The organism is Acidobacteriota bacterium (assembly GCA_016208495.1).
In the GTDB taxonomy this organism is placed as follows: domain Bacteria; phylum Acidobacteriota; class Blastocatellia; order Chloracidobacteriales; family Chloracidobacteriaceae; genus JACQXX01.
On record JACQXX010000070.1, the window covers coordinates 57,672 to 115,342 of the forward strand.

Below are 57,671 nucleotides of genomic sequence, written 5' to 3' on the forward strand. Positions count from 1 at the left end.
ACACATTTTCAACCGGGTTATCATTCCGTTTGAAATTGCTTGGGTTGGTACCCATAACCACTTTCCACTGTTCCTGGGTAACTGGGAATTTCCCCATGTAAAAAGGTTGCGGAATAGTCACCGTGTGAATGGGCCGCTCGTTTTCATAGTCATTCGAACCCATTTGAAATTCGCCGGCTGGAATTAGTGCCACTTCAATTTTGATCCCACGACCGATATCCAGCGCGCGTGTCCGAGGAAGATCAGACAGTTGGCGACTGCCTGAACCCCGCGCCAGTGTGGCGGTTGGCGTGGAAATCATACTTGTCGCTGGAAGGGAAGGGCTCATTGGGGCGACTCGTGACGGTGTTGGATGGCTGACTGCCTGGAAGGAACCTGATTTTTGAGCTGCACTGCTTCCTTCGACCAGAATGACCCGAAAGCCGGTGTATCCATTGCGGGCATCCATTGGGCGACTGGCACGACTGGCTGAGCGACAGTTGACGGCACCGGTAATCCAGGACCCTCCTCTGACGACTCGTTTGGATTCACTTGGATTGACCCAGGGAACACCATTGGCCGGGGCACCCTTGTAATTCGGATTCCAGGTGTCGAGACACCACTCGTTGACATTACCGTGCATGTCAAACAACCCAAACAGGTTGGCGGCCCCGAGACTTCCGACCCGCGTGGTTTCATTCCAGTATTTCCCTTTCGGGGCGGAGGCAAACGGGAAATTTCCATCATAATTCACCAAATCTGCCGTCACCGTGTCACCAAACGCAAAAGGAGTGCTGGTATTGGCGCGCGCGGCATATTCCCATTCGGCTTCGGACGGGAGGCGGTACTGTTTGCCGGTTTTCCGCGACAGTCGCTCACAGAACTCAACCGCGTCTTCCCAGGAAATCTGCTCAACCGGACGGTGATCGTCCTTACGAAATGATGGTTCAGGTTTTATATCGCGAGTTACTTTCGGATAACTGGCCACGGCTCGCCATTGAGCCTGGGTTACTGGAAACCGTCCAATGTGAAAAGCTGATACCCGAACCTGATGGATTGGTTTTTCAGATTCCTGGTCAGTGGACCCCATTTGAAAGACCCCCGCGGGCAATGCCACCATTTCCAGTGCCACACCTTGCCCAAGATCTTCGACGAGGCCCTGAACTTTCTTATTTTTAAAATCAATGATATTTCCGGCGGCATCGAGCGTGACCGTGTCAAAGACGAAGGTTTGAATGACGGGTTGTTGGGCCACCGACGTCATTTCTTCCAGTCGAATTTTGGCCAGCTCGACAAATTGCCCGCTGGGAAATTTCGCCAGATAGGCTTCAAAACTCTTGGGATTGGTGCTGCCTTTGATGGAATCCCAAAACGCCAGATCCATCGCATCGGAATTGGTACTGCTGAGCGCTCCAGGCTGGGAATTTTGATTTTGCGGGGTGTCTTCCCGAGCGAATGCCGCGGGCGCTGCTGGCGGAATAAGCGGGCTGACGGGTTGAACTGGCTGGGGGGACTGTCGTTGCGGCATCACGGTTGAAAATTGGGCCAGCGATGCCGATTGCGGCGGGGTTGGGGAGAGTTCAACTTTTGGAAGCTGAAATGGGAACTTGCCGGTTTGTCTTAGCACATTGCCATTGGAAGGTCTGGCAAAGGCCACGGTTGAAGAAACCGCCAGGATTGCTTCCTGCATTTCCCGGGCAGTTTTAAATCGGTCACGGTAGTGCGATTCAATCCCTTTATTTAAAACAGCGGCCAGATGTGGGCTGACCTGACGGGCATATTCGCGCCATTTAATCTCGCCGGTTAACGGGTCATGGAGCGCCGTCGGACATTTCCCGGTCAATGCACTTATGGCAGTCAGGCTTAAACTGTAGAGATCACTTGAAAAGAGCGGCTTTCCGGCGGCTTGCTCAAGCGGCATAAACGCTGGGGTTCCAGCCACAATCGAGCTGGTCGGGTTGGCAGCCATCGTGCCTTGCCCCATGACTTCTTTGACGATGCCAAAATCAATCAGCACATAGCTGTTGGTCTGACGACGGGCGATAATGTTGTCCGGCTTGATGTCGCGATGAATGATTCCCTGGGAATGAATGTAGTCGAGGACTGGCAGGAGATTGAGCAGCATGGTCTGGACTTCATCTTCGCTCATCGAACCTTGCTGTGAGACCTTTTGAGTCAAGGTCAGGCCATCAATCCATTCCTGAACCAGATAAAACATATTGGATTCGGTAAAGTAGGCATACAGCTTTGGAATCTGGCCATTTGAGCCTTCGCTGAGGCGTTCCAAAATGGCAGCTTCGCGGTCAAAGCGTTCCTGAATCAATTGATATTGTTGTGAATCGGCAATTGGTTTGAGCTGTTTGAGGACACAACAGCGTCGGGATGGGAGGTCGAGGTCTTCGGCCACAAACGTGTGTCCAAAAGCGCCTGACCCAAGGGCCTGCAAAATTCGATAGCGGTTTTTTAAGAGAGCCGTGGTCGCAATCATGGGAGTCAACCCTCCTTCAACGAACATTTCTGGAGCGAACGGGGACGTGCAGATTTCTGGGAGAATCTGTCTTGTATCTGTGAAGCCGTGTTGTTTGGGGATTCTTTGCTGGAGAGTCTAGCGAGGATTGAAAAAGCAGGTAGTGGGGAAAGTTGGGGCTTTTCCCCTAACTTTCGATAGGGGTTTTTTCCAGGAGATGAATGACAGGAAGGTTGGGTTAGGGATTCAACAGGCGGGCAATCGTCTTCATCTGGATAAACAGTCGGAATGGTTGATCAATAAATGGTTGGAAGCCATATTTTTCATAGAATGTTTTGGCCCGGTCGTCCTTGGCATCGGCGATAATGGCATAAACAGCCAGGGCCTGACTTGCTTTGAGCACCCGATTGAAAATATCCATCAATAAATACTCACCAAGCCGTTGACCTTGAGTGGACTGATCCACTGCCAGTCGTCCGATGAGGGTTGCTGGTACCGGGTAACGAGGGAGTTTCCTGAGAACTTCCACTGGCAGGCCATCTCGTTCAAAACTTGCCGCACTCAGGGTGTAATAGCCTTTTACTGAAATTTCTCCAAAGGGACAGGCAACAAACACCCGAGCAATATTGCGGGTTTCATCCTGACTGGCATAGTGGCGAATGTAGGTGTCCAGCGCTTTGTATCCACAACGGAAATGCTCGCGTTGATGCTTCTTCGTATCAAAATGCTCGACACGCCAGCGGCCAGGTTGGCTCATTCAGCCTCCTGCATTTCCTGGTAGTGGAGCCAGGCAGCTCGCAAGGCATCGTTTGGTGCTGGCGGATGAATGAGTGCTTCATAAAAAAGATTCCAATCCGGTTCTGACAACGTGATGGTTTCATAATCCGCAATCACTTTCTCTGCAGCCGGTATCGCCTGTGACAATACAAAATCACCAAGCGGGACATGCAGTAATGCCGCCGCCCGTTCAAGTTTGCGTTTGGTACGATCATCCACGCGGATTTGCAGTCGTTCCTGTTTGGTTGGTGTCTTGAGTGCCATTGTTACCTCCTTCTTTCACCTTGATTGAATGATCAATGTACTCCGAGCTGGAGTACGCTTCAAGATGTTGAAAGAATTTCATCTCCCTGACCCCTGAACCCCGAACCCTGACTTTAGTCCAACCGGACCAGCCCACGTTGGAGCGCCGTCGTCACCGCCTGGGTGCGGTCATTGACGTTGAGCTTGCTCAAAATAATGCTCACATAGCCTTTGACCGTGCCTTCGGTCAGCCCGAGCATGTTTGCAATCTCCCGGTTGCTCTTGCCACGCGTCATCAGGCGCAGGACGTCAAGCTCGCGTGGGGTCAATTCAGTGACCGTAAAGCGTTTGGCCAGTTGTTGGGCGACTTCGGCGGGAATACAGCTCTGGCCCTGATGGGCGGCTCGAATCGCATTTAGTAAATCTTTTCCGAGCGTGTCCTTTAATAAATAGCCTTTGGCACCAGCCTGGAGTGCCCGAAAGATGTCTTCGTCGCCGTTGGCAACGCTCAAGACCAGAATGCGGCAGGCGGGGAATTCCGCATGAATGGCCGCCGTGGCTTCGACGCCGTCTTTGATCGGCATGTTGAGGTCCATCACGACCACATCCGGTTGATGACGGCGGTACTGGTCAATCGCTTCCTGACCATTTTTGGCCTGTGCCACAATCTCCATGTCCGCTTCGCGCTGGATAATCACTGACAGCCCTTCACGGACCACTTCGTGATCGTCAACCACCATGACTCGGATTGGATTCACACTCATAAGTATCTTACCGAAAATTCCAAGACATTTTTAACCACGAAAACCACGAAAAACACGAAAAAAATCAAACACTTACAAAATTCAACCTCTCAGTAACCTGGTGACAAGGTACTTCGCCACATCTATTTTCGAAGTTTCAGCAATCGCTCCCCGGCCTGATGGAGCGTCTCGGTTTTTTTGGCAAACATAAAGCGGACTTTGGTGCGGCCATCTTCGGGCGGAGCATAAAAACTGCTGCCTGGAACCACCGCCACGCCAATATCTTTGACCAGCCAGTTGGTGAATTCCAGATCGTGATTCCATCCCAGGCCGGCAATGTCGGTCATCACATAGTAGGCGCCCTCCGGTGCCGAGAAGACAAACCCGGCCTGTTCCAGATAGCCAAGCAACACTTCGCGACGTTCGCGGTATTCGGCCAGCATTTTCTGATAGTAACTGTCTGGAAACGCCATTGCGATGGCCCCGGCCACTTGAAGTGGATGCGGAGCGCCAACCGTCAGAAAATCATGCACTTTCCGAATGCCGTTGGTGACTTCACGCGGCGCGATGCAGTACCCGAGTCGCCAACCCGTCACACTGTAAGTTTTAGAGAGCCCGCTGATGGTCACCGTTCGTTCGGCCATTCCTGGCAGGGTCGCAATGCTGATGTGCGGCTGATCGTTGTAGATGATGTGCTCATAAATTTCATCCGTCAGTGCATAGACATCGTGTTCCTGGCACAGTTCAGCAATCAGGGTCAGTTCTTCGCGGGTGAAAACACGTCCGGTTGGGTTGTTTGGCGTGTTGATGATGATAGCTTTGGTTTTTGGCCCGAACGCCCGGCGGAGTTCGTCAGGGTCAAATTTCCAGTCCGGCGCATACATCGGCACCCACACCGGCTTGGCGCCTGAAAGTAACCCATCTGGACCGTAATTTTCATAAAATGGCTGAAAGGCAATCACTTCATCGCCGGGGTTCACCAGCGCCAGCATGGCAGCCATCATGGCCTCGGTGGCACCACAGCACACCGTGATGTTTTCATCCGGCAGGCAGTCAATCCCATTGAATTGTTTGGCTTTTTCCGCAATCGCTTTGCGCAGGACCGGAGCGCCCCAGGTAATCGCATACTGGTTGAATCCTTCCTGGATGGCACGACAGGCCGCGTCTTTTAACTCCTGGGGTGCTTCGAAATCAGGCATGCCCTGGGCCAGATTGACCGCGCTGTAGAGATTGGCCTGACGGGTCATTTCGCGAATGACCGATTCGGTGAAAAATTTGACTCGTTCAGCTAACACAAAAACTCCTTTTCCAAAGGGGAAGTCACCAGTTGATTCAAAACTTCGTGCAACTCGATATGGTAGGCATAGGTTTCTTTCAGATGTGTGACATAGGCATTCCAGCCAGGTTCATCCTTTGTCTGGGAAAGAAAAATGTTACGAATGGCTGACACGTGCTGCCAGGCTCGTTCCAGGTGTTGATCTTCACCAAGTTCAAGGTAATCAATGACCAGTTTCTGGTAAATCACAATTGCTTCAACTGGGAACAGGTCTTTGATCTTTTCAGCAATCAGCATCTGGGCGCGTTCGGTGATATCCTGTCTGGCAAAGGCGATAACTTCATCCCACTGTTGTTCATACAGCAGGATTTCAGCCAGGAGTTGAGCATTGCCCCGGGCCAGTTCGTGCAGGATTCGCCGCTGATCCGGCCAGTTTCCCAGTTGGGTAGCCAGTGTTTCGATTTGCTGGTACAGCTCAGGCGTAAACCGGCTATAGTGGGCGGTGGCCATCAAAATCCGGCAGAGATTGTGGCTATCAGCCTTCGCCGTATAGTGCTCTGCCAGTCGAAGCAACACCGGGCTGGTCTCGGGTGCTTCAACCTCAGCGGCAAACGCATAGTGGGCAATCTGGATCCGAACCGGCAACTCAGTGACAAACCGTTCCAGGATTTCAACAGATCGCCGGGCATTTCCCTTTGACTGCCAGTAATCAGCCAGTTGGAGAAAGTTGGCTTCGGTTTCCAGATGAGATTCGCGGATGTTGAGAAACTCGTCTTCTTCGCCGAGTTTCAAGTAATACTCAGCCATCCAGTCAAATGCACCTGGAAGGTTGCTTTCGACCAGTCGTTCAATCAGGTAGCGGTATTCGGCTTCGGTCGTGGCCAGTGTATCAATCCCAGCTTTCAGTTTTGACAGCACGGACCCAAATGCACACATGTCCCATTCACAGGCTTCCAGCAGGTGGTCCAGATATTGATCCTGAGACTCACTGGATCGGGCGTTTTGAACGGCCTGCACATACCCGGCAATCGCCCGCTCAAACTGAACCGTTCCCAGTGGAAATTCACGAAACTGGTCATTCCCGGTTTTGAGAAAGTGCCAGCAGGCTTCGATTTGTTCTTTGGGTGGTAATGCGGCAATTTGGATTAAGAGAGACTCAAGTTCCGGATAGGTTTCCAGTTCGTCATATTCATAAGTCTCAAGGTCCGTTTCGTTTTCCAGCCGATCAAGCAGCCGCTGAAAAATCCACGGGGTGGCTTTTTTTACATCTTTGAGCATGGAATGTAGTACTTGGTGCTTGTCACAAATGAAATGCTAGCTTGACTTTGACTTGCTGATTTTTGAATAGACCCTCTGGAGGTCTGCTTTGTGTTCCGGTGAGTCAAGACACCCGATGAAGGTCCGATTGATTTCGGCCAGGGCGGCTTTGGTGTCGAGATCAATCAATTCACGGGTGAGGCGCTTGGTTTCAAACAGCGCATACCGTGATCTTGAAGCCATCAACTCAGCCATTTTTAATGCTTTTGGAAGGACTTCGTCTTCTGGATGGACGTGGTTGACCAGCCCAATGCGATAGGCTTCTTCGGCTGAAATCGGAAGTCCAGTCAGCGAAAGCTCTTTGGCGCGAGCCAGCCCAATGGATTTATAAAGCGGGTGAATGATCTGCGTTAGCCCAATATTGATTTCTGCCTGACCAAACTGAGCCGTTTCAGAGGCAATGCGCAGGTCGCAAAAGGCGGCCAGGTCAAATCCGCCAGCCAGGGCCGCACCGCGAACGGCGGCAATCACTGGTTGCGGTTGCTCCCAAATCTGAACAAAGAGTGATGAAACCGTCTCCAGATACGCCAGCTTTTCATCTGGGGTCCAGGTCAGCAGCAACGCCAGATCCAGCCCGGCACAGAAGTTTTTCCCGGCACCAGTCAGGACAATGGCATTTACCGCCTGATCTGTTGCGGCCTCTTTCAAAACAACCAGAAGTGATTTGACCAGATCCGGATGGAGGGAATTGCTCTTCGCCGGATTATTCAGGGTGATGGTGAGGACTTTGCCTTGATGTTCGGTGAGGATCATAGGAGTAATATCAGGTTGTAGTCAGTAGTCAGTAGTCAGTAGTCAGTAGTCGAGTGTTGGGGTTTAGGAGTTCATGTCAAGTGTATTTTGTTCGATTTGAGTCATTTATGAACCATGCTCGTCAAGAAATTCACGGATTCAACGATCCAGGTTTTGTCTACTGACTACTGACTTATCAACTACTGACTACTGACTAAAGCGGAATATTCCCGTGTTTCTTCGGTGGGTTTGTCTGGCGTTTGTTTTCAAGCATTTTTAGCGCATTGATGATCTTGGGCCGGGTGTGGCGTGGTTCGATGACTTCATCAATGTAGCCCCGTTCCGCCGCAATGTATGGGTTGGCGAACTTATCGCGATATTCCGTAATGATTTCCGCTCGTTTGGCCTCTGGATTTTCAGCCAAGGCAATTTCTTTACGGTACAAAATATTGACCGCGCCTTCAGCACCCATCACGGCAATTTCAGCCGTTGGCCAGGCAAAGTTGACATCAGCCCGGATGTGTTTTGACGACATCACGTCATAGGCGCCGCCATAGGCTTTGCGGGTGATTACCGTGACCTTTGGAACTGTTGCTTCAGCAAAGGCATAGAGCAGTTTGGCACCGTGACGGATGATGCCACCATATTCCTGCTCAGTTCCCGGCATAAATCCTGGCACGTCAACTAGCGTGACCAGCGGGATGTTAAAGCAATCACAGAAGCGCACAAACCGGGCGGCTTTGACTGAGGCGTCAATATCTAAAACCCCGGCCAGCACATTGGGTTGATTGGCGACAATCCCAACCGGCATACCATCAAAGCGGGCAAACCCGACGATGATGTTGCGGGCATAGTGTTCGTGAACTTCAAAGAAATGCCTGTCATCCACCAGATGTTTGATCACGTGGTGCATGTCATAGGGCTGATTGGGGTTTACGGGGACCAGCGTGTTGAGTTTGTCATCCCGGCGATCAGGTTTGTCGCTTGGAATCCGACGTGGTGGCGATTCCAGATTATTGGATGGGATAAATGAAAGCAGTTCGCGGATGATTGCCAGACAGTCGGTTTCATCTTCGGCGGCAAAGTGCGCGACCCCGCTTTTCATATTGTGGGTCATGGCACCACCGAGTTCTTCTTTGGTGACCTCTTCATTGGTGACAGCTTTGATGACGTCCGGCCCGGTAATGAACATGTAACTGGTTTTTTTGACCATCACGTTAAAATCCGTAATGGCCGGGCTATAGACCGCGCCCCCGGCACAGGGGCCGAGAATCGCTGAAATTTGCGGGACCACCCCGGAGGCCAGGGTGTTGCGCAGGAAAATTTCGGCATATCCGCCCAGACTGGCAACACCTTCCTGAATGCGAGCGCCGCCAGAGTCATTGAGACCAATGACCGGGGCGCCAACTTTCATCGCCATATCCATGACTTTGCAAATTTTTTCGGCATTGGTTTCAGAAAGCGAACCGCCAAACACTGAGAAATCCTGGGCAAAAATCAGCACCACCCGTCCATCAACCCGCCCATAGCCCGCCACAACACCATCGCCCAGAAATTGCTGGTCTGCCATATCAAAATCAGTGCAGCGGTGTTTTTTAAAGCGATCAAATTCTTCAAAGGAACCTTCGTCTACAAACGCCAGGATGCGTTCACGGGCCGTCATTTTCCCAGCCGCATGAAGTTTTTCGACTCGCTCGGCACCGCCGCCAGCCAGCGCCTGTTTATCTTTATCACGGAGAAGATCAAGGTATTTATCAATATCTGCTGTTGGTTTCACAGATGACATCGGGGAAAGTCCTCACTCAATTGGAGTTGGTCGGGGCAACACAGGAATGGAAGCAGGATGAAGAAAGCTTTTAGTGGTTAGTGGTTAGTGGTTAGTTCTTGGTTCTTGGAGGCTAGCGATTTCTAACCACTAACCACTAACCACTTTCTTCATTCTTCATTCGGTCTTTACTTCTGACTCAATTGGCCACGGAGCACGTTTTCGTCATAGTCGCAAATCAACCGTTCTGGGTCACGAGCGAGCCGGGCTTCTTCATTGAGCCAGATTTTCAGGCGGCCATTTTCTGAAAGACACACAATCTGGTCGGCATAGACATAGTTGCCGGTGAGTTGGCCATATTCCTGAAAAATAAACCAGGGGATCAGATGACGAATGTCTTTGAATTCGTGAAAGACCACTCCGTTTTCTGGCGGGCGGGGTGGTTTGGCTGGGATTTCTTTTTTCTCGAAGGTCAGTGCCACCGAGTTGATACAGTATCGCAGGTTTGTCGGTGCAGGGCCATCAGGGAAGACATGGCCCAGGTGGGCATCACATTGACTGCACAGGACTTCAGTGCGAGGCATCAGCCAGCTTTCATCCGCTTCATTACAGACATTGTCAGGCGAAACCGGCGACCAGAAACTGGGCCACCCGGTACCGGAATCAAACTTGGTTTCAGAACTAAACAACTCCTGACCACAACAGGCACACCGGTAAATTCCAGCTTCTTTGGTGTCATAATATTTGCCGGTGAACGGACGCTCGGTTCCTTTCTGACGACAAACGGCAAATTGTTCTGGTGTCAGGGTTTGTTTCCACTCAGTGTCACTTTTGACAACTTTTTCTTTCATGATCTGTCTTTCAATCAATTGGAAAAATGTGAAATGTTTGGAGTCACGAACTTATACCATTTGGGAATGGAATTCTCGCGTTGGGAAATAGTCAAGTAATTTAATCAAATAGACTTAGTGGACTACTGACTACGGACTACTGACTACAAACTGGTATTATTTGGCAATCAATCCACCATCAACCACGAGTGTGGCACCAGTAATCCAACTGGCTTCAGATGAGGCCAAAAAGAGCGCTGCATAGGCCACATCATGCGGCGTCCCAAGCCGGCGCAGTGGATAGCCAGCTTCATACTCACGACGACGTTGGACCGGGTCAGGTGCATCTTCAATCAGATGGCGATTCATATCCGTGGGGATAAATCCTGGGCAAATACAATTGACTCGCACGCCTTGCGGACCATAGCGAACCGCCATTGATTTGCTCAGGCTCACCAGGCCACCTTTCGCAGCCGTATATGCCGCCGTGGTGCCGGCTCCGCCTTTGAGTCCGTGGATTGCAGCAATATTGACGATGGCGCCGTATTGGCGGTCAATCATGGGTGGCAGGGCGTGTTTCGCGCACAAAAACACACCTTTGAGATCAGTTTCAAGGACTTCATCCCAATCTTCCTCGGTGAGTTCGGTCACGGCCCCGCGCCGCATAATGCCCGCGTTGTTGATGAGTACATCAATCTGGTTGTAGTGCGCCAATGTTGCCTGAACGGCGCGTTTGACGTCTGATTCAAGTGAGATGTCTGCGCCAATGTGAATGGCTTCGCCGCCGATTTGCTGAATAAGGCGAACGATTTCTTCACCTTCTACCATTCGCCGTGAAGCAATCGCCAGTTTCGCACCGGCTTCACAAAACACTTCGGCGATGGCGCGTCCAATTCCAGTTGCCCCACCTGTGATGAGTACTACCTGTCCATCAAGTCGAAACATAAGAAGAATGAAGAATGAAGAATGTGGTTAGTGGTTAGAAATCAATAGCTTCCAAGAACCAAGAACTAAAAACCAAGAGCCAGGAACTAATCACTAATCACTAACCACTAATCACCAGGTTTCTTTATTCTCTGTTCTTCATTTTGTTTCAGTCGCCCATAGCTGGTGCCAGTGAGGTCAATGCTGAAATGCCTTTGAGTAACGTCTCCATTCCAGCACGGATTTTTTCCGGAGATTCTTTAGAAAAAGCCAGTCGGAGCGTGTTTTTTCCCGAGCCATCAATACAGAACGGACGACCCGGAACATAGGCAACCCCCCGCTCAACCATGTGTGGGAGAAGGGCTTCGGCATCAACGTGGAGCGCGGCTTCAACCCACACAAAGAGGCCGCCAGTGGGGCGTGTCCAGTGCATGTCCGGAGTTGCAAAGGCATCAAGGGATTCAAGCATGGCCCGACAACGAGTTCCGTAAAATTCACGCAACTGAGGCAGGCGTGATTCGACCAGTCCTCGCTGGCAAACTTCGGCCACGATTGATTGGTCGAGGACGCCGCCACACAGGGCTGCTGTTTCCAGACACAATTCGAATTTGGCCGTCAGGGCAGCCGGCGCCACCATCCAGGCGACCCGCAGGCCAGGGGTGAGAACCTTGGAAAAGCTACCGAGATAGATCACACGGCCTTCGCGATCCCGGCTCTTGAGTGAAGCTGGTGGCGGAGCTTCGGCATCAAAATACAGCTCGCCGTACGGGTCATCTTCCACGATCAGAAAATTGTATTTCGACGCCAGTTCAATCAGTCCATCCCGTTTGGCATCAGACATCGTCACGCCCGAAGGGTTCTGGAAATTGGGAATCGAATAGACCAGTTTCACCGGTGTTCCCGCGGTCTTGAGCCGGGTGAGTTCGGCTTCAAAGGCCGCCAGATTGAGGCCGTCGGCTTCTTCACGTGAGCCAAAAATCTGCGCCTGGGCATTATTGAGTGCGGCCAGTCCGCCAATGTAGCTTGGAATGACCACCAGGGCCACATCGCCTGGATTGAGCAAAATTCTGGCGACCAGGTCCAGTCCTTGCTGGGCCCCAGCCGTAATGAGCACCTGTTCTGGCGCTGCATCAGCAACACCTTTACGGCGCAGGTACTCAACCAGATAGTTGATCAGGTCACGATTGCCACGAGTTGGTTGATACTGGAGGCTGGTTGTGCCACGGTCGCGGATCAGGTGGGCGGTAATGTCGCCAAGCTCTTCAAAGGGAAATGTTTCGGGGCTTGGGACGCCTCCCGCGAAACTGGTGATTCCTGGACGGTTGACAAGGTGAGCCAGTGCCCGGATGGCATTGGGTTTCATGCTGAGGGCTTCAGCCGACAAGAAAGAGTGGTAATCCAGAGTCATCGTTAATTCGGTTGGTTGGGGTTCAGTTTTAAAAGAGGGTCTTCAGCCGCCATGCTGGATTTACGGCGAAACAGACTCAAGACTTTTCCAAGCGGACCCTGCACGGCATAGAGCGTTGCAATGATCAGGAGCGTCCATTCGGAATAGGAAGAAATTAAGAAGATGAGCATGGCAATAGCGACAATCGTGAGGATTGGGCTTCGGCCAGGGCTCGGATTGTTGCTCTTCAGACTTTGGAACTTGAAGGTGCTGACCATCAGCAGGGAGAGGGTTGCAACCAGGGTTAGCAGGAGCACAGCATAGATATCACCTGACAGTGATAGCTTGAGGTTCATAACCGAGGTGTTGGTCAGCTTGTAGGGAATCGGCCAGGGAGCGAAGTGGATAATTGCGGCAATCAAACCTGCGGCAGCCGGAATGGGAAGCCCCACAAAGTACTTCTTCGTTGGAGCACCAGTCGGGTCAGGCGGCGGCGAGGGTTTGTGAGCCTGGACATTAAACCGGGCTAACCGGAGCGCGCCGCAAATCAGGTACATAAATGAGACGCCCCAGGCCAGTTTTTCAAAGCCGGGAAGCGCACCGCCAAATCCCCAGGTATAGGCCAGCACCGCTGGAGCAATCCCAAAGCTCAACACGTCAGCCAGACTGTCGAGTTCGACCCCAAAGTCGCTGGTGGCGTTCATCATCCGGGCAACACGTCCGTCCAGAAAATCACACAGCACAGCCCAGCCAATGCACATGGCCGCAATATTAAAATGATGGGCTGCCATATCAATATTATGCAGGCCCATGTATTTGTAGCCTTTCAAGGCTTCAACCACCGAATAGAACCCGGCATAAATGTTGGTGATCGTAATCAGGCTCGGCAGAATGTAGACGCCTTTGCGCATCTGCTGGCGTGCCCGAATCACACGTTCGTTGCGGTCTTCGTCAGTGTTCACTTTTGTTCAATCCTTCCAATGATGGTTGTGCCGCCATAGACACGCTCGCCAGGGTGGACGATGACCTGGACTTCAGCCGGGAGGATTAGGTCAGTTCGTGAACTGAACTTGATGAGACCTACGCGCTCACCAAGGCCAACCCGGTCGCCAGGTTGTTTGAAAAACACGCATCGCCGGGCAATAAACCCCGCAATTTGTTTCATGACGACGGTCATCCGGTCATTTTCAAGCGTGATTGTGTTTTGCTCGTTGACCAGGGACGCTTCATCGCTCATGGCGTTTACAAAGCGTCCTTTGGTGTGTTTGACCTCGCGAATCACCCCCGGAATTGGTGACCGGTTGACGTGGACATTGAGCGGTGACATAAAAATGCTGATCAGGGTGGGTGAATTGGGATTGTCGGGCTCGACCTTGATGACCCGCGTGATTTTTCCATCCGCCGGCGCCACAACGGTATTGGTGTCAGTCGGAATTGTGCGTTCCGGATCACGAAAAAAGTGCATCATGAACAGCGTCAAGACCAGGCATATGCCCGCCAGAATCCACCACTGCAGAACCGCAAACACAATGGTGGGAATCAAAAAGAAAAGAACAAATGGGTAACCTTCCTTAGCCATAAATACAGATGGCTTCTACCTTGTCAGTCGTCCCAGCCCAGAGGCCGAACAACTCTGACACTGTATGCCAGAATAAATCAAAATTCCTTGATTTTGTTGAAGATAAGATGGGGATAAAGCCGCTGAGTGGGCGACGTTCAGGCGGACACTATATCAGGGAACCGCCCATAGAAAAAGAGAGCGCCGGATAGAGACGCTCTCCTTTACAACAATCGAGAAGTGAAACCAGTCAGATTTGGTGGAGAGACCCCACACTTCTTTCTGAAATGGCGTTGAAAACCAATTGAATATGTTACTTGCAAGAGGAGGTTCAGTGATTTGTGCGAGACTTGCTATAGGATTGCATAATCTCTTCCATGCGGTCTTTCAATCCAAGCTTTTTTTTCTTGAGAAAAGCGGCTTCGGTTTGTTCATCCTGGCTGGGGAAGGGGAGGGCGAGGAGTTCACTGATGCGGGTTTCACAACGTTTGTGTTCACGTGCCAGCTCGCGGTATTCAGAGTGGCTTGAGAGTAATTCAGCCTTGAGCGCTTCGACAGTTTCGGTGCTCATAAAGGTTTTTCCTCCTTGCATTTAGAAAGATTTGGTGAGTCCCAACGGAAGAGGAACTGTTACCCCGTTGGAGTGTTTCCACTGTATTACACAAATGTTAAGAAAGCAACTGTCGCGAATCTGGAGCAAGGTAGCGAAGTAGTGAAGTAGTGAAGTAGCGAGATAGCGAGATAGCGAACCAAAGCGAGTAGTGAGATAGCGAGATAGCGAGTAGTCAATCTATTGCTCTGTGAGTTCACTTTTTCACTGTGAATATTCTTCAGTCACCAGGGTAAAATCTGGGACCACCTTAACTGAAAAGGATTTTTCTGACTACTCGCTACTCGCTATGGGTTGCTGCTTCACCCACATCTCAATTCAACCCGTACCCATAACTCATCACGGTTGAATGCGCATTATAGAGCTGGTCGGCGTACTTGCTAAACTCACGACTTTGGGTAAAGCCAGTCGGAAGTACTGTTCGCAGGTAATTCAAATAGGCATCGGCGTCCAGTGGTTTTCCATTCTGGGTAATGGTTGTGCCTTGCAGGTCAACTGGCTTGAAAATAACTTCTTCCGGGCCACGTTTGCGGAAGAAATTCCGGGCGGGCAGAAAGACCAGTTGTTCCGGCTTAATTCCTCGAACGGTTGATCCGGTGGAGGTGGCTTCATCAGCCAGTTTAATGGCTTCGTCAGCCGCAATGCCAGGTGAGAGTACCTGCAGAATTGCCACGTTGGTGTTGTCAATGATTCCTTTGACTTCGCGGATGTATTCACTCTGTGCCTGGCCGTTGGTGCGATCTTTAAATCCAAAGGTAACTGAGGTTTCACCACCGTGCTCGTTGCCAAACATTTCAAGGCCGCGCGGATACCACTGATTGATGACTTGCTGGATGTCGGTGATGCTGTATTCGCCTTCACCTCGGGTGGCGTTGATGGCAATTTCTTTCAGGAACTTGCGACCAGTTCCCAGATGGAAGCCTTCTTCGCTAAACATCGGTCCCATTGATCGGGCAACCGGGCCATAGCTAAAGACTTTCTGCATATCAAGTTGATATTTGCCAACCAGATCAATCACGGCAGTAAACATCACGTTGTCGAGAAACCGGTTGAATTCAATATTGAAGGCATCCAGGACGTGCGAGCCAAGTTCCATTGAAAGCAATTGCTCGATGGTTTCTTCGGCCACGTCGCCGTGACCAGGTTTTTTCCAGCTCTGGTCGTGTTCGAGCACCCAAAACATCTGATAGGCGTGACGCAGCTCTTCGGCCTGGACGCGTAACATGGCGAATTTGGCTTCATCCGAAATGGCGTTTTCCAGTGTCATTCGATGTTGTTGGATTGAGCCTAACTCGGTGCTGCACTGGGCCTTGATGATATCGCGGGCGCTGTAAAACATATTGCCGACCATATCGCCCGCATGCTCAAAGCGTTTCTGGCCAGCGAACTTTCCAAATTCAATTGTGTCTGATTTGAGGTTGCCGACCTTGGCGACCAGTTGAAATGGCGTTTGCCCAGGGAAGTATTTATCCCAGTACTTCATCAGGATTTCCATTTCGGGAAAATTCTTCTTTTGCCAGTCAACTAGGGCATCGTGGTAGCGGGTGCGTAGCGTGGTGGTGCTATAAGCGGCCATGAACGTGAACTCCTCTTGCAATGTGAAACAAAATAAATGGTTAAAATTTCGTGAGAATCTGAGGCTGGTGTGAATGTGATAATTTTATCGAACGCTTGTTCGAAAAAGCAAGCCATGTCAGAGTGACCAGACGAACCTGTCGAGCAAAAAAATGGCCTCCAGTTGTTCTGGAGGCCAGTAGAAAGCATTTGAAAAGAGTAAGTTGCGGAAAATATTCGTGCTCAACTCAATCCGTAACGCGATAGATTTTTCCTTCGAAAAAGACCGTAACACGTGTTCCAAGGGCAAAGTAGTCGGCCAGTTCCGGTTTTTGCTTGAGCAAGGCAAAGTACTCATCGCTGCCAAACTTCAACTCAACGGTTGGGATCTTGTCATCCGCCTTGACATCCGCATCAACCCAAACCTGATCAACCAGATAGAACCGTTTATTTTTAATCGTTCGCACGGTATCGGATTGAATATTTTCAGCCTTGTCCGCATCGCGGAGTTTGGCGACGTCCTTGCTTTCACGAACCGCTTCAGCACCGGAAACCGCCTGAGACTTCGGTGCGCTGGCAAATGGATCATTTGGTTCCTGGCCCGCCTTTTTCTTTCCGGCACCAGCTTCATTATTTGATTGGCGAACAATGGCCTGGTCTGCAAAAGGATCCTTCCGTGGTGCTTGATACCCAGGTTTGGTGGCTGCATTTTGGCGACCACCGCCGATCATCGGGGCTGGCGGCGGCGGTTGATTGGTTTCAGTGGCAAGATATGACGTGTACGGCGTCACAATGCCATGGCGGGTGCCAAGTGCCACGATTTCGTCAACCAGTTCTTTGTTTTCGCCGTTGAGTCGGATTTGATCCATCAAGGCGCCAACCCGACGAGTGGCCCAAAGCTTGGGAAGAAAGTCATTGGCTGGAACAGTTCGAGCAAAGAGGTTGCCTTCATACGCAAAGCTTTGCTCTTTATTTTGAACCATTCCTGAGAGCCGAATTGTGACCCGCTGATCATCGTTGTTTCGGTAGCGCCCAACCAGCGTGAATTGTCCACCTCGGAACAGGTCGGTTAGTGCCTTCGGATAGACATAGTCAACCTGCACGCCGCCAAAATCGAGCTTCACATCCGACAACACCGGATAGTTGATCCGGCCAAAGAAATTCGAGACTTTCACTTCAAGGTCTTCATTGGGTTCGATGTAGTCACTCACCGCCCGATTTTGCTCGGCGATTTTGTCAAGCAATTGAGTATTGACGTCATAGCCAACGCCAAAGGTGAAAATTCGGGCCTGGGTCTGATTGGCGGCGGTGACATTTTTGATGATTGTCGCCGTGTCGGTCGTTCCGACTGTTGGGAGACCATCGGTCACAAACACCACCATCCGTGGACGGGCTGCACTCTCGGAAAACAATTTCAAACCAGCCAGCAGGGAATCATTGATATTGGTGCCACCTTCAGCCCGGAAGTCATCTACATATTGGACGGCGCGTTTGATGGTGTCGGGTGAAGCTTCAACCAGGCCATGTTCAAACAGATGTTCTTCGCCTGAAAAGCGGATCACATTGAACCGGTCCACTGGTGAAAGTGACTGTAAGCCAAACTTGAGCGCATTTTTGGCTTTCTCGATTTTCTCGCCGCTCATTGACCCCGACGTGTCAAAGATAAACACGATGTCTTTGGCCAATCGGTCGCGCTCGGAAATGGCCACTTTTGGGGCGATGAGGAGCAGAAAGTAGCCATCTTTGCCTGGTTCGCGATGTGTGACGAGGCTCACACCAAAGTCTTTTTCACTCAGGCCATAATAGAGTTGAAAGTCGTCAAGTCCTTTTTGTCCAGAGACTTCAAAGCTCAGGCGGGCTTTCTTTTCGCCGTCACGTTTGGTGTCAATCGAATGACTCGGGGAGTAAATCGTCTTGATAGCGGTTGGGGAATCAATTTCCACCTGACCCACGACGCTTTGGGGCGGTTCGCCCTGGGCGCGCTGGCCGCTTCCGAGCGGGTAGCGATACCGGACAATGCCGTTTTCGCCCGTCAGCACCTGGGAATAGGCCAGTTCGATTTTTTTCTCACTATTGCCGGGAATTGGAAACACGCTCGCTTGAAAGAGGTCTTTTCCGGAATATTCGAGCAACCCAGGATCCCGCATGGTGCGCACGATGCTATCGTAAATCTGGCGGGCTTTGGCGCGTTCCACCACTTCGCCGACCAGTCGCCGATTGCCTTCCCAGATGGCAAACTCAGACAGGGAAGCACTTTCCGGGATCGGGAAGCAGTAGGTCCCTTCCAGCGTATAGGGCGTCTCATTTAAAAAAATTTGTTCAATGTGTGTTCGGGCGACCTGATTTTTGATGGTGGTCGTGATGCGGATGCTTTTAATTTTTAAAGTTCGTGGAATTGGAACCGGGCGCGGGACAGGTGGGCGTGGGCGGTTCGGCTCTTGGGGAATCAAAATTCCCTGTGCCTGAGCGGTGAGGGAGGTGAGTCCAACCACAACCAGAAGCAAAAACACATGGAAGAAAATTCCTCCAGGTTGCCAGCAGCGACGAAACCCCTGAGTCATCATAAAAATTGTTCTCCGGTGCAAAAAATGAAATTCTGTTTGATTGAGAATTGTTGAATCTGTGGTCGCTTGAGCCCGCATCAAGGTTCCGGTCAAAGTTCTGAAAAACCCTCGATTCCAGGATACTTTTTCCGTTACGGCGACTGAACCCTGAACCCTGAACCCTGAGATGACTGGCTTCTAACTTTCCTACTCTGAACTGTATAAACTCTCCGGCATAAACCAAAATATGAACTCTTTTTCATTGACCTGAAGAATTGCTCTCTGCTAGCATTGCGCATCATCACCAACGGTTCTATTCAGAAGCCGTCACGCTTTCCAGACCAGGATTCATATCGTGTTCATCAAATTTGACCAGGGGGGATCACTTTTTGTTACTCGCGTAAACGGAGCAAAAGTTTACCTATGATTTGTCCTCAGTGCGGATACCTGCAATCAGACGACCGGATTCCCTGTCGTCGGTGCGGACAAGCGGTCCATTCTACGTCACAGCGTTCATCAGTTGGAAGTGTTTTAGATTTTCCCGGCAATACTCGGGGAGGAGTATTCAAAATGTCATCCCAGCGCCCTCCGATGGAGGTTCATAGTGCTCCCAATGTCCCGGCGTGGCGAGCCGAATTGAGCGCTCGCGTGCGACAGATTAAAGCCCGGCGTTCGATGGAAGCCGAACTTGAAGCCGCGATTCAGGAGCAGCAAAAATTGGCCGCTCTGGTCGCTCAGCCCAATGTGATTACGGTGACGGCGGAACCGGTCGCGATTGCGCCGGTACCAGAGCCTCCCCCACCTGTGGTCGAAGTGCTGAAATTTGAAGAGATTCACACCGATGAAAAATCTGAAAACCCGATTGTGAAAGCCATGCTGGACCGGGTACGCCGGGCATCTGAACACAGTCGTTCGATTGACGCGCCAACCCCACCGAAGCCTCGGTCAACTGGGATTCATCGGATGGCGACCACCCAGCCGATTTTGACCACGGCCACGGCGCCAGCGACGTTGCTCTCACCTGTTTCGGAACCCGCGATGCCCGATGTTTCCCTACACGCGGTTCCATCGCCATCAGTTGTGGCTGAACCTGTCCAATCTCCAGTCAGCCAGCTAAGTGAAGGACAATCCCTCTCCGCATTTGTTGGCTCAGAATCCTTTATGGGTGTGCCGGAAACGGATGAGTTTGCCTTTTCAGAACTGGATGCAGAGCTGGATGCTGTCTTTACTGCCTCCGGCGAGGTTGTTCGCCCTGAAATTGTGGAGCGCTTGCGTGCCGGCGCCATTGATGTGGCTACGATACTGATTTCGAATGTGCCGCTATGGATTGCGGTTCAGGCAGTTGGGGCGGAATTTACTGACGCTCGGGTTGCCGTGCTCCTGACCGTAGCTGGTATTTTGATTGCGGGCGTGTACCTGTTTGGAACGATGGCGGTTGCTGGCCAAACCTTTGGCATGCAATTTGGCGGGTTATGTGTGGTTTGCACCCAAACGCGGCAGATTCCAACCTTAAAACAGGCATTTTTACGGGCAATTGGTTATGTTGCCTCCTTTTTTACATTGATGATTGGATTTGTTTGGGCTATTTTTGACCCCAATCAACGCGGGCTTCACGAGCACCTCTCTGGAACACAGCTCATCCGCGTCGGAAAATGAAGAATGAAGAATGAAGAAACTCTTCAGCTTAATTCTTAATTCTTAATTCTTAATTCTTAATTCTAATCCTGCCGGGGTGGTGGAATAGGTAGACACAACGGACTTAAGTCAGTCAATTGAGCACGTTGGATGGAAACACCAGCGTGAATGGAGCCAAATTCGGTGAACCCTTTCAGGTCAAGCTGATGGCAACGCCGAGCTAAAGCGATTGCAGGTCGGTTGCAATCGCAAAGTGTAGAGACGAGACGGCTCCCTCCTGTGCGCAAATTCAAGCTGTATTGTGTATGGAGAAGGCATCGTCCAGACCACAAACTGAATGACTTCAGGCAGTGAAAACTGCAGTGGTAAGAAAATCCGTTGCTGCTTACGCGGCGTGCGGGTTCGAGTCCCGCCCTCGGCATCCTTCACCAATTCAACATTCTCCTGCCTTACCTCCAGGAAGCCCCGCCTGGGACTTCGCGAGGATCGTGCGGGCAAGTTATTTCATTTCCAATGGTTCAACCTTCCTCTTATATCATCCGTCGGGCAACGCTGGCGGATGCACCTGCTCTGGCAGACGTCGCCGCCAAAACTTTCCACGACACCTTTGCTGAATTTAATTCCAAAGAAGATATGGATGCCTATATGGCAACGGCCTTTAGCGTCAATCAGCTTGCGGCTGAACTGGCCGACCCCGATGCCACATTTTTTGTGGCTGATACGGGGGAGACACTGGCTGGATATGCCAAAGTCAGTGCTGGCGAAGCCCCGCCTTGTGTAACCGGCCCTAAACCCTTTGAACTGGTCCGGCTTTATGTCCGCCAGGAATGGTTTGGAAAAGGTGTCGCTCAAGCATTGATGCAAACCTATGTTGATGAAGCCAAAGCTGGTGGCTATCAAACGCTGTGGCTTGGCGTCTGGGAAGAAAACCACCGGGCAAAAGCTTTTTACCGCAAATGGGGGTTTGAAGACGTTGGGGAAAAAGTCTTTATGTTGGGAGAGGACGTGCAAACCGACCGTGTCTGGATGCGTCAGTTAGGGGGAATGAAGTCAGTCCCACCTGCGTGAGCGGGTGGGGTGCAGTGTGGGATTCAATTCCTGGCAAATTCTTATCTTATTGAATCATAATAGTTTTTAACTCAAGGGGAGCACTTATGGCTAATTTAGTACTGATTCGTCACGGTGAATCGCAGTGGAATTTGGAAAATCGCTTTACGGGCTGGGTGGATGTGCCGCTGTCACCAAAAGGGGAAGCGGAAGCCCTCGCGGCGGGCGAAAAAATCAAAGGCATGCACTTTGACTACCTGTTTACTTCGGTGCTCAAGCGGGCGATTGATACCGCGACCATTGCCACCGGAGTTTCTGGCCACCAGGATTTGCCCGTCAAACGGGATCAAGCGCTCAATGAACGCCATTACGGTGACTTACAGGGGCTCAATAAAGCGGAAACGGCTGAAAAATTTGGAGATGCCCAGGTGAAAATCTGGCGTCGAAGTTATGATGTCCAGCCTCCAAATGGCGAAAGCCTGGCTGATACCGCCGCTCGGGTACTGCCTTACTACGAAGCTGAAATCTTCCCGCTCTTAAAGCAGGGCAAGGATGTTTTGATTGTCGCACACGGCAACAGTCTGCGCTCACTGGTGATGCACCTGGATCAATTGACCCGAGAGCAGGTGATTGAACTCAATATCCCAACTGGTGCGCCTTTGCTCTATGAACTCAACGAAGATGGAAACGTGCTTTCGTCGCGCTACCTTTAAGAAGATGAAGAAAGTGGTTAGTGGTTAGTGGTTAGTGGTTAGTGGTTAGTGGTTAGTGGTTAGTGGTTAGTTTCGAAGACCCGGAACCCGATGGCTGGTTTTTCTTCGAAAGTATTGATTTCTAACCACTAACCACTAACCACTAACCACTTTCTTCATTCCCGTCCTATTCCATCCGATAGTTTGGCGCTTCTTTGGTAATGATCACGTCGTGGACATGGCTTTCGCGAAGTCCCGCTGCTGTGATTTTGATGAATCGGGCGTCGGCTTTGAGTTGTGCAATCGTTTGGCACCCTGTGTACCCCATCCCGGCTCTCACCCCACCGACGAGTTGGCGAATCATCCCTTCAAGCGGGCCTTTATAGGGTACCCGGCCTTCAATCCCTTCCGGCACCAGTTTGGATTCGACCGTTTCGCCTTCCTGCGCATAGCGGTCTTTGCTGCCCTCTTTCATCGCCGCAATTGAACCCATTCCCCGGTACGATTTAAAACTCCGACCTTGATAGAGAATGATTTCACCGGGGCTTTCATCCGTACCGGCAAAGAGCGAACCAATCATCACGGTATCAGCGCCGGAAGCCAGGGCTTTGGTGACATCACCAGAATATTTGATCCCACCGTCGCTAATGAGTGGAACGCCAGCTTCCAGAGCCGCTTTCGCGGTTTCAGAAACGGCAGTGATTTGTGGTACGCCAATGCCAGCCACCACCCGCGTGGTACAAATACTTCCTGGTCCAACACCAGTTTTGACGGCATCAACTCCGGCTTTGATCAAATCACGGGCGCCTTCAAACGTAGCCACGTTTCCAGCCACAACATCAACTTCGGGGAATTTCTTTTTCACCTGACGCACAGCGTCGAGGACCCGGGACGAATGACCGTGAGCCGTATCCACAACCAGAGCGTCAACTCGGGCCCGAAGCAATTCTTCGGCTCGTTCCAGATAATCACCAGTTGCTCCGATAGCGGCAGCGACGCGCAGTCGTCCCAGGCTATCTTTGGTTGCCAACGGGTAGCGAATTGCTTTTTGAATGTCTTTGACCGTGATTAAGCCTTTGAGGCGAAAGGCTTCATCAACCACGAGGAGTTTTTCAACCCGATGCTTCTGCAAAATGCCACGGGCTTCTTGCAGCGTGGTTCCAATCGGAACCGTGATCAGGTTGTCTTTGGTCATGACTTCCGAAACCGGAAGGTGGAGGCGGGTTTCAAAACGCAGGTCGCGGTTGGTCAAAATTCCAACCAGTTTGCCCTGAACATCAACGATGGGGACGCCAGAGATATGAAACCGGGCCATAACCTGGAGCGCCTCTGACAGTGGACGATCCGGAGTCATGGTCACCGGATCAACAATCATTCCACTTTCAGAGCGTTTGACTTTATCAACTTCGTCATATTGCTGACTAATGGAAAGATTTTTGTGAACGACGCCGATGCCGCCCTGTTGAGCCATGGCGATGGCCATGCCACTTTCAGTGACAGTATCCATTGCGGCGCTAACGATAGGAATATTCAGTTTGATAGTGCGTGAAAAAAAGGTGGTGGTGTCGGTTTCAGTTGGAATGACGTCGCTTTTGGCAGGTAACAACAGCACGTCATCAAAGGTCAAAGCTTCCTGCAAATCTGGTTGTAACATAAGTCACGATCACACACGGAGTGGGGAAAAGTCCTGTGAAACGGCTGGGCGCCGGTTGAACAGGAGGTCAGCGGTTGTGGGTTTGAAGAAGATGAACACCCTATAAATCCTCAAGTCCAGCGGTAGGTAAAAGGGCAAATCGTACCAATCCCAGGATAGGGTTGCAATCCAGAACGGCGAACGCCACCTGACAGTACGTTCTTTTCAATCACAAGGAATAAGGTTGTAAAGTCATCTAATAAAAGTATTTAAGTGAGCAAGCCATTGATCGGAGTCAGACAATATCTCTGAAATTTGAACAAAAACACAGCTTTTGAGGTCTAAAAGACAGGAACAGATTTTTCTTTCAGCTCCATATGATTTTGAGAATAGTTACAAAAAAGCACGGGAACACAGGAGAACAAACTTGTTTCAGCCGCGTCGGTCAATAACAATGATGTTCGCTGGGTTTATTCAAATTCAGTTCAGCCTCTCCCACCAACTCAAAGAATTGCCTCACCTTGAAGCAACCTGATTCCCTTTTGTAGAAAGAAGCGCCGACTTATGACCCGATCTCTGTTCTTTTTCTTCCTGACCCTTGGTTTGATGGTGTGTGTTGGGGGAATATCCCTTCGTCCTACCCAGGCCCGTTACACGGTGACGCCTGATTCGCATGCATCACAGATATCCCAGGTTTCTGAAGATGGACTCTGGCAAGCGGTTGAAGAATCATCACTGAATCGCTCTCAAGCTGAGCGCCAGATTATCCCATCAGCGTATCGAGTGGTGTTGCTCAATCAGGCAAGACTCACCAATGTGCTCAAGCAAGCTCCGATGGAGTTTTCACGAGCGGCTCAAACCACCTCAACCGTGATGACCCTTCCGATGCCGGATGGAACTTTCTCCCGGTTTCGGATTGAAGAATCACCGGTGATGGAGCCCAAACTAGCTGCTCAGTTTCCAGAGATCAAAACCTATTGCGGGCAGGGAATTGACGATCCGACGGCGATTGTCCGGTTTGATCGAACGCCAGCCGGGTTTCATGCCATGGTGCTTTCAACCGAAGACACCGTCTACGTTGATCCTTATCAAAAAGGCGATACTGAAACCTGTATCAGTTATTTCAAACGGGACTACCAGAAAGATACCGAAGCCTTGCGCTGCCTGGTACCGTCAGACGAGTTCAGCCATTTGCCTGACGGAGAACTGAGTTCAAGCAGCCAACGAGCGCCGTTTGGGACAACATTGCGAACCTATCGGCTGGCGCTGGCCGCAACCGGCGAATACACGGCTTTCCATGGTGGCACGGTGGCTGGGGCGCTGGCGGCCATTACCACCAGCGTCAATCGGGTGAATGCGATTTATGGGCGCGAACTGGCCATCCGCATGGTGCTGATTGCCCAGGAAAGCTCGATTATCTACACCAGTTCCGGAAGTGACCCATACACCAATGATGACGGCGGACAGATGCTTGGCCAAAATCAGTCCAATCTGGATCAGGTGATTGGCTCGGCCAATTATGACATCGGGCATGTGTTTAGCACCGGTGGTGGAGGCATTGCCTCCCGTGGTGGAATCTGTAACAGCAATGCCAAGGCTCGTGGGGTAACAGGTTTGCCCGCCCCGGTGGGAGACAGCTTTGACGTGGATTTTGTGGCGCATGAGATGGGCCATCAGTTTGGGGCAAACCACCCATTTAATGGGACAACCGGAAATTGTGGTGGTGGAAATCGGGCGCCAGGTTCCGCCTATGAACCCGGTAGCGGGTCAACCATTATGGCGTATGCCGGAATTTGCGGCGGCGAAAATATCCAGCGCAACAGTGATGATTATTTTCACGGTCATAGCATGGATGAAATCATCAGTTTTATTACTGGCAATGGGAATGGATGCGCCACCCCCAGCGCCACCAACAATCAACCTCCAGCAGTTGAAGCCGGGGCAAGTTTTACTATTCCACGAAGCACTCCGTTTATCCTGACAGCTTCTGGGAATGATCCAGATGGCGATGCACTAACCTATTGTTGGGAACAGTTTGACCTTGGTACGCAAGGACCACCAAATACCGACGATGGCAGTCGCCCAATTTTTCGCTCATTCAAGCCGACGACCAGTCCATCACGAACCTTCCCCCAACTGTCAGACATTTTGAATAACCGGGCGACCTTCGGCGAATCTTTGCCGACAACGAGCCGGACCCTGAATTTTCGGGTGACTGTCCGTGATAACCGCGCCACCGGAGGCGGTACAAACTTTGATTCAACCAGGGTTACGGTGAGCAGTCAAAGCGGGCCATTTCTGGTCAGAGAGCCAAACACCGCAGTTCAATGGGTGGTTGGCTCAACACAAAATGTCGTGTGGGATGTGGCCAGTACCGCACAATCACCCGTGAACTGTGCCAGTGTTCGGATCCTGCTTTCGACCGATGGTGGACAATCGTTTCCGATCACCCTGGCGGCTGAAACTCCAAATGACGGCACCGAAGCCATTACCGTGCCCAATAATTTGACCAATACCGCCCGGATTAAGGTTGAAGCCGTGGGAAATATTTTCTTTGATATTTCAAACGCCAATTTCCAAATCGCTCAGTCTGCCAGTAACACTCCGCCAACCATTACGGCTGTTCCCGCGATTACCCAGGCGCAAGGCGGATCAGCAACCGGCGTTACCGTTGCCACCGTCACCGATAAAGAAACACCAGTTGGAAATTTGATTGTCCAGGCGATCCAGATTCCGGCGGGTCTGGTAATTTCGCAGATTGCCAACTCCAATGGGATGATCACCGCCACCCTGTCAACTGGGTGCCGGGCAACCACCGGCGCCAATAATTTCACATTGCAGGTAACTGATTCTGAAGGATTAAAAGCAACGGCCAGGTTAACGGTCAATGTCACCGCCAACACACCTCCAACCATTGGCGAGTATCAGGCGGCAACCGTGACCCAAAACAGTTCCGTGACGGTTTCCCCGTCAGCACCTCCCGCAGACGATGGTTCGGCAACCATCACGGCGATGGCTGAAGGATTCACTGGAACCTTTGCGGTTGATCCACAGACGGGTGTTGTGACGGTGAGCAACGCCGGACCAGTTGGCACCTTCACGGTGACTGTTCGCATTGCCGATACCTGCGGGGAAGCCGTGACCCGAATTTTCTCCTTGACTGTAAGTCCGGCAGTACAAATTACCAGTGCCAGCTATTCGAAAAAACTGCTTTCCATCACTGGCACCGGGTTTGGCACCAGTCCAACAATCATCGTCAATGGCACCCCTTTACCGGCAAGCGTGATTCAACCCGGCGGCAGCGACACAAGCGTAACGGCCAAAGGTGGGAAGAAAAAACTCAGTTTGCGCAAAGGTGAAAATACAATTCAGGTGATTGGGGTTGGCGGAGTGCAATCAAATATAGAGACGCTGACCTTATGAAGACGATTGAGAAAGCTATTTTCTTTCAATAATTTGCAGGGATTAACCATTGCCGGGTAATGGCCATGAAATGACAATCCTGATATACGGGGAATTGGTACGGAGAAGACAAACGTAAAAAAGTTGTAAGATTGATGCGAACTTCATTCTCCTGAGTCACGTATCAGGCAACATCTTTTCACTCCTTCTTCAAAATCCCGTTCGAAAGGTTATTCATTATGTGGACATTGCTCGGTTGGTTAGCGATTGCTTTGTCAACAGTTGCCGTTTTTGACATTTTAGGCGGCAGCCGCACCCTGGCGGAAAAAGTCATGTTAATTGTATTTGTGGTTGCCTTCCCGCTGGTTGGTTCGACACTGTATTTAACCATGCTCCGCGAAAAGAAATAGCTCTTATACCTTCTTCATCCGTTTTCATTGTACACACACTGCATCTGGTGATTTGGCCCGCTCAACTTTTGAGTGGGCATTTTTTTTGCCCTGAATCTGTCTGAATTGACGCACGTGCAAAAGCTTCCCACACTGGGTTTTGAGTGCTGAGTTTGATATAACCACCAACCAGGGATGTGCGTTCGCAACCCACAACCCGTTCCTTCCATCTCAGTTCGCACTCATCACAATTTTCCAAAACAGGAGACTGATCAACCCATGCGAAAACCCGTTTTTTCCGCCCGGCGATTTGTCTGTCTTGTGCTGCTCGGGTTGCTGGTGATAACACCAGCATTTATCCAAAATATTGCAGTCAAAGCAGATAGCCGTCCAGGTGCTGAAGCTCAGGCGTTTATTGATGAATATACCGATACCTGGCTCAAGCTGTTATATAGCTATAACCTGGCCGAATGGGAGTCAAACACCCGAATCATCGAAGGTGATACAACCAATGCCAAAGCCACGAACGCGGCACTTGAAAAACTCTCAGCCTTTTGTGGTAGCAAAGGCAATATTGAAAAAGCACAGGCGTTCCTCAAGCAAAAAGACCAGTTGACACCAGTTCAAAAACTGCAGTTGGAACGCATTCTCTATCTGGCGGCTGATACCCCTGAAATCGCCAAAGATGTCGTTTCAAAACGAATTGCCGCTCAAACCACCCAGGTTGAGAAACTATATGGCTTTGATTACAAAATTGACGGCAAGTCGGTGACCACAAACCAGATTGACGATATTTTGCGCACTTCGACCAGTCTGCCTGAACGCCGCAAAGCCTGGGAAGCCTCCAAAGAAGTTGGTAAAACACTCAAAGATGGACTGGTCAATTTGCGACAACTCCGCAACCAGTCAGTCAAACCGCTTGGCTATAAATCATATTTTGACTATCAGGTATCTGAATATGGGATGACTTCGGCGGAAATGATGAAGCTGATGGATGAAATCAACCGTCAGCTTCGTCCGTTGTATCGCGAACTCCACACTTATGCCCGCTATGAACTGGCGAAAAAGTACAATGCCCCCGTTCCTGACACGCTTCCGGCAGATTGGCTCCCAAACCGCTGGGGCCAGGACTGGAGTTCAATGGTCAATGTTGAAGGCATGGATGTTGATTCAGCCCTCAAAGACAAGTCTCCAGAATGGATTGTCAAACAGGCCGAGCAGTTTTACATCAGTCTTGGCTGGCCGGCATTGCCACCCGTATTCTGGGAAAAATCGTCGCTCTACCCGCCTCCGCCCGATGCCAAATACAAAAAAAACAACCATGCCAGCGCCTGGCACCTGGATTACAAAAACGACCTGCGCTCGCTGATGAGTGTTGAGCCAAACGCTGAGTGGTATGAAACCACCCATCATGAGTTGGGTCATATTTACTATTATGTCAGTTACACCAATCCAGATGTTCCGCCCTTGCTCCGCAGTGGTGCCAATCGGGCGTATCACGAAGCCATCGGCAGCATGATTGGGCTGGCGTCAATGCAAAAACCTTTCCTGGAAGGTCGCGGTCTGGCGCCAAAAGATGTCAAAGTGGATCAGACTCAGGCACTGCTCAAAGAAGCACTCAATTATGTGGTGTTCATCCCGTTTTCCGCCGGAGTGATGCCCGGATTTGAATATGATGTGTATGAAAAAAACCTGCCCAAAAATAAACTGAACCAGCGCTGGTGGGAATTAGCCGCAAAGTATCAGGGAATTGCGCCACCATCGAAACGCGGCGAGGCATTCTGTGATGCCGCCACCAAGACCCACATCAATGACGATGCGGCCCAGTATTATGACTACGCCTTGTCCTACGTGCTCTTGATGCAGCTTCATGATCATATTGCCCGCAACATCCTGAAGCAGGATCCGCACGCAACAAACTACTATGGCAGCAAAGAAGTCGGCGATTTTCTGCGCAAAATTATGACACCTGGTAGTTCACGTGACTGGCGCGTGGTTCTGCGCGAAGCCACTGGCGAAGACCTCAGTGCCAAAGCCATGCTGCGCTATTTTGAACCGTTGATGGAGTATTTAAAGAAAGAAAACCAGGGGCGGAAACACACGCTGCCAGAACTGTAAAATGGGGCTGAAGAAACCGGGCTGAAGACATCGGGCTAAGGGCTTGGGGCTTACAAATCATTTGAATTCAATTAGTTTTTACCCTAAGCCCCAAGCCTTTAGCCCTGGTTTTTCAGCCCCAAGCCCTTAGCCCGATGTCTTCAGCCCTACCCAACCTGCCAGACTTTGATCATTGTATCGTAGCCGCCTGAAACCAGGAGATTGCTTTTTGGGGAAAAGCGTAGCGCAAAAATTGACCCGTCATGGGCTTCTTCAGAGGCAATGATTTCCTGATTTTCCAGGTTCCAGATTCGTAGCTCGCCATTCCAATCGCCAGAAGCCATCCACAATCCATCGGCTGAAAAGGCAATCGCCCGCACTGCTTCATCGTGTCCCCAGAGGACTTTGCAGCCTTCGGGCAAATTGTCGAGGTCCCAGAGGCAAACCACCTGGTCACGTCCTGCCGAAGCCAGCAGATGCCCTTGTGGTGAGTAGGCAACTGCCGTCACCGCATGACCTGCCCGCAAGAGCGATTCCTGTTCAGTTTTGGTCACCATATCCCACAAGCGGACCGTGTCATCGGCGCTTCCCGAAGCCAGAAGATTTCCATCCGGTGAAAAGGCAACCGATTCAACGGTTTTGGTATGGCCTTCAAGCGAGGTAATTTGCCGATAGCGGATGGTGTCCCACAGTTTGATTTCCGTATCACAGGCCGAAGCCAGCCAGCGACCATCCGGTGCAAAGCTTAATGAACGCACCGAAGCTTTATGACCCAGGGCAATGATTTCGCGCTCGCCTTTCACCAGCCACAGGCGGACCGTTCCATCGGCTCCGGCTGAGGCAATGCGAGTGCCGTCCGGTGAAAAAATGGCGGAATTGACTGAATATTCGTGCCCACGCAGCACCGAACGCTCCTGGTTGGTGGTCATATCCCATAACCGGATCGTACCGTCTCCGCTCGCAGAGAGCAGGGAGGTGCCGTCAGGTGAAAAGTCCAGTGATTTGATCACGTGTTCGTGACCCTGAAGCGCTGACTTTTCCGAGAGTTTAATGACCTGGGCGACGTGGGATTTGCCAGTTGTAAACAATGGCGAAATAGATGGAATCGCCGTGTCTTCCGGTTCAAACCGGGTAAACTGGCCGGTAATCGGTTTGGATTTCGGCGGGGCAAAACTGGCGGATTTTTCAACCGTGACGGGTGGGTTCACGGCTTGTGACAGATCCGTGTACAGCTCCATGGCTGATTGTTGACGGAGTTCACGATTTTTTGAAAGCGAGCGCATCACGACATTTTCAAGGGCTTCGCTGATGTCGCTTCGGAGCAATCGCAACCGGCGCGGCGGGTCAATTGCGTGCTGAATAATGACCGCTGAAGGGGTTGGTGCGTCAAACGGCACGCGTCCAGAGAGCATTTCATAAACCGTTACGCCCAGGCTGTAGACATCAGACCGGGCGTCGAGTTCTTCGCCCCGGCACTGTTCCGGTGACATATAGTGTGGCGTTCCCATCACCAGCCCCGGCTCGGTCAGATTCAGGGAATGAATGCCGGATCGTTCTTTGAGTTTGGCAATTCCAAAATCAACCACTTTGACCTGTTCCAGGCCGCCTTCACTGGCTTCAACCACGATATTGTCAGGCTTCAAATCACGGTGGATGACGCCGGCACAGTGTGCCGCATGAACCGCCTCGCACACTGGACGCATAATTTCCAGAACACGTTGCGGTGTCAACTGACCTAAATCTTCGATCTCATCACGCAGTGACCGACCCCGGAGAAGTTCCATGGCCAGATACGCCTGACCGGTTGGCAATACGCCAAAGTCATACACGCCGATGACATTTGGGTGGTTGAGTCGGGCAGCGGCGCGTGCTTCCTGGCGAAAGCGTTCGAGGGTTTCATTACTGGATACAAAATCAGGCAGCACGATTTTGAGGGCAATGGTCCGGTCCAGTTCAAGATGGGTTGCTTTAAAGACAGATCCCATCCCGCCTTGACCCAGGAGCATGTCAATTCGGTATTTGCCGTCAACCGCGCGTGGACCCGGAAAGGCTTCGACTAAAAAAAGCCCATCCTGGGCACAACGCAGTTCAGTATCTTCATAACATCGCTTACAGATTGGGCAGTATCTCATGAGCGTGAAGGCTCTCGGCTAACCCTGTCAGGCCGGTGCGGCTGACACTGGCTTGCAGTGGGATTTTGGGAAATAGACTTCAGGATTGAAATTGAGAGGTGATCCGTTTCAGAATGCCCGCCTTGACGCCGCGAGCCCGGCCAGTGTAGCACATCTTTTTTTCCACTGAGTAGGTTTCGGCCTCAAATTGTTTTGGATCATTTCTTTACCAGGAGCATCGAATGTCAAATCTTCCACCCCAAAGCGCGCTGGCTGCAGCCATCGAGCAACTTCGGTCAGGTAACGGCGCCCAGGCAGAGGCGCTGATTGTGAATGCGACCGAAGCTATCTTCACCCAGTATGGACCTGAGAGCTCCAAATATGCCGCTGCCTTGTTTGACCTGGGAAGTTTTTTTGTGGCGATTGAAAGTTTTGAACGGGCAGTTGACACCATGCGTGAGGCCACCAAAGTTCCTTATCTGGGTGAATCCGGGCAACGTGACCATCTGACCTATGTGTTGAATCTGGGTGAGTTATTGATTCACGTTGAACAATTTGAAGAAGCCGAGACGGTTTTGAGAACCAACGTGACTGATCGTGAAGCTTTTTATGGCCGGCAGCACGCCGGGTATGCCTTTGCTCTGATTCCACTCGCCGAAGTTGTCTGGTTGACTGGTAATCAGGAGGAAGCCCAGGAACTCATTCTGCAAGCCGTTCAAATTCTCTGGGTTGAAGGCAATCCGCGAGTAGCTCAGGCGATTGCACTGCAAGCATTTATTCTGGCCAGCAACGGGTTTGATTCAGGATTTGAGCTGATTCGTGACGTTCCCCTTGAGTTGATTGAGGATATTTTGCAGCAAGTCTTTCGCCGTCAGGATGTGGCCGATCCTGGGCTGGTCTTGATGGTGCTCCAGGACGCCTTGCGATGGGTTGATTCGTTGCCTGAGGCGACACTTGAGTTTAAACAACAGGTGTTGGCGCAATTATCAACCATCGCCCGAACGACTGGGGAACATTCGGTTCGGCTTGGAGCGCTCAAGGCATTGCTGGAAGTCAGCCAGAAGGTAGGTGATTTTCGACAGGAAATTGATGTTGAAATGGCACTTGGGCTGGCACTCAGTGAACTAAATGAATCAGAAAAAGCCGATTATGCCTATCAGCGGGCTGGGGAACTGGCTCGTTCGTTGGGCGACCCTGGGTTGTATTCAGGGGTACTACGCAACTATGGGTTGTTTCTGGCAGATCTGGAGCGCCGCGCCGAGGCTGAAGCGGTGCTCCGAAAATCAGTTGTGATTGCCCAGGCCGGACTTGATCAACTACAGACCGGGCGTGCCCTGATTGCCCTGGGTATTTTCCTTCAACACGACCATAAACTGGCTGAGGCTCAAGAACTTCTGGAACAGGCCCTTGGGATTTTGCCCGTTGCTCATCCTGACACCCTCTATGCCCGAAGCCATCTGGATGCCATTCGAACGAACCAGAGCTGCGGGTGTGGCGATATGTCCGATGCGATTGCCGTAACCTTAAAAGCCCTGGTTGAACCCAATCTGCCGCCTGATTTGCTCGATGAAATTTCGCTGGGTGAAGATATGGACGTCCAGGTTCAGCTCAAACGCGAACCGACTGAAGACGAGGTGGACCAGTTGAATCGGGTGATTGGCCATGCCGTTCGCGAACTTCGTGAACGCTTTCGTCGGCAGGGGTTTTCAGGTACTGACCGCGGAACTGAATGAAGAATGAGGTTAGTGGTTAGTGGTGCAAATGAAGGATTGAAGCAGTTTTGGTTCTTAACCTACGAAGTAGGTGACGGCTCGTAGCCCAGGGCGAGTCTTCGAGCCCTGGGAACCTGGTCATTCTTCACCTTTTCCCCGCCTGGCCAGCCGCCGCCGTAGGCGGCGGCTGGCCAGGCGGGGGTGAGTAGCCAACTTTTTCCCAGGGTTGCACCCTGGGCTACGAGCCTGCCACCCGCTTCGCGGGTTCAAATCCGCTCATTTTTTCAACTCTTAACTGGCATTAGTGGTTAGAAATCAATACTTTCGAAGAAGAACCAACCACTAACCACTAACCACTAACCACTTTCTTCATTCTCAATTCTCTTCATTCCGGCGAAAACTCCGTTGTCGGAATGCTTCATAGAGCACAACACCTGCCGCCACCGAAACATTGAGGGATGAAATCTGACCTGCCAGGGGAATTGACACGATTAAGTCGCAATGTTCCCGAACCAGCCGCCGCATGCCTTTGCCTTCGCTTCCCAGAACAATCGCCGTCGGAGTTGTAAAATCCCATTCGGTGTATCGTTTAGATCCACCTTTTTCAACCCCGACCACCCAGATTCCACGTCCTTTGAGCCGTTCAATGAAATAAGACAGGTTCGTGACTCGTGCCACCGGCAGGTGTTCGGTTGCGCCGGCTGATGCTTTGACCACCGTTTCAGTCAGACCCGCCGCGTGATGTTCCGTCACAAAAACACCTTGTGCTCCAGAACATTCAGCCGTTCGGACAATCGCCCCCAGATTATGTGGGTCTTCAACCTGATCAAGCAAAACCAGGAGCGGAATACCTGTCACCGCTTCGAGCAGGTCATCCGGGTCGGCATAGTTCGCTGCTGCTACCACGGCGATAACCCCCTGATGGTTGGCATTGGCCGCGAGCTGGTTCAGGCGTTCGCGGGGTTCTTCGACACAGGTAACTCCATTGCGACGCGCCAGTTGCCGGATTTCTTCCAGTCGAGCCGGTTGCCCGCCACGGGCAAAAATGATGCGATGGATGTTGCGTTTACCAGCCCGCAACGCCTCTAAAACTGGGGAAACTCCATAGATGTGGGACATAGATTTATAAAAGGAGCGAGTAGCGAGATAGCGAGTAGCGAGGAGTCAATCCAAAAGAGCGAGATAGCGAGATAGCGAGAAACGAGTAGTCAGAAAGACGGGATAACAAGTCACAAATTATATAACCTGTTCATAAGCAGCAAATTTTTGGGGTTGAAATCGAAAAAACATTCAAACAAAGAGTTGCTGAACTATCAGACTATAGAATTTGTCTTACTACTCGCTACTCGCTATCTCGCTACTCGCTATCTCGCTACTGGTGAGCATATTTCTCACCGGCTTTGATGGCGACGGTTAAGACATTTTGTTGAGGAGGAATCGGGCAACTGTAGCTGGAATTATAAGCGCAGAAAGGACTAAATGCCCGATTAAAATCAAGGACATAGGTGCCAGTTTCATTTTCTTCAAGCTCCAGATAGCGGCCAGCACCATACGTTTCCACACCGGATGTCGCGTCTTTGAACGGCACAAAAAGCGTTCGCAAGGCCAGCGGCGAAGCGTTTTGCACACTTTTCAAGGCAAGCAGGGAACATTTCGTGCCGGATATTTCAAAGTGAAATGAGCCAACTACTGTGTAGAGGCGATCTTCACCATTCGTGGCTGGCATTTTCAGTGTTTCCCCTGACTTTGAAGGTGTGAGCTGGCACACAATTCGATAGTTCAGATCAACCGGAAAATAGGTCAAGCCTTTAAACGCCGCCCGTTCACTTTCAGGGATTGGCGATCCATCCAGGTTCTTCAATGAATAATCTTTTGCCTGTCGAAGTTCTTCGAGTGCCTTCTGAATTGATTCAGGCGAGGCTTTCGGGTTGGTCAAGGGATCGGTTTCAGTCGGAGACCCAACTGGTGACGTCTGTTTTTGGGGAATTTTAGGAAGTTCTGAATCCGATACCTTCTGAGGCTGGTTAGTACACGAAGCAGTGAGGCCGACAGCCAGTGTAACCAGCATCAGAAACAACCGTGCCTTGAAAGTCAAATAGCAGCAATGATTTAAACCTTTAAACACAAGGCAGGAAATCCTTTTCATTTGGTGAGGGCTTGTGGGTCGAGGGGTCGAGGGTTGAAGACCTCAGGCTGAAGGTGTCGGGTTGGAGAATTGGTTTTCTTTCATCCCTCATCCTTCATCCCTTTGGTTGCCCCCAGCCTGTCGTCTTCATCCCGAAAATCTTCATCCCGAGCCTCAGAGAACTACTTGCCCTTAAATTCCGGTTTCCGCTTTTCGAGGAACGCTTTGACGCCTTCTTCTTTGTCTTCACTGGCAAAACACAGGGCAAACAGGTCAACTTCGCGTTCAAGACCTTCGCGCAGATTGGCTTTGGCGGCTGATTTCACCGCTTCTTTCGCAAAGCGAAGGGCAACCGGGCTCTTGTCGGCAATCTTTTTGGCCAGTTCGAGGGTTTTGGCTTCAAGTTCAGCGTGTGGAAAGACGTGGTTGACAAGGCCAAGTTTGAGGGCTTCCTGAGCATCAACCATATCGCCAGTCAGAATGAGTTCCATGGCTTTGCCTTCACCAATCAGCCGGGCCATGCGTTGTGTTCCTCCACCACCGGGAATGACACCCAGTTTAATTTCAGGCTGGCCGAGTTTGGCATTTTCGCTCGCGACACGGATGTCGCAGGCAAGTGCCAGTTCGCAGCCGCCACCCAGACAAAAGCCGTTGATCATGGCAATGACTGGTTTGGGGAAGTTTTCCATTGCGTCAAATGCCCGGCGGCGGGTCATCACTTCGCGTTGGGTGATGGCGGTCATTCCGGCAAATTCACTGATGTCGGCACCAGCAATAAAAGCTTTTTCGCCCACACCGGTCACAATCAGAACTCGAACTTCCGCATCATCATGCAGTTCTTCGAGCGCCTTCAAAATCTCATTCCGGGTTGGAATGTTGAGGGCGTTCAGCTTGTCAGGACGGTTAATTTTTAAGAAGGCAATCGCACCTTGCTTTTCAATTAAGAGATTTTCGTACACGGGTTACACTCCAAATAAAGAAAAAGTTTTGGGATGAGGTGATAGGGAATGAAGAAAGTGGTTAGTGGTTAGTGGTTAGTGGTTAGTGGTTAGTGGTTAAGTACCTTACCGAAAATTCCAAGACATTTTGAACCACGAAACACACGAAATACACGAAAAGAATCAAACACTTACCAAATTCAATATCTCAGGAAACTTATGACAAAGTACTTAGTGGTTAGTGGTTAGTGGTTAGAAATCAATACTTTCGAAGAAGAACCAAGAACTAACCACTAATCACTAACCACTAGATGATTTCTTCATTCTTCATTCCAGGAATAGAAACCCTGGCCAGATTTCTTTCCAAGTTTCCCTTCGGCCACCAGGTTGCGAAGGATTTGAGGTGGACGAAACGACTCGGAACCGAGTTTTTCAAAGAGGTATTCTGCAATACTGAGCCGCACATCTAGCCCAACCATATCGGTCAGTTTGAGCGGACCAATCGGGTGGTTGTAGCCCAACTCCATTGCGCGATCAATGTCCTGTGCCGATGCCACGCCGGTTTCCATCATGCGCATTGCTTCCAGGCCAAGTGCCAGCCCAAGCCGGCTGGTGGCAAACCCCGGTGAGTCTTGAACGACAATAGTTTCTTTGCCAAGTTGTTTGCCAAATTCAAGGGTCTGTTGGAGCACTGTCTCAGAAGTCTGTTTTCCACGAATGATTTCCAGCAGTTTCATGACCGGCACCGGGTTAAAAAAATGCAGGCCAATCACCCGTTCTGGTCGTGAAGTTGCCTCGGCAATCGCCGTGATACTCAGCGAAGAGGTATTGGTGGCCAGAATGGCTTGTGGGGCAAGATGTTGATCCAGTTCAGCAAACAGTTCCTGTTTTAAGGCCAGTTTTTCAGGCACTGCTTCAATAATACAGTCTGCCGGGTAGACCAGAGCCAGGTCAGAGGTGATGCGGAGCCGATCACAGGCCGCCGTTTTGGCTTCAGGTGTCAACCGACCTTTTTCGACCGCCTTTGCCAACCCAGAATGGATCGCTGAACGTGCCTGCTCAAGAACCGCCCCTGACACATCGTGTAAGACAACGTCACAGCCACTTTGGACACACACCTGGGCAATTCCACGCCCCATGGTGCCAGCTCCTAAAACGCCGACTTTTCGAATGGAATTCATAAAGTTCAATTATTGAAAGAATTGTCTTTCCTCAAACTCAGACCGCTCAATAGTTTTAGAGCGGAGGCATGCCAACAATATGGAAGCCGCCATCCACATAAATGACTTCGCCCGTGATGCCACGGCCCATATGTGAAACCAGAAACAGCGCTGTGTCGGCCACTTCGCTGACTTCGGTGTTGCGGCGCAGGGGGGCGGTTTCGCGGTGATACTGCAGCATCTTGGTAAAGCCACCGATGCCGCGCGCGGCCAGGGTGCTGATTGGACCGGCGGAAATGGCATTGACTCGAATGTTGGAGGGGCCTAAATCCGTTGCCAGATAGCGTACACTGGCTTCGAGTGCTGCTTTGGCAACGCCCATCACGTTGTAGTGGGGCATTGCCCGTTCAGCGCCAAGGTAGGAGAGGGTCAAAATGCTGCCACCCTTGTCCTTCATCAACGGAAACGCAGCCCGAGCCAGGGCGGTGAGGGAGTAGGCGCTGATATCGTGGGCGACTCGAAATCCATCCCGAGATGTCCCCAGGAAGGTGCCTTCCAGGTCTTCTTTTTGAGCGAACGCAATGGCGTGAACCAGAAAATCGAGCGTGCCAAACTGTTCTTTGAGGGTTTCAAACAGGGTGGCGACGTCTGCATCGTTGGTCACGTCGCAGGGAAGCACGAGTGGATTCTCAAGTTTTGCCGCCAGTTCGCGGACGTTTTCTTCAAGTCGGTCACCCTGATAGGTGAGTGCCAGCCGGGCACCAGCCGTGGCTGTCGCCTGGGCAATTCCCCAGGCCAGACTTCGTTTGTTGGCAACGCCTAAAATTAATCCTTTTTTACCTGTGAGCATGGGAGTTGGTACTTTCTAGGAATGAGGATGAGAATGAAATGGAGCGCGAAAATATCAGTCTCCTGGCGCCAGCGTCAAGCCAGCGCCAGGAAATCAATAAAACACAAAAAGGCGAACGGGGCAGGATCTGTTGAGTCTCCCCCTTCGCCTTTTGAATAAGACCTGCGTTCGGTGGTTTAGCCGCCGCCTTTTTTCAGTTCAACCAGTACCTGCTTGGCGACCGCTTTCAAGGTGTCAAACACCCCAACCCCTTTGAAGGCAACCCCTTCAAAGACGGGCTCGCCTTTGCGCATCAGCTCTTTTTTCAACTCTTCAATCGGCATGACGCCGGGAAGGTCGCGTTTGTTGAGCTGGAGGACATAGGGAATCTTCATCAAATCATAACCCTGGGCCTTGAGGTTGTTTTCAAGGTTCCACAGTGACTCAATGTTAGCGTCCATGCGTTCGTACTGGCTGTCGGCCACAAAAACCACACCATCTACACCCTTCAAAATGAGTTTGCGACTGGCATCGTAAAAAACCTGCCCAGGCACAGTGTAGAGGTGAAAACGGGTTTTGAACCCGCGCACCGTCCCAAGTTCCAATGGAAGAAAGTCGAAAAACAGCGTACGGTCCGTCTCAGTCGCCAGGCTGATCAGTTTCCCTTTGGCCTGGGGTGCCGTCGAGTCGTAAATGTACTGCAAATTGGTCGTCTTCCCGCCCAAACCCGGGCCGTAGTACACGATCTTACAGTTGATTTCTCGCGATGCGTAGTTAATGAATGTCAAGGCTGCAACCCTTACGAGTAGTTAAGAGATGGTTAATCGTCACGGCGGGAACAACTGGCCCACCGAATCCAACACAGGCATTGTTACTCACTCACGAAAGAGGTTGTCAATATCCTCATCCGTAATTTCAGCAAACGGGGTTTCCAGTGAGTTGCCCTTTTCTTTTTCCTGCTCAACTTTGCGCACAATTAATTCAAACACCTCAGTGAGTTCGCTCGATGCCCGTCTGACACGCAACCGGACAAGTCCGAGACTGGATCGTTCATCAAAGATGACGACCAGAATGACACGCTGAGCCACGATTGAGATGTGGATATTGTCGCGTTCGCCTTCATGAGAAAGGACTGGAAATTCTTTCTCTCCAATGAGGCGGGCCAATCCGTCAGTTGCCGCGACGTTTCCTGCCGTCAATGAAGCCAAACTGGTCGTATCAATATCGCCAAGTTCCCCATGTGAAGCTATTTGTTGTCCATTCTTATCAACAAGAAATACCATCTTGGCGTTCGCATCTTCGCACAGTTTGGCGATGATGGTTTTGATTAGTTGGTATTCCTCGCCGTAGAGCACCATCGCGGGGTTTGACATCGCTATTTTGACCTCGAAGCTTTAAAAGGGACGAACAGGCTCACCGTACAGAAGGATTCCTGCAGGTTTTGGATGGAAAATCTTTGCGGCTGTGTAGCCCTTTGTGATTATTGGAGTTATTATGAATCGGAGTCTCTTATAGCATAGCGGGGCAAACGCTTTCAAGGTCTTTCTCGCTCCTTGACGTGTCTTAGGAGCTTCTCCTACAATCCCTTTCATTCGTCATCATCAATTTGTTCACTTCCCACCAATGCGGTCTGGGACGAAGACCTCGCCGGGATTTCCAGCGAGAATGAAACTAACCTGTGGAGATTTAAAGATTTAAAGAGGGTGTCGTGCAGGGCTCGCTCAGGCCGGCGAAAAACAGTCCCGGCGCGCTTGCGCGACATTTTGTTGTTTCATGATCATTGATAAGCTTTTGACTCGAATTTTTGGCAGCGCAAACGAACGGTATCTGAAACGAATTCGTCCGCTTGTCACTGTAATCAACGACCTCGAACCTGACATCCAAAAACTCACGGATGACCAGCTCCGGGCGCAAACTGTGAAGTTTAAAGAACGTCTCGATGCGGGTGAATCGCTTGACGATCTGCTTCCAGAAGCCTTTGCCACCGTGCGCGAAGCCTCCCGCCGAACCACCACCATGCGGCATTTCGATGTCCAGATGATTGGTGGCATGGTGTTGCACCAGGGGCGGATTGCGGAAATGCGAACCGGTGAAGGAAAAACCCTGGTTGCCACACTTCCTTCCTACCTCAATGCCCTCACTGGGAAAGGCGTCCATGTCGTGACGGTGAACGATTACCTGGCTCGCCGTGACGCCGAATGGATGGGCCGAATCCATAAATTTCTGGGGCTCTCGGTCGGTGTCATCCAGAGCAATATTGATGACTTCACCCGGCGCGAAGCCTATGGGGCTGACATCACCTATGGGACCAACAACGAATTCGGCTTCGATTACCTGCGCGATAACATGAAGTTCAGTATCGCCCAGTGCGTCCAGCGCGAATACAATTTCGCCATCGTGGACGAAGTGGACTCGATTCTGATTGATGAAGCCCGTACTCCGTTGATCATCGCCGGCGCCTCAGACGATTCGACTGAGAAGTACTATATCGCTAATGACATTATCCCGCGGCTGAATGGTGAAACCGATTTTCTGGTTGATGAAAAAACACATACGGCCACACTGACGGAAGAGGGAATCGAACACGCCGAAAAATTGCTCGCCTGCGGCAACCTCTATGATCCGGCCAATCGTGAAATTCTGCATTGCGTCAACCAGGCCCTGCGCGCGCATACCCTCTATAAAGTTGATAAAGATTACATCGTCAAAGATGGCGAAGTCGTGATTGTTGACGAACATACTGGACGCATGATGACCGGTCGTCGCTGGTCAGATGGATTGCACCAGGCCGTTGAAGCCAAAGAAGGGGTGAAGATTGAAAAAGAAACCCAGACACTGGCCACCGTCACGCTGCAAAACTATTTCCGCATGTATGACAAACTTGCTGGAATGACAGGTACCGCCGAAACAGAAGCTCCTGAATTTGCAAAGATTTACAACCTTGACGTGACAATTATTCCGACCAATCGGGCGATGGTCCGTGTGGATAATCCAGATCTGGTGTATCGCACGGAGGCCGAAAAATGGGATGCTGCGGTGGAAGAAATTAAGGAGTTGTATGCCAAGGGGCAGCCAGTTCTGGTTGGGACGGCATCGGTGGAAAATTCAGAGCATCTGTCAGCCCTGCTCAAAAAAGTCAACGTGCCCCACAATGTGCTCAACGCCAAATACCACGAACGCGAAGCCGAAATCGTGGCCCAGGCTGGCCGGAAGGGGATGGTCACGATTGCCACCAACATGGCCGGTCGTGGAACAGACATTCTGCTGGGTGGAAATCCAGAATTCCTGGCCAAAGAAATTCTGAAACGTCAGGAAATCAATCCAGACGAAGCCACTCCAGAGCAACTTGAACCCGCACTCATTGAAGCTCAAGCCATTGTCGCCAAAGAACATGAGGAAGTTGTCAGCCTCGGCGGCCTCCACATTCTCGGCACCGAACGCCACGAATCACGTCGAATTGACAATCAGCTCCGTGGTCGTGCCGGGCGTCAGGGAGATCCTGGTTCGTCACGATTTTACCTCTCGCTCGAAGATGATCTGATGCGCATCTTCGGTGGCGAACGGGTCAAAAACCTGATGCTTCGCCTGGGAATGGAAGAAGGCGTGGCGATTGAAAGCAAGATGGTTTCCAAACAGGTCGAACGTGCCCAGAAATCAGTTGAAGGTCATAACTTCTCAATCCGCAAGCACTTGCTTGAATATGACGACGTCATGAACAAGCAGCGTGAAACAATTTATGGTTTGCGGCGCGAGTTGATCTCAGAAGGGGTTGAAGACCGACGGGAATTTATCAATGTCGCGGAAGACTTGCTCACCGACATCGTTGAGGAATTTGCCAGTGAGGATGTCCATCCGGATGAATGGAATCTGGATGGTCTCAAGATCAAACTGCAAGATATTTATGGGTTTGACCTTGAAGCGCATGAGCTGGATTTTGATGCGCTTTCAGCCGCTGAACTGCGGGATGAAATCTGGAAATTACTGAAGGAAATGTATGCCGAGAAAGAAGCGGCGGTTGGTTCAGACCGCATGCGGGAACTTGAGCGCTACATTATGCTCAATGTGGTTGATGCCCAGTGGAAAGACCATCTGGCCCAACTTGACCACCTGAAGGAAGGCATCAGCCTGCGCGCCTATGGTCAAAAAGATCCACTCGTGGAATATAAGAAAGAATCACGGGTGCTCTTTGACGAAATGATTGACCGGATTGATGAAGAATCAGTGCGGTTTATGTTCAATATGCGCATCGAAGTCGCCGAACAGGCGGCTGAAAACATTGAGGTTCCGGACGAAGAAGCACCGGCGCCAACGCCAGTTCCGATGCGGCGACCAGTCCGCCGACAACCACAAATGGTCTACACCAAAGCCAACGCTGGCGCCTCCCGAGCTGGGGAAACGGCGGAAGCCAAAGCCCAGCCAGTGGTTAAACTGCCGAAGGTTGGCCGTAACGAGCCCTGTCCGTGCGGCTCAGGCAAGAAATACAAGCAGTGTCATGGGGCTTAAGTCAGTAGTCAGTAGTCAGTAGTCAGTAGTCAGTAGTCAGTAGTCAGTAGTTGAGTGTTGGGAATTGAGAATTTTTGTCAAGGGTATTTCTTTCTATTTGTGCGGTTTATTGACAATTCCTGTGAGGGTAGCCACTTGGCTGAAAGGTTCTCGATTTGACTTACTGACTACTGACTACTGACTACTAACTTTGGCAAATCTCAATCAAATCTTCCAAAACAGCGGCGGCGGTTGGTGTCGGATCTTCCGAATCAATCGCCGCTAAAATTTTGCCGTTGATATCAGTGTAGTAAATCACTCCCTGCCAGTCATTTCCCAATTGAACCAGCGGATGATCCTTTTTGAGCGAGGTTGGTTTGACCGAAAAGCGGTAATCTGAACCGGTGTGCTCGGCCAGAGCAATCAGTTTAATGACTTCACCTCGTTCCTGAGCGGCGCGAACCTCGTCCTGGGTCACACCACGAATGCCCACTACTTCCAGATCATCCAACGTGGTTGGTCGCCGCAAAACCGTGTTGGCGATGATGACCAGTTTATTGGCGGCATCCCAGCCATCCACGTCCAGCGTTGGGTCAGCTTCGGCAAAGCCGGCGTCTTGAGCCCGTTTCAACCCCTGGTCAAAGGTTTCGCCCTCGGACATACAGGTCAGAATAAAATCCGTGGTTGAGTTGACGATGCCTTCAAATTTTTTAATTTGACAGGCACTTAGATCCCGCCGTCCCACATTCAGGGTTGGCAAACCACCCGTGACCGTCGCACTAAAGAGCAGTCGGACCTGTTGCTGGTGGGCTTTTGTGACCAGTTCTTGAAAGGCCAGCACCAGCGGACCTTTGTTGGCGGTCACGACATGCAGTTTTCGTTCAAGGGCGATCCGAATCGCAGAAAGCCCTGTCCCGCCGGTCTGCAAATTGGTGGGTGACAGTTCAATCAACACGCTGGCTTCGGTTTGCCGAACCATATCGAGCGGGTCAATGAGTGCTTCATTCTGATCTTTGAGTCGCTGGCCAGCCAGTTTCATCTCAATCAACTGGCGCAGGTTGGCGCCATCCGGGTAATGCCTGGCCCCGCTGCTATCAGCCACGCTGACCACTGAAAGTTCAAGTCCAAACCGCGTTGACAGCAGTTCCTGTTTGCGTTCGAGCAACTCCAAAAAGCGTCGCCCAATATTTCCAAGTCCAATGAGTGCCAGTTTGACGTGCATGCGTTCCTCGTGTGAATTCAAAAAAGTCTGGCTCCAGAGCGAGAGCCGTGGTGGTATCAAAATGCCGCCACACTATCCATGTCCAGATCGTCTGTGACAACCAAAAAGCTGAAAAGATGAATCTGATGTCAGTTTTTATTCTTCAAAAAAATGAAATTAATTTCAATGATATCTCTGGATATTCAAGAAAAAAGATATTAAGAAAAGGTAAAAGAATTCAGAAATAATTGGAACTTTGATCGGGCTCAGTCAGTTTAACGCGACATCCACTCCCACAATCGTTTTTCAAATCCAGGTCACAACCAAGCTCTCTTGGAAACTGTAATAAAATCTAGGTTTCTGGAGGATATTCCAAGATGATGTACCACGGAAGACTCTCTCTTCTGGCGGGATTTGTGTGTCTTGCCTTGACTATAATGCCTGGGTTTGCTCAGGAAAATTCCTGGGAAAAATACCACCAAATCGGAAAAAAAGCATTTGAACAAAATCAGTTTGATGAAGCTGAAAAAGCGCTTCTGATTGCCGTGAAAGAAAGTGAACCTTTTCCGGCACCTGATACCCGACTGGCCCAAAGCCTGACCTGTCTGGCCCAGTGTTATCAGGCCAGAGGGAAATTTCCAGAAGCGGAAATTGCATATGAACGAGCTTTGACGTTGTGGAAAGAACGGCGTGGGGCGGGGCATTCAACAGTGGCAGCCGTGTCAAGCAATCTGGCCAGTTTGTACAGCACGCGCGGAAAATACAGTGAAGCTGAAAAAATGTACTCGCAGGCTCTGGCGGGTCTTGAATCCAGCGACAAGCCGGACATTGCCAATTTGGCCAACACCATGAACAATCTGGCCGAGCTCTATCGCACCCAGAGCAAGTACACCCAGGCCGAGCCACTTTACAATCGAGCCATTCGACTCCTTGAAGAGAAATTTGGCCCGGAAGATCCAAAGGTTTCCACACCACTCAACAATTTGGGCACCATGTATATTGAGATGAGTGAAACGCTCGAAGCCGAAAAGCACTGCAAACGGGCACTGGCGATTCGGGAAAAGGCATTTGGACCAGACCATCCGATGGTCGCCACCACGCTCAATAATCTGGCTGCCTGCTATAAAGTACGTGGAAAGACAACGTTGGCGGAAGAGTATTATAACCGTGCGCTGGTCACCTGGGAGAAAACAATTGGTCCGGAGCACCCCAATATCGCCGCGACACTCAATAATCTGGCGGTGTTATGCAATGCCCAGGCACGATTTAAAGATTCCGAAAACTATTCCAACCGGGCAATCAAACTGTGGACAAAGCTGGTTGGTGAAGATCATCCCAATACAGCAACGGCGATGGTCAACCTGGCCTTTGCCTATGCCTCACAGCGCAAGCTTGAAAAAGCCGAAGCCTTATACAAACGCGCACTCCAGATTCAGGAAAAAGCGTTTGGGCCTGATCATCCAAGTGTGGCCGCCAGTCTGGAAAAACTTGCCGAAGTGTATCAGCTTGAAGTGAGATATGAGGATGCGGAGAAAGCTGTTCGTCGGGCCATGACGATTTGGGAAAAGAAATTTGGCCCGGAACATCCGAATCTGGCCAATGACTTGGAAATTTATTCCCGAATCCTGCGCCAGACCAACCGCAAGGAAAGTGCGGATGAATTTGCCTTGAAAGCTCAAATGCTCCGGTCACGACAGTCTGGCAGCATTGAGTGAAGTCGCGAGAAGAAAAGCGAGTCGTGAGTAGCGAGTCGTGAGTAGTCAATCAAAACGTGAGCAGAGAGTAGCCACGGTTCTTGCCTTTTGATTCCAGAGATTCAGAAATATCTTTTCGGATGACGAAAAATTCACTGGTTCAAAACACAGTTCAGGCTGTACGTGGATTGACTATCTCGCTACTCGCTACTCGCTACTCGCTACTCGCTTTTCTTCGCTACTCACGACTCGCTCTTTCGCTCTTTTCTAGTCGGCACCGTGGCCGATGCCTTTTTCGTCTGTTTCAGTAATGCCGAGGTCATTTTTGGCCTGGGCCAGGACACTGGCGGGAATGCTGCCCTGACGAACCAGTTGATACAGTGCATACGCGGCGATTGATTCAGCATCAACTTCAAAGTGACGGCGCAGAACTTCGCGGGTATCGCTCATTCCAAAGCCGTCGGTTCCCAACACCGAAAATCCTTGTGGCACCCATGGGGCAATCATATCCGGCCAGGCTTTGACAAAGTCGCTGGCGGCGACGATTGGTCCAGAGGCTTTTTCAAGCAATTGGGTGACGTAGGGCTTGCGTTTGGGTTCTTCGGGGTGATGCAGGTTCCACCGATCAACTTCGAGGGCCTCCATTCGCAATTGCTGATAACTTGTGGCTGACCAGACATCAGCCGCAACATCATATTTTTCGGCCAGAATCTCCTGCGCTCGCAGGACCTGCATGATGATCGAACTGCTTCCAAGAAGTTGAACCCGATGTGTGCGTTCAACCGGGCTTGGGCGGAACAGATACAACCCTTTAATAATGCCTTCCTCAACCCCTTCGCGATCTGGCATGGCCGGCATGGCATAGTTTTCGTTGTGGACGGTGATGTAATAGAAGACATCTTCCTGCGCTTCCATCATCCGTCGCAATCCCTCACGGACAATCACCGCGATCTCAAAGTGAAATCCAGGATCATAAGAAAGAATGTTTGGAATGACTGACGCCTGAATATGGCTGTGACCATCTTCGTGTTGCAAGCCTTCGCCGTTGAGTGTCGTCCGACCTGATGTTCCGCCGATGAGAAAGCCGCGTCCACGGGCATCGGCAAACGCCCACGACTGGTCGCCGGTTCGCTGGAAACCAAACATTGAGTAGTACATATAAAACGGAATCAGGTTCTCGCCGTGGGTTGAGTAACAGGTCCCGGCAGCGGTAAACGAAGCCATTGAACCAGCTTCGGTGATCCCTTCTTCGAGAATCTGACCGTCTTTTAATTCGCGATAGCTGAAGAGCAGGTTGGAATCAACTGGATCATAAAGCTGTCCAAACGGCGCATAAATGCCGATTTTCTTGAACAAAAAGTCCATCCCAAAGGTGCGGGCTTCATCAGGAATAATGAGCACGACCCGTCTGCCGATTTCCGGATCATCAATCAATTTGCGCAGCAACCGCACAAAGGTCATGGTGGTGGAAACTTCCTGATCAACCTTTTGGAGAAACTCGGTGTATTCGATTTTCTTTGGCAGATTCAGCGGTTTGGATCTGACGACACGTTTGGGAACACACCCGCCAAGTTGTTGTCGGCGGTCAAGCAGGTACTGAACTTCCGGACTCTTCGGTCCCGGATGGTAGAACGGCGCGTCTTTCAATTTGGCGTCTGGAATCGGCAGATCAAGCAAGTCACGGAAAATCTGCAATTCCTTTTCATTCATCTTCTTAATCTGGTGGGTGGCATTTCGACCTTCAAGCCCTTCGCCCAGGGTCCAGCCCTTAATTGTCTTCGCCAAAATGACGGTTGGCCGACCTTTGTAATTCACCGCCGCCTGGTAGGCCGCATACAGTTTGTTGTAGTCGTGACCGCCACGGCGCAGTTTTTCAAGCTGATCGTCCGACAGGTGCTCGACCAGTTTGAGCAAGCGTTCGTCCATTCCGAACAGGTGGCGGCGGATATAGGCGCCGGACTCAACCGAAAGTTTCTGGAAGTCACCGTCCAACATTGCCTGGGCGCGCGACAGGAAGAGACCGTCTACATCCTTTGCCCAGATCGGATCCCAATCGCGCGACCAGATAACCTTGATAACATTCCAGCCCGCGCCGCGGAAGATGGATTCAAATTCCTGAATGACCTTGCCATTGCCACGAACCGGCCCATCCAGGCGCTGCAGGTTACAGTTGACGACAAAGATCAGGTTGTCGAGTTTTTCACGTCCGGCAACTGACAAGGCGCCGGTTGATTCGGGTTCATCCATTTCACCATCACCCAGGAACGCCCACACTTTGCTCTGGGAGGTATCTTTGAGTCCTCGGGCGTGCAGATAGCGATTGAACCGGGCTTGATAAATGGCAGTGAGTGGACCGATGCCCATCGAAACGGTTGGGAATTCCCAAAACTCAGGCATCAGGCGCGGGTGTGGATAAGAAGAAAGCCCGGTGCCGGGAATCGCTTCACGGCGGAAATGATCAAGCTGACTTTCCGACAAGCGGCCTTCAAGAAAAGCCCGCGCATAGATGCCGGGTGCCGCGTGTCCTTGATAGAACACCTGATCGCCGGATTGACCGTCATCTTTGCCACGGAAAAAGTGATTGAATCCCACTTCATACAGGCTGGCCGATGAAGCATAGGTCGAAAGATGTCCGCCAATCCCTGGATTGAGGTTGTTGGCGCGAACCACCATGGCGACGGCATTCCACCGAATCATCCGGCGAATGCGCAACTCCATTTGTTCATCGCCGGGAAACGGCGGTTCCTGTTCCGGAGAAATGGTGTTGATATAGGGTGTTTGGACCGGAATCGGTCCGCCCAAATCCATCATTCGCGCCTTTTTCAAAAGCTTGCGCAGCAGAAACTGGGCACGTTCTTTACCCTGCGTCACGGTAATCTGCTCAAGCGCGTCAAGCCATTCTTGCGTCTCTTGCGGATCACTATCGGGAAGCTGCCGCTTAAAATCATCAAGATACATAGAGTCTCTCCACTTGGATTAGAGTTCAGACTCAGTTGCCGGACCTTCGGGGTGGGAACACGGGAGAAAAGGTATGAGAAAAAGCAGCTCACACGGCGAAGCCCCTGCAACTGATGACATATGAGTGCGTGGCCTTTTGAATGAAGAATGTGCCTGGTGCCTGGTGCTTGGGAGCCAATATCTTCTAAGAAAAAATCAAGAACGAAGAACCAGGAACGAAGAACCAGAAACAAAGAACCAATAGGTTTCTTCATTCTTCATTCTTCATTCTGTATGAGGTGGGGGCACGGCTTGCCTGATAAAATTGGCGCCAACTTTACCCTAGCCACGGCGTGAAAGTCCAATCACTGGAGTTTAGAAAAGTTGGAGGTATCTCAGGTGAATAAATATGGAGTGATCATTTATTGGAGCAATGAAGAGGGCATCTATGTCGCTGAAGTTCCTGAGTTGCCTGGTTGTCTGGCTCATGAAAAGAGTCAGGCCGAAGCGCTGGTAAATGTTCAAGAAGCAGTTCAGCTCTGGATTGACACTGCCAATGAATTTGGCGATCCCATTCCAGAGCCGAAAGATGAGCAGTTGATTTTTGCCTGACCAGGTTCGGTTGAAAGCTTACGACTCGCTGACAATTGCCTGATAAGCGGCTTTTACTTTTGACAGATAGTATGGATCACCCCCGCCATTATATTTGGTGACAGCCACCCACCACGCTTTCCATCCATTTAAGATCCATTCTCTGTGAGCTGGGCGAAACCATACGGTTTGCCCCTGCTGCAGGGTTGTGTTTTCAGATATTTTGCTGGTTTGGGTAATTTCTTCGACCAGTGTTCGATTTCGTGCCGCAATTTTTGACAATGTATCCTTTTTTCGCACCGTATCTTGTCGAACCTCCTGACTATCAATAATCCTGGTATTTTCATAAATCGCCGCATAGTGGAATACCAGTGCCACGCCGCCTCTGATGCACAATTCAGCATTCATTGGTTTTTTGAGCTCATTCCGCAATTCTGTTGAACTAATCAAGTGCGAATGCTCTGCTCCGTCACGGATGACGCTCAGGCCAGGATCACCTGAATTCCCAAATTGTATTGGCCGTGGTCCATAAAACGCCGGCGCCGGTTTCACTCCCGTATATCGTGATTGCCAGCTTGGCCCGCTACTTTCAACCCAGATCATGGCTTTGATGATTTTCCAATCCAACGGAATGAATGGCAACAGATCATAATGTTTTGCCTGAAAGGTCTGGTTCATTTCAGCAACAATCTTTTGGATAATGCCGTCGTGTTTGTCCCATTCGGCTCTGATTTGCTGGTTGGAAGGCTTATCAGGTTTTTTGGGGAGATCGGCTCGTGTATTTCTTCCGACTGGGGACAGCGAAGCATTTTTTGATTCCTGAAATAAGTTGTTTGGGCTGGAATTCAATCCGGTTGAATAGGCTGATTTAAATCCGCCGGGGCCACCACCACCATGTGGTGCGTTGGGAGCAATTTTGGGCTGTCGGGTACGAGTTCCTGAGTTGAGCATAAGTAGTCAGTACCACCTGCGTCAGCGGGTGGGTATTCAAAATATAAATTCAATTTCAATCAAATAGTTCAATAGCAAGCAATCCTCATTCCAAAGGTTTCGGCTTGCTATAACATTTCAGATACATATTTCCTGGGAGCGCTGGCATCCTGCCGGCACCAAGTAGTTGATTTTCGATCAGTTGCCGGCAGGATGCCAGCGTTCCCAGTCTGTTTTCTTTTTCTGCATTTGAGCACAGTCCCTGGTCGGACAAAGGAAGCTGCCGGTATCTCTGGAATGAGCGAAGTGTTGATCAGGCAATTGAATATGTCGTGCATGGGCAAGGAGAGAGTCTGTCAGACTGACCCACCCGCTCACGCAGGTGGTACTGACTTGACGTCATCCTCTCATTGACAACCCATCCGCTCACGCAGGTGGTACTGACAAAGCTCACTCGTTGATACAGGTAGTACTGACAAATCCAGCAGCGGTGTGCATAATGATTCATCCACGAAAAATCTAGCTGGTTGCACCTTTTATCCGGTTCAGAAACAAGGAGACAGAGACGAATGCTGCTCAACAATCGGTATGAGGTTCTTAAGGAATTAAGTCAGGGAGCGTTTGGCAAAACCTTTCTGGCGGAGGACCGCAACAGCCCATCACGGCGCAAATGCGTGGTGAAACAGCTCAGACCAGATGGGAAATGTGATTTTCAGTTGGCGCGGGAACGCTTTGAACGCGAAGCTGCCGTCCTGGAACACTTAGCCGAAGAAAGCCGCCAGATACCGAATTTGTATGCCTACGTGGTTGAAGGCGGGCAGTTTTACCTGGTTCAGGAGTTTGTAGACGGTCCAACATTGGCGCAACTGGTTGAACGGCAAGGTCGTCTCTCAGAACCGGTTGTCCGTGAGATCATCATCAAGTTGCTGGACGTGGTTGAGTACATTCACAGCCAGAACATCATTCATCGGGACATCAAACCAGACAACATCATCCTGCGCACCAGAGACAATCTTCCAGTCCTGCTTGATTTTGGAACTGTCAAAGAAGTCACGCGGCTGGATTCGGTTGGGAATCCAACCGGCTCAATGATTGGAGGAACAAGCGGGTTTATGCCGCTGGAGCAAGCAGCGGGAAGACCAATGTTTGTCAGTGATATTTTTGCTCTTGGGGTAACTGCCATTGCGCTTTTGACCGGGAAAAACCCAGGCAAAATGACTGATCCTCGAACTGGAAATTTAAATTGGGAAACTCATGCTGGAAATATCAGTCACGAACTGGTTGAAATCCTCAATCGAAGCACCAAACAACTCCCTCAGGATCGGTATTTGGGTGCTAAAGAAATGCAATGGGCGCTCAATAGCCTGATTGTGCCAGTTGTCCGACCTGTAACTGCTCATACCGTACCAGCCAAATCTTTGCCAGAACCGACTGCACCTGCGACTCCACTGGTATCGCTGACGACTAAGACACTTCCACCACCAGTTTTAACACCGATGGTGGCATCCAAACCAATGAAGGAGCCATCACCCTCAAAACCGGTTACAACTCATATTCTGCCAAAACCCATTGCTGCTGCACCTGTTAGTTCACCGTTATCACCGACAATTGCAATACCACCTTTAACACCGAAGGTAGCGGTTGAGCCGATTAAGAAACCACCACGTCAAGAACTGGCAGCTCTACCTCAGTTGATTAAAAATAATTTAGGAATGGAATTTGTGTTAATCCCAGCCGGAGAGTTTCAGATGGGAGCAAAACAATTTGCACCTGAAAAACCGGTACATAAAGTGAAAATCAGCCAGCCGTTTTACCTGGGAAAATATCAGGTGACACAAGCGCAGTGGCAAGCGGTGATGGGAAGCAACCCGTCATATTTCAAAGGAGAAAACCTGCCGGTTGAAACGGTGTCGTGGGACGATTGCCAGGATTTCATAAAGAAGTTAAATGGGAAAGGAGAAGGAGCCTACCGGTTGCCAACAGAGGCGGAATGGGAATATGCGTGTCGAGCAGGCACAACGGGGGACTTTGGAGGGACAGGAAAGATGAAAGAAATGGGTTGGTATTCTGAAAATGCGGGAGGAAAAACCCATCCAGTGGGGAAGAAGAAACCAAACGAGTTTGGGGTATACGACATGCACGGGAACGTGTGGGAATGGTGTGAGGATTGGTATGGATTGTACCCGAGTGGGAACGTAACGGATCCGAAAGGTCCTGACAGAGGCTCGCGCCGGGTGAATCGGGGCGGCGGTTGGAGGGGCACCGCTGTTGGCTGCCGGTCAGCGGCTCGCGGCGTCATCCTGCCCGGCTACCGCGCCAGCTACCTGGGCTTCCGTCTCGTGAGGATAGCGGATCGGTAACACTTTGCACTGTTACCCTTTTACGCTTTGCCTGAATTTGGAGCGCGGCGAGCGAGAACGGAGCACGGAGCAGGGGCGAAGCGAAGCCGCCCGCGACAAAGCGAAGTGAGATCTGCCGCATTTTTCACATCCAGCCTGCCTTGTAGACTGGGAATCTGGCCCGAATCCTCTCAACCCTGAATCGGTAATCTCCTATGGCCATTACTCGCAGCACCGCCGCAGACCGCACCCAAAGACAACTGAACCAGCATCCAGCCCCAGTTTTCATTCCCGTCAATCTTGTTCTTTCATTGATTGTTTCTCTCCTCTTTGGCTATGGAGCCTGGAAGGTCAAAGCTGTTCAGGAAGTGGAATACAATTTCACTGATGTTTCGGCTACCCTCAAAGAACAGGAAAAGATCAAACCACAACGGCAGACTCCGGTGAACCTCAATGCGGTGACATCTTCCAAGGAAATCCTTCCGATTCTTGATTTTCTGGAAAGTGATAAAGACCGTGAATTTGCCGCCGGAATCATTTATGAATACACCCGGAACAACCGGCTGGCCAATGTCGGTCAGCTCGCAAAAGTTCGCTATCGGGAAAACGACCTGCCTCCAGACGCTCCGGAGTTTCGTCGCCGCTTTGATGAGGCGAAAAAGGCTGCCGATGAAGCCAAACTCAAACGTGACGAAGCCGCAAAACAGCCGAAGCCGGTCAAATGGTACATTCGTCTTTTGGAAATCCTGGGTATTGTTTCGCCACGGGCTGAAGAAGTTGCGCCTCCAGAGCCAGAAGTTTCAGTTCGACTCTTATCTGACATTTCCCGGATCAAGGATGACGTCGTGGTCCGCGCTCCATGGCAATTTATCTCCGGCTACTGGCAAATGATTGGTCTGTATCTGGTTAGTATGTATGTGACACAACTCTTTTGGTGGTGGAAAAAAGGCAACTCCGATGTCTGGTTGTTCCCGATTTTGCACACGCTGACCGGACTTGGGTTGCTGATGAGCGTCAGCTTGAAAGACCCACTCCGGGATCGAATGGAATTTGAAGGCTTTGCCCTGGGGATTGTGGCTGGGTGTATCGGAATCATAGCGGTTTCCTTCATTGACCTGGACAAATTTCGCCGATCAAAAACTGCTTCCTGGGGTTGGCTGGCTGTTGCCATAGGGTTGTCGGCAGCGCTGCTTTTGTTTGGACAAGGCCCGGAAGGAAGCCCGGATGTCAAAGTGAACCTGCTGGGATTCCAACCCGTCGAAGCCATCAAAATTGCCCTGGTGTTCTTTCTGGCCGGAATCTTCGGACGCAATTGGGAAAAACTCCGCGAATTGCAACACCGCACGTCCTTACTGCCCAGGGCATTGCGAGCGGTCAATATTCCTCGAATCCAAGATTCACTCCCCGTGATGGCCGGAGTTGGGGTCGCCATGGTCTTTTTCTTCTTTCAAAAGGATTTAGGACCGGCACTGATTGTGTCATGCACCTTTTTGACCCTGTATGCTGTCGCCCGTGGACGATCTGTTCTTTCGATATTCGGACTCGCGGTGATTGTGCTTGGATTTTGGGGAGGGTACAAACTTGGCTCGCCTCCGACCGTGGTGGATCGGGTCAATATGATGCTCTCGCCGTTTGACAACTATGTGCGTGGCGGCGAACAGGTCGCCCATGCGCTCTGGGCTTTTTCCACGGGAGGATTGACCGGAAGTGGGGTGGGCTACGGTGACGCACGGGTGATCCCAGCCGGGTACACCGACTTGATTATTTCAGTGGTTGGTGAGCAGCTAGGATTTGCAGGTATTCTCATTGTTTATGGACTGTATGCGGTTTTGCTCTGGCGAGGTATCCGCATTGCCCTGACGGCGGCGGAAAAGTATGACTTCTTTTTGGCGCTTGGGCTGACATTGCTCACTGCCTATCAAATCATTCTGATCTCAGGTGGTATTCTGGGTTTGATACCGCTTTCCGGGGTCGTGTCTCCGTTTTTGAGCCACGGGAAATCCTCGATGCTGGCCAATTGTGTCATCGTCGGATTGTTGTTGTTGATTTCGTCACGAACTGGAAAACCAGAAGACACCGAACCTTTCCACCGACAAGCTGGTGTTGTGACATTGGTTCTGGGCATGGCATTGCTGGTTATTGTTGGGAAAGCCGCTTCTGTCCAGGTCATCAATGCGGATGAAATCATGATCGCGGGAGCACTGGTTGTTCGGAGCGAACCCTACTCGGCGGATGAATTGGCTGACTACAAAGCTGAAGTTTACAAACACGAACTGGCCGCCGCCCGCAAAAAAGCCGGGTTGCCAGATACTTCCGCCACTGATGAAGACGATGCTGGTGACAAGAAAAATGAAGATTTTGAAGCCAAATTCAAAGATGACTTTCTGCGAAAGTATGGATTTGGTTCGCGTGGTCGTCCCTATGCCAAACGCGACTATGTGTACAATCCACGCCTGACCAGCATTGCCCAGTTGGTGCCACGGGGCGCGATTTATGACCGGAATGGGATTCCATTAGCAACCAGCAACTGGGAGGAAATCGAACGGAACCGAAAGAAATATCAAGAGTTAGGTGTTGCCGTAGACCATGTTTGCCAGCGAAGCGACCTGCGACATTATCCATTTGGTGATCTGCTGTTTCATTTGCTTGGAAACTGGCGAACCCGGACCAACTGGGCGGCTGCCAACACAGACTATATTGAAAAGGATTACAACGACCGGTTGCAGGGCTACAGCAGTTACCCCGAACGAATCCGTCGGTATGATTCGCGGATTGAAGCTCATGTTCCGATCACGCGCCAGGATTTTCACGACCTGATTGGTGTTTTACACCATCGCCACCAGCCTGACCATCCCGCGATGAAGGAGTTTTTAAACCGCAAGCGGGATGTGCGGATGTCAATTGATATTGGGTTGCAGCAAAAAGTCGCGGTAATTCTTCGGGAAGCCATTGCCAAAGACCAGAAGCTCAAGCGTGGTTCAGTGGTTGTGATGTCGCCGGAAACTGGTGAATTGCTGGCTTCGGTCGGGTATCCGTGGCCTGGTGAACTTAAGCCGATACAGACGCCAAAAAACGCCAGTGAGAAACGCCGTGAAGAGATTCGAGCGGAAAATCTGAAAAATCTGGGGGCGATGTTGATTGACCGGGCGCGATTTGGGACGTTCCCGCCGGGCTCGACCTTCAAGCTGGTGACGGCCATGGCCGCCATGCCCAATGATGAAAAGGCTGTTTTTCAATGTGTTCCTCTTGGAGATGGCCGGGTTGGGTTCAAAATTCCGGGCTGGGGAGATCCGACCCGTGATGATATCGGAGACAAGTCAGCCCACGGGTCGGTCAACCTGGAACGTGGAATGGTTGTGTCGTGCAATGCCTACTTTGCTCAACTCGGAGTTCGCATCGGAGCGCCACGGTTGTTTGACACGATGAGCAAATTCAACATCAGCGCCGGGAACCCAAATACGGCAGAGGAATTAGGCAAAACCCTGCCACAATCAGCTTATGGGCAGGGAGAAATCACCGCTTCACCATTTCAAATGGCAAAAGTCGCATCCACCGTCGCCAACCATGGCAAGATGCCGTTTGGGAAATGGGTCATTGATGAAAGCAACCAGCGAACCGATGAGCCACGGGAAATTGTCCCGATGGCTTCGGCGCAACTGCTGGCACGGGCACTCCGCGGTGTTGTCACCGAAGGAACCGGAAAAGTTTTGGCAAACTCCTCAATCCTGATTGCTGGCAAGACGGGAACGGCGGAAGCTGGGCGCGGCAGAAAATCACATTCCTGGTTTGTCGGGTTTGCGCCTTTCGGCGAACCGCCAGCCCGTCAGATTGCTTTTAGCGTGTTGATCGAAAATAGCGGCTATGGCAGCAAATATGCCGCGCCAGTTGCCAAACAAGTCGTCGAAGTGGCTCGTGAGCGTCAGTACATTTCACAAGAATGATGGGCCAGGTCTAAAAAGAGGGATTGGAACAAAACTGGGATGGTTACTATGCTCCTAAAAAATCGGTACAAAGTAATCAGTCGGCTTGGGGTCGGTGGGTTTGGGGAAACCTTTTTAGCTGAAGACACCGATTTACCTTCGCGGCGCCGGTGTGTGATCAAGCGATTGAAGCCTGTGGAGGGCATGCTTTTAGAAGAGGCGCAGCGGCTTTTTGCTCAGGAAGCACAAATCTTGGAAGAATTGGGAAAAGGATCCCAGGGCCGGGTGCCGGAACTTTATGCGTATTTTAATGAAGGGGAGGATTTTTACCTGGCGATGGAATATGTTAACGGCATCGCTCTGGACAGAAAGGTAAGCCAAACTGGGCCTTTGGATGAATCGGAAGTCTGGGGGCGGATTTTGCGGGCATTATTGATGACATTGGAATATGTCCACGCCCGAAAAGTAATTCATCGAGATATTAAGCCAGCCAACATCATTATTCGGAATGACGGCACTCCGGTGTTGATTGACTATGGAATTGTGAAACGACAGTTGACAACGCTGGCCGGCGGTCAGCAGGCATACGCCCAATCAAGAAGCACGACGGGAACCGAAGGCTACACACCAGATGAACAATGGAAAGGAAAAGCGATCTATGCCAGCGATTTGTATGCGCTTGGGATGACCGCTATTTTCGCACTCACCGGTAAATCCCCAACCGAACTGCACGATCTTGAGACAGGAGAATTTGTGTGGCGTCGATACGCTCCACGGGTAAGCGCCCAACTGGCAGGTGTCTTAGATAAAGTGGTGAGGGAAAACTATCGAGAACGATATGCCACAGCTTCCGAAATGCGCTTAGCTTTGGACCAGGCTCGCCCGGAAGATGAGCGAACTGTCCAACGTCCCATAGTCGCCAATTCAGCGCTGTCACCACGTGTGAAAGATGCTCAAGCCACCAATGAGGTAAAGACATTCCGAATTGCCAAACCTCCAGCACCGTTGTCAGGTTCACTTGAGTCACCCAAAAGCCAGCCCATCCAGCTCTTTGCCGCTTTTGATGAGGACATATCCAACGAATCAGGTGGAAGTTCGGTCC

General features: G+C 51.0%; 43 protein-coding genes and 2 pseudogenes (2 of these 45 cut by a window edge). 13 read left to right on the forward strand and 32 right to left on the reverse strand.

The genetic code is table 11. From position 1 onward, the window contains the following. From HY774_12965 to HY774_13050, 18 genes and pseudogenes are all read right to left on the reverse strand, one after another. Positions 1-448 carry the beginning of a formylglycine-generating enzyme family protein gene (locus tag HY774_12965; GenBank protein MBI4749396.1) on the reverse strand. It extends 467 nt beyond the left edge of the window, so only the first 448 of its 915 coding nucleotides appear in the window; the start codon lies at positions 446-448; its stop codon lies off the left edge, out of view. A gap of 6 nt (positions 449-454) precedes the next feature. Next, positions 455-1,669, reverse strand: a pseudogene (locus HY774_12970) (formylglycine-generating enzyme family protein). Then, a pseudogene (locus tag HY774_12975) lies at positions 1,655-2,467 on the reverse strand (serine/threonine protein kinase). The pseudogenes HY774_12970 and HY774_12975 overlap by 15 nt, the downstream one beginning before the upstream one ends. Positions 2,468-2,684: 217 nt before the next feature. After that, positions 2,685-3,203 carry a GNAT family N-acetyltransferase gene (locus HY774_12980; protein MBI4749397.1) on the reverse strand — a complete coding sequence of 173 codons (519 nt, stop codon included), beginning with the start codon at positions 3,201-3,203 and terminating at the stop codon, positions 2,685-2,687. Then, complete coding sequence (locus HY774_12985; GenBank protein MBI4749398.1) at positions 3,200-3,487, reverse strand: DUF1778 domain-containing protein; 288 nt, start codon at positions 3,485-3,487, stop codon at positions 3,200-3,202. The genes HY774_12980 and HY774_12985 overlap by 4 nt, the downstream gene beginning before the upstream one ends. Before the next feature lie 113 nt (positions 3,488-3,600). Then, positions 3,601-4,230, reverse strand: coding sequence for a response regulator transcription factor (locus HY774_12990; GenBank protein ID MBI4749399.1), 630 nt, complete (start codon positions 4,228-4,230; stop codon positions 3,601-3,603). Positions 4,231-4,352: 122 nt separating this feature from the next. Beyond that, positions 4,353-5,456, reverse strand: a complete 1,104-nt coding sequence (locus HY774_12995; GenBank protein MBI4749400.1) for an aminotransferase class I/II-fold pyridoxal phosphate-dependent enzyme — start codon at positions 5,454-5,456, stop codon at positions 4,353-4,355. 41 nt (positions 5,457-5,497) lie between these two features. Then, the gene (locus tag HY774_13000; GenBank protein ID MBI4749401.1) at positions 5,498-6,763 is read right to left on the reverse strand and encodes a hypothetical protein; all 1,266 of its coding nucleotides are present in this window, start codon (positions 6,761-6,763) and stop codon (positions 5,498-5,500) included. A gap of 36 nt (positions 6,764-6,799) precedes the next feature. Then, positions 6,800-7,555 (reverse strand): enoyl-CoA hydratase/isomerase family protein, encoded by a 756-nt coding sequence (locus HY774_13005; GenBank protein MBI4749402.1) that lies wholly within the window; start codon positions 7,553-7,555, stop codon positions 6,800-6,802. Positions 7,556-7,748: 193 nt separating this feature from the next. Then, entirely contained in the window at positions 7,749-9,320 is a 1,572-nt protein-coding gene (locus HY774_13010; GenBank protein ID MBI4749403.1) for an acyl-CoA carboxylase subunit beta, read from the reverse strand. A gap of 167 nt (positions 9,321-9,487) precedes the next feature. Beyond that, positions 9,488-10,150 carry a peptide-methionine (R)-S-oxide reductase MsrB gene (gene msrB, locus HY774_13015; protein ID MBI4749404.1) on the reverse strand — a complete coding sequence of 221 codons (663 nt, stop codon included), beginning with the start codon at positions 10,148-10,150 and terminating at the stop codon, positions 9,488-9,490. Between the two features lie 156 nt (positions 10,151-10,306). Beyond that, positions 10,307-11,074, reverse strand: a complete 768-nt coding sequence (locus tag HY774_13020; GenBank protein MBI4749405.1) for a 3-oxoacyl-ACP reductase FabG — start codon at positions 11,072-11,074, stop codon at positions 10,307-10,309. A gap of 148 nt (positions 11,075-11,222) precedes the next feature. After that, entirely contained in the window at positions 11,223-12,461 is a 1,239-nt protein-coding gene (locus HY774_13025) for a PLP-dependent aminotransferase family protein (protein MBI4749406.1), read from the reverse strand. 2 nt (positions 12,462-12,463) lie between these two features. After that, positions 12,464-13,402, reverse strand: coding sequence for a phosphatidylcholine/phosphatidylserine synthase (locus tag HY774_13030; GenBank protein MBI4749407.1), 939 nt, complete (start codon positions 13,400-13,402; stop codon positions 12,464-12,466). After that, a complete protein-coding gene (locus tag HY774_13035; protein ID MBI4749408.1) occupies positions 13,399-14,019 on the reverse strand; it encodes a phosphatidylserine decarboxylase family protein in 621 nt (206 codons plus the stop codon). The genes HY774_13030 and HY774_13035 overlap by 4 nt, the downstream gene beginning before the upstream one ends. Positions 14,020-14,329: 310 nt before the next feature. Continuing rightward, complete coding sequence (locus tag HY774_13040) at positions 14,330-14,569, reverse strand: DUF465 domain-containing protein (protein ID MBI4749409.1); 240 nt, start codon at positions 14,567-14,569, stop codon at positions 14,330-14,332. A gap of 352 nt (positions 14,570-14,921) precedes the next feature. Next, positions 14,922-16,184 carry a hypothetical protein gene (locus HY774_13045; GenBank protein ID MBI4749410.1) on the reverse strand — a complete coding sequence of 421 codons (1,263 nt, stop codon included), beginning with the start codon at positions 16,182-16,184 and terminating at the stop codon, positions 14,922-14,924. 226 nt (positions 16,185-16,410) lie between these two features. Continuing rightward, on the reverse strand, positions 16,411-18,726 hold the full coding sequence (locus tag HY774_13050) for a VWA domain-containing protein (protein MBI4749411.1): 2,316 nt from the start codon (positions 18,724-18,726) through the stop codon (positions 16,411-16,413). Positions 18,727-19,275: 549 nt separating this feature from the next. Between HY774_13050 and HY774_13055 the strand changes: the two genes are divergently transcribed. Then, on the forward strand, positions 19,276-20,361 hold the full coding sequence (locus HY774_13055; GenBank protein ID MBI4749412.1) for an RDD family protein: 1,086 nt from the start codon (positions 19,276-19,278) through the stop codon (positions 20,359-20,361). Positions 20,362-20,538: 177 nt separating this feature from the next. Here the strand turns inward: HY774_13055 and HY774_13060 are convergent, their stop codons facing one another. After that, positions 20,539-20,769 carry a hypothetical protein gene (locus tag HY774_13060; GenBank protein MBI4749413.1) on the reverse strand — a complete coding sequence of 77 codons (231 nt, stop codon included), beginning with the start codon at positions 20,767-20,769 and terminating at the stop codon, positions 20,539-20,541. Between the two features lie 84 nt (positions 20,770-20,853). On the opposite strand from HY774_13060, the gene HY774_13065 reads away from it, so the two are divergent. Together HY774_13065 and HY774_13070 are read left to right on the forward strand one after the other, a co-directional pair. Next, the gene (locus HY774_13065; GenBank protein MBI4749414.1) at positions 20,854-21,408 is read left to right on the forward strand and encodes a GNAT family N-acetyltransferase; all 555 of its coding nucleotides are present in this window, start codon (positions 20,854-20,856) and stop codon (positions 21,406-21,408) included. Between the two features lie 86 nt (positions 21,409-21,494). Beyond that, positions 21,495-22,100, forward strand: a complete 606-nt coding sequence (locus HY774_13070) for a 2,3-bisphosphoglycerate-dependent phosphoglycerate mutase (protein ID MBI4749415.1) — start codon at positions 21,495-21,497, stop codon at positions 22,098-22,100. Between the two features lie 166 nt (positions 22,101-22,266). On the opposite strand, the gene guaB is transcribed toward HY774_13070, so the two are convergent. Beyond that, positions 22,267-23,733 (reverse strand): IMP dehydrogenase, encoded by a 1,467-nt coding sequence (gene guaB / locus HY774_13075; GenBank protein MBI4749416.1) that lies wholly within the window; start codon positions 23,731-23,733, stop codon positions 22,267-22,269. 543 nt (positions 23,734-24,276) lie between these two features. On the opposite strand from guaB, the gene HY774_13080 reads away from it, so the two are divergent. The 3 genes from HY774_13080 (at position 24,277) to HY774_13090 (ending at position 29,621) form a co-directional block, all read left to right on the forward strand. Beyond that, positions 24,277-27,135: a hypothetical protein gene (locus HY774_13080; protein MBI4749417.1), complete on the forward strand. Its 2,859-nt coding sequence runs from the start codon at positions 24,277-24,279 to the stop codon at positions 27,133-27,135. A 218-nt stretch (positions 27,136-27,353) separates the two neighbouring features. Next, positions 27,354-27,524, forward strand: a complete 171-nt coding sequence (locus tag HY774_13085) for a PLDc N-terminal domain-containing protein (protein ID MBI4749418.1) — start codon at positions 27,354-27,356, stop codon at positions 27,522-27,524. A gap of 258 nt (positions 27,525-27,782) precedes the next feature. Beyond that, positions 27,783-29,621, forward strand: a complete 1,839-nt coding sequence (locus HY774_13090; protein MBI4749419.1) for a M2 family metallopeptidase — start codon at positions 27,783-27,785, stop codon at positions 29,619-29,621. A gap of 146 nt (positions 29,622-29,767) precedes the next feature. Here the strand turns inward: HY774_13090 and HY774_13095 are convergent, their stop codons facing one another. Beyond that, the gene (locus tag HY774_13095; GenBank protein MBI4749420.1) at positions 29,768-31,732 is read right to left on the reverse strand and encodes a serine/threonine protein kinase; all 1,965 of its coding nucleotides are present in this window, start codon (positions 31,730-31,732) and stop codon (positions 29,768-29,770) included. 221 nt (positions 31,733-31,953) lie between these two features. Between HY774_13095 and HY774_13100 the strand changes: the two genes are divergently transcribed. Next, complete coding sequence (locus HY774_13100; protein MBI4749421.1) at positions 31,954-33,444, forward strand: tetratricopeptide repeat protein; 1,491 nt, start codon at positions 31,954-31,956, stop codon at positions 33,442-33,444. A 354-nt stretch (positions 33,445-33,798) separates the two neighbouring features. On the opposite strand, the gene rlmB is transcribed toward HY774_13100, so the two are convergent. The 8 genes from rlmB to HY774_13140 form a co-directional block, all read right to left on the reverse strand. Beyond that, positions 33,799-34,542 carry a 23S rRNA (guanosine(2251)-2'-O)-methyltransferase RlmB gene (rlmB, locus tag HY774_13105; protein MBI4749422.1) on the reverse strand — a complete coding sequence of 248 codons (744 nt, stop codon included), beginning with the start codon at positions 34,540-34,542 and terminating at the stop codon, positions 33,799-33,801. 253 nt (positions 34,543-34,795) lie between these two features. Next, positions 34,796-35,518 (reverse strand): DUF1684 domain-containing protein, encoded by a 723-nt coding sequence (locus HY774_13110; protein ID MBI4749423.1) that lies wholly within the window; start codon positions 35,516-35,518, stop codon positions 34,796-34,798. Positions 35,519-35,730: 212 nt separating this feature from the next. Then, a complete protein-coding gene (locus HY774_13115; GenBank protein ID MBI4749424.1) occupies positions 35,731-36,507 on the reverse strand; it encodes an enoyl-CoA hydratase/isomerase family protein in 777 nt (258 codons plus the stop codon). 299 nt (positions 36,508-36,806) lie between these two features. Then, on the reverse strand, positions 36,807-37,667 hold the full coding sequence (locus tag HY774_13120; GenBank protein MBI4749425.1) for a 3-hydroxyacyl-CoA dehydrogenase family protein: 861 nt from the start codon (positions 37,665-37,667) through the stop codon (positions 36,807-36,809). Between the two features lie 55 nt (positions 37,668-37,722). Continuing rightward, positions 37,723-38,496: an enoyl-ACP reductase gene (locus HY774_13125; GenBank protein ID MBI4749426.1), complete on the reverse strand. Its 774-nt coding sequence runs from the start codon at positions 38,494-38,496 to the stop codon at positions 37,723-37,725. Between the two features lie 176 nt (positions 38,497-38,672). Next, a complete protein-coding gene (locus tag HY774_13130; protein MBI4749427.1) occupies positions 38,673-39,263 on the reverse strand; it encodes a GTPase domain-containing protein in 591 nt (196 codons plus the stop codon). Between the two features lie 87 nt (positions 39,264-39,350). Beyond that, positions 39,351-39,848, reverse strand: coding sequence for a roadblock/LC7 domain-containing protein (locus tag HY774_13135; protein ID MBI4749428.1), 498 nt, complete (start codon positions 39,846-39,848; stop codon positions 39,351-39,353). Between the two features lie 215 nt (positions 39,849-40,063). Continuing rightward, positions 40,064-40,237 (reverse strand): hypothetical protein, encoded by a 174-nt coding sequence (locus tag HY774_13140; GenBank protein ID MBI4749429.1) that lies wholly within the window; start codon positions 40,235-40,237, stop codon positions 40,064-40,066. Positions 40,238-40,251: 14 nt separating this feature from the next. On the opposite strand from HY774_13140, the gene secA reads away from it, so the two are divergent. After that, positions 40,252-42,978 (forward strand): preprotein translocase subunit SecA, encoded by a 2,727-nt coding sequence (secA, locus tag HY774_13145; protein MBI4749430.1) that lies wholly within the window; start codon positions 40,252-40,254, stop codon positions 42,976-42,978. Between the two features lie 184 nt (positions 42,979-43,162). Here the strand turns inward: secA and HY774_13150 are convergent, their stop codons facing one another. After that, positions 43,163-44,200, reverse strand: a complete 1,038-nt coding sequence (locus HY774_13150; protein MBI4749431.1) for a homoserine dehydrogenase — start codon at positions 44,198-44,200, stop codon at positions 43,163-43,165. A 335-nt stretch (positions 44,201-44,535) separates the two neighbouring features. Between HY774_13150 and HY774_13155 the strand changes: the two genes are divergently transcribed. After that, positions 44,536-45,873, forward strand: a complete 1,338-nt coding sequence (locus HY774_13155) for a tetratricopeptide repeat protein (GenBank protein ID MBI4749432.1) — start codon at positions 44,536-44,538, stop codon at positions 45,871-45,873. A 246-nt stretch (positions 45,874-46,119) separates the two neighbouring features. Here HY774_13155 and aceE read toward each other — a convergent pair whose 3' ends face one another. Beyond that, positions 46,120-48,810, reverse strand: coding sequence for a pyruvate dehydrogenase (acetyl-transferring), homodimeric type (gene aceE, locus HY774_13160; protein MBI4749433.1), 2,691 nt, complete (start codon positions 48,808-48,810; stop codon positions 46,120-46,122). A 378-nt stretch (positions 48,811-49,188) separates the two neighbouring features. On the opposite strand from aceE, the gene HY774_13165 reads away from it, so the two are divergent. Then, a complete protein-coding gene (locus tag HY774_13165) occupies positions 49,189-49,401 on the forward strand; it encodes a type II toxin-antitoxin system HicB family antitoxin (GenBank protein MBI4749434.1) in 213 nt (70 codons plus the stop codon). Between the two features lie 18 nt (positions 49,402-49,419). Here HY774_13165 and HY774_13170 read toward each other — a convergent pair whose 3' ends face one another. Further along, positions 49,420-50,331, reverse strand: a complete 912-nt coding sequence (locus HY774_13170; protein ID MBI4749435.1) for a LysM peptidoglycan-binding domain-containing protein — start codon at positions 50,329-50,331, stop codon at positions 49,420-49,422. Positions 50,332-50,879: 548 nt separating this feature from the next. Between HY774_13170 and HY774_13175 the strand changes: the two genes are divergently transcribed. The 3 genes from HY774_13175 to HY774_13185 form a co-directional block, all read left to right on the forward strand. Next, complete coding sequence (locus tag HY774_13175; protein MBI4749436.1) at positions 50,880-52,670, forward strand: SUMF1/EgtB/PvdO family nonheme iron enzyme; 1,791 nt, start codon at positions 50,880-50,882, stop codon at positions 52,668-52,670. A 194-nt stretch (positions 52,671-52,864) separates the two neighbouring features. Then, complete coding sequence (locus HY774_13180) at positions 52,865-56,590, forward strand: FtsW/RodA/SpoVE family cell cycle protein (protein ID MBI4749437.1); 3,726 nt, start codon at positions 52,865-52,867, stop codon at positions 56,588-56,590. Between the two features lie 48 nt (positions 56,591-56,638). Further along, on the forward strand, positions 56,639-57,671 hold the 5' portion of the coding sequence (locus HY774_13185) for a serine/threonine protein kinase (GenBank protein ID MBI4749438.1). Its footprint extends 203 nt past the window's final position; 1,033 of the gene's 1,236 nt are visible here — the first part of the coding sequence; its start codon is at positions 56,639-56,641; the stop codon falls past the right edge of the window.

Coding starts and splice junctions, on each gene's coding strand:
- HY774_12980 (MBI4749397.1), bottom strand. CDS start 3,203: ATGAGCCAACCTGGCCGCTGGCGTGTCGAGCATTTTGATACGAAGAAG.
- HY774_12985 (MBI4749398.1), bottom strand. CDS start 3,487: ATGGCACTCAAGACACCAACCAAACAGGAACGACTGCAAATCCGCGTG.
- HY774_12990 (MBI4749399.1), bottom strand. CDS start 4,230: ATGAGTGTGAATCCAATCCGAGTCATGGTGGTTGACGATCACGAAGTG.
- HY774_12995 (MBI4749400.1), bottom strand. CDS start 5,456: ATGACCCGTCAGGCCAATCTCTACAGCGCGGTCAATCTGGCCCAGGGC.
- HY774_13000 (MBI4749401.1), bottom strand. CDS start 6,763: ATGCTCAAAGATGTAAAAAAAGCCACCCCGTGGATTTTTCAGCGGCTG.
- HY774_13005 (MBI4749402.1), bottom strand. CDS start 7,555: ATGATCCTCACCGAACATCAAGGCAAAGTCCTCACCATCACCCTGAAT.
- HY774_13010 (MBI4749403.1), bottom strand. CDS start 9,320: ATGTCATCTGTGAAACCAACAGCAGATATTGATAAATACCTTGATCTT.
- msrB (MBI4749404.1), bottom strand. CDS start 10,150: ATGAAAGAAAAAGTTGTCAAAAGTGACACTGAGTGGAAACAAACCCTG.
- HY774_13020 (MBI4749405.1), bottom strand. CDS start 11,074: ATGTTTCGACTTGATGGACAGGTAGTACTCATCACAGGTGGGGCAACT.
- HY774_13025 (MBI4749406.1), bottom strand. CDS start 12,461: ATGACTCTGGATTACCACTCTTTCTTGTCGGCTGAAGCCCTCAGCATG.
- HY774_13035 (MBI4749408.1), bottom strand. CDS start 14,019: ATGGCTAAGGAAGGTTACCCATTTGTTCTTTTCTTTTTGATTCCCACC.
- HY774_13040 (MBI4749409.1), bottom strand. CDS start 14,569: ATGAGCACCGAAACTGTCGAAGCGCTCAAGGCTGAATTACTCTCAAGC.
- HY774_13045 (MBI4749410.1), bottom strand. CDS start 16,184: ATGGCCGCTTATAGCACCACCACGCTACGCACCCGCTACCACGATGCC.
- HY774_13050 (MBI4749411.1), bottom strand. CDS start 18,726: ATGATGACTCAGGGGTTTCGTCGCTGCTGGCAACCTGGAGGAATTTTC.
- HY774_13055 (MBI4749412.1), top strand. CDS start 19,276: ATGTCATCCCAGCGCCCTCCGATGGAGGTTCATAGTGCTCCCAATGTC.
- HY774_13065 (MBI4749414.1), top strand. CDS start 20,854: ATGGTTCAACCTTCCTCTTATATCATCCGTCGGGCAACGCTGGCGGAT.
- HY774_13070 (MBI4749415.1), top strand. CDS start 21,495: ATGGCTAATTTAGTACTGATTCGTCACGGTGAATCGCAGTGGAATTTG.
- guaB (MBI4749416.1), bottom strand. CDS start 23,733: ATGTTACAACCAGATTTGCAGGAAGCTTTGACCTTTGATGACGTGCTG.
- HY774_13080 (MBI4749417.1), top strand. CDS start 24,277: ATGACCCGATCTCTGTTCTTTTTCTTCCTGACCCTTGGTTTGATGGTG.
- HY774_13085 (MBI4749418.1), top strand. CDS start 27,354: ATGTGGACATTGCTCGGTTGGTTAGCGATTGCTTTGTCAACAGTTGCC.
- HY774_13090 (MBI4749419.1), top strand. CDS start 27,783: ATGCGAAAACCCGTTTTTTCCGCCCGGCGATTTGTCTGTCTTGTGCTG.
- HY774_13095 (MBI4749420.1), bottom strand. CDS start 31,732: ATGAGATACTGCCCAATCTGTAAGCGATGTTATGAAGATACTGAACTG.
- HY774_13100 (MBI4749421.1), top strand. CDS start 31,954: ATGTCAAATCTTCCACCCCAAAGCGCGCTGGCTGCAGCCATCGAGCAA.
- rlmB (MBI4749422.1), bottom strand. CDS start 34,542: ATGTCCCACATCTATGGAGTTTCCCCAGTTTTAGAGGCGTTGCGGGCT.
- HY774_13120 (MBI4749425.1), bottom strand. CDS start 37,667: ATGAATTCCATTCGAAAAGTCGGCGTTTTAGGAGCTGGCACCATGGGG.
- HY774_13125 (MBI4749426.1), bottom strand. CDS start 38,496: ATGCTCACAGGTAAAAAAGGATTAATTTTAGGCGTTGCCAACAAACGA.
- HY774_13135 (MBI4749428.1), bottom strand. CDS start 39,848: ATGTCAAACCCCGCGATGGTGCTCTACGGCGAGGAATACCAACTAATC.
- HY774_13140 (MBI4749429.1), bottom strand. CDS start 40,237: ATGTCGCGCAAGCGCGCCGGGACTGTTTTTCGCCGGCCTGAGCGAGCC.
- HY774_13155 (MBI4749432.1), top strand. CDS start 44,536: ATGATGTACCACGGAAGACTCTCTCTTCTGGCGGGATTTGTGTGTCTT.
- aceE (MBI4749433.1), bottom strand. CDS start 48,810: ATGTATCTTGATGATTTTAAGCGGCAGCTTCCCGATAGTGATCCGCAA.
- HY774_13170 (MBI4749435.1), bottom strand. CDS start 50,331: ATGCTCAACTCAGGAACTCGTACCCGACAGCCCAAAATTGCTCCCAAC.
- HY774_13175 (MBI4749436.1), top strand. CDS start 50,880: ATGCTGCTCAACAATCGGTATGAGGTTCTTAAGGAATTAAGTCAGGGA.
- HY774_13180 (MBI4749437.1), top strand. CDS start 52,865: ATGGCCATTACTCGCAGCACCGCCGCAGACCGCACCCAAAGACAACTG.